Annotated in this window: 53 protein-coding genes (2 of these 53 cut by a window edge); 26 read left to right on the top strand and 27 right to left on the bottom strand. The window is 66.1% G+C overall.

Going from position 1 to position 57,003, the window contains the following annotated elements:
* The 4 genes from SSA01S_RS04710 to SSA01S_RS19765 form a co-directional block, all read left to right on the top strand.
* Window positions 1-351, top strand: partial view of a sigma-54-dependent transcriptional regulator gene (locus SSA01S_RS04710; protein ID WP_061779437.1) — the 3' portion only. It extends 966 nt beyond the left edge of the window; the window shows 351 of its 1,317 coding nt (coding positions 967-1,317); its start codon lies off the left edge, out of view; the stop codon is at window positions 349-351.
* A 97-nt stretch (window positions 352-448) separates the two neighbouring features.
* A complete protein-coding gene (locus SSA01S_RS04705) occupies window positions 449-754 on the top strand; it encodes a DUF485 domain-containing protein (RefSeq protein ID WP_061779436.1) in 306 nt (101 codons plus the stop codon).
* A complete protein-coding gene (locus SSA01S_RS04700; protein WP_061779435.1) occupies window positions 751-2,454 on the top strand; it encodes a cation acetate symporter in 1,704 nt (567 codons plus the stop codon). The genes SSA01S_RS04705 and SSA01S_RS04700 overlap by 4 nt, the downstream gene beginning before the upstream one ends.
* 95 nt (window positions 2,455-2,549) lie before the next feature.
* Window positions 2,550-2,717, top strand: coding sequence for a hypothetical protein (locus SSA01S_RS19765; RefSeq protein ID WP_167348888.1), 168 nt, complete (start codon window positions 2,550-2,552; stop codon window positions 2,715-2,717).
* An 18-nt stretch (window positions 2,718-2,735) separates the two neighbouring features.
* Here SSA01S_RS19765 and SSA01S_RS04695 read toward each other — a convergent pair whose 3' ends face one another.
* A complete protein-coding gene (locus SSA01S_RS04695) occupies window positions 2,736-4,046 on the bottom strand; it encodes an MFS transporter (RefSeq protein ID WP_061779434.1) in 1,311 nt (436 codons plus the stop codon).
* 114 nt (window positions 4,047-4,160) lie between these two features.
* Between SSA01S_RS04695 and pgsA the strand changes: the two genes are divergently transcribed.
* The 3 genes from pgsA to SSA01S_RS04680 are packed head-to-tail and all read left to right on the top strand — an operon-like array spanning window position 4,161 to window position 5,418.
* Window positions 4,161-4,715, top strand: a complete 555-nt coding sequence (gene pgsA / locus SSA01S_RS04690) for a CDP-diacylglycerol--glycerol-3-phosphate 3-phosphatidyltransferase (protein WP_061779433.1) — start codon at window positions 4,161-4,163, stop codon at window positions 4,713-4,715.
* On the top strand, window positions 4,715-4,972 hold the full coding sequence (gene moaD, locus SSA01S_RS04685) for a molybdopterin converting factor subunit 1 (RefSeq protein ID WP_061779432.1): 258 nt from the start codon (window positions 4,715-4,717) through the stop codon (window positions 4,970-4,972). Before pgsA ends, moaD begins: the two co-directional genes overlap by 1 nt.
* Complete coding sequence (locus SSA01S_RS04680) at window positions 4,969-5,418, top strand: molybdenum cofactor biosynthesis protein MoaE (protein WP_061779431.1); 450 nt, start codon at window positions 4,969-4,971, stop codon at window positions 5,416-5,418. Before moaD ends, SSA01S_RS04680 begins: the two co-directional genes overlap by 4 nt.
* A gap of 51 nt (window positions 5,419-5,469) precedes the next feature.
* On the opposite strand, the gene SSA01S_RS04675 is transcribed toward SSA01S_RS04680, so the two are convergent.
* The 3 genes from SSA01S_RS04675 to SSA01S_RS04665 form a co-directional block, all read right to left on the bottom strand.
* Window positions 5,470-6,081, bottom strand: coding sequence for a fasciclin domain-containing protein (locus SSA01S_RS04675; RefSeq protein WP_061779430.1), 612 nt, complete (start codon window positions 6,079-6,081; stop codon window positions 5,470-5,472).
* A gap of 113 nt (window positions 6,082-6,194) precedes the next feature.
* Window positions 6,195-6,815, bottom strand: coding sequence for a fasciclin domain-containing protein (locus SSA01S_RS04670; RefSeq protein WP_082794927.1), 621 nt, complete (start codon window positions 6,813-6,815; stop codon window positions 6,195-6,197).
* A gap of 32 nt (window positions 6,816-6,847) precedes the next feature.
* Window positions 6,848-7,750 carry a hydrogen peroxide-inducible genes activator gene (locus tag SSA01S_RS04665; RefSeq protein ID WP_061779429.1) on the bottom strand — a complete coding sequence of 301 codons (903 nt, stop codon included), beginning with the start codon at window positions 7,748-7,750 and terminating at the stop codon, window positions 6,848-6,850.
* A 155-nt stretch (window positions 7,751-7,905) separates the two neighbouring features.
* Here SSA01S_RS04665 and SSA01S_RS04660 point away from each other — a divergent pair, with 155 nt between their 5' ends.
* Entirely contained in the window at window positions 7,906-8,451 is a 546-nt protein-coding gene (locus SSA01S_RS04660; RefSeq protein WP_007403328.1) for a peroxiredoxin, read from the top strand.
* A gap of 118 nt (window positions 8,452-8,569) precedes the next feature.
* Entirely contained in the window at window positions 8,570-9,091 is a 522-nt protein-coding gene (gene ahpD / locus SSA01S_RS04655) for an alkylhydroperoxidase, AhpD family (RefSeq protein WP_061779428.1), read from the top strand.
* A gap of 133 nt (window positions 9,092-9,224) precedes the next feature.
* On the opposite strand, the gene SSA01S_RS04650 is transcribed toward ahpD, so the two are convergent.
* Window positions 9,225-9,989 carry a sulfite exporter TauE/SafE family protein gene (locus tag SSA01S_RS04650; RefSeq protein WP_156477667.1) on the bottom strand — a complete coding sequence of 255 codons (765 nt, stop codon included), beginning with the start codon at window positions 9,987-9,989 and terminating at the stop codon, window positions 9,225-9,227.
* Between the two features lie 157 nt (window positions 9,990-10,146).
* On the opposite strand from SSA01S_RS04650, the gene epsC reads away from it, so the two are divergent.
* Both epsC and SSA01S_RS04640 read left to right on the top strand, forming a co-directional pair.
* Entirely contained in the window at window positions 10,147-10,830 is a 684-nt protein-coding gene (gene epsC, locus SSA01S_RS04645) for a serine O-acetyltransferase EpsC (RefSeq protein ID WP_061779458.1), read from the top strand.
* Complete coding sequence (locus SSA01S_RS04640; protein WP_061779426.1) at window positions 10,830-11,162, top strand: DUF2794 domain-containing protein; 333 nt, start codon at window positions 10,830-10,832, stop codon at window positions 11,160-11,162. The genes epsC and SSA01S_RS04640 overlap by 1 nt, the downstream gene beginning before the upstream one ends.
* Window positions 11,163-11,224: 62 nt before the next feature.
* Here the strand turns inward: SSA01S_RS04640 and SSA01S_RS04635 are convergent, their stop codons facing one another.
* From SSA01S_RS04635 to SSA01S_RS04600, 8 genes are all read right to left on the bottom strand, one after another.
* Entirely contained in the window at window positions 11,225-11,614 is a 390-nt protein-coding gene (locus SSA01S_RS04635) for a hypothetical protein (protein WP_061779425.1), read from the bottom strand.
* Window positions 11,615-11,723: 109 nt separating this feature from the next.
* Entirely contained in the window at window positions 11,724-12,416 is a 693-nt protein-coding gene (gene phoB, locus SSA01S_RS04630; protein ID WP_058715109.1) for a phosphate regulon transcriptional regulator PhoB, read from the bottom strand.
* Window positions 12,417-12,429: 13 nt separating this feature from the next.
* Window positions 12,430-13,113 (bottom strand): phosphate signaling complex protein PhoU, encoded by a 684-nt coding sequence (phoU, locus tag SSA01S_RS04625; RefSeq protein WP_170171691.1) that lies wholly within the window; start codon window positions 13,111-13,113, stop codon window positions 12,430-12,432.
* An 11-nt stretch (window positions 13,114-13,124) separates the two neighbouring features.
* Window positions 13,125-13,889 carry a phosphate ABC transporter ATP-binding protein PstB gene (pstB, locus tag SSA01S_RS04620; protein WP_058715114.1) on the bottom strand — a complete coding sequence of 255 codons (765 nt, stop codon included), beginning with the start codon at window positions 13,887-13,889 and terminating at the stop codon, window positions 13,125-13,127.
* Window positions 13,883-15,097, bottom strand: coding sequence for a phosphate ABC transporter permease PstA (gene pstA / locus SSA01S_RS04615; protein ID WP_217996047.1), 1,215 nt, complete (start codon window positions 15,095-15,097; stop codon window positions 13,883-13,885). The genes pstB and pstA overlap by 7 nt, the downstream gene beginning before the upstream one ends.
* Window positions 15,098-15,137: 40 nt before the next feature.
* The gene (pstC, locus tag SSA01S_RS04610; RefSeq protein ID WP_061779423.1) at window positions 15,138-16,514 is read right to left on the bottom strand and encodes a phosphate ABC transporter permease subunit PstC; all 1,377 of its coding nucleotides are present in this window, start codon (window positions 16,512-16,514) and stop codon (window positions 15,138-15,140) included.
* Window positions 16,511-17,557, bottom strand: a complete 1,047-nt coding sequence (locus tag SSA01S_RS04605; RefSeq protein WP_061779457.1) for a substrate-binding domain-containing protein — start codon at window positions 17,555-17,557, stop codon at window positions 16,511-16,513. The genes pstC and SSA01S_RS04605 overlap by 4 nt, the downstream gene beginning before the upstream one ends.
* 77 nt (window positions 17,558-17,634) lie before the next feature.
* Entirely contained in the window at window positions 17,635-18,876 is a 1,242-nt protein-coding gene (locus SSA01S_RS04600; protein ID WP_061779422.1) for a sensor histidine kinase, read from the bottom strand.
* 122 nt (window positions 18,877-18,998) lie between these two features.
* Here SSA01S_RS04600 and SSA01S_RS04595 point away from each other — a divergent pair, with 122 nt between their 5' ends.
* From SSA01S_RS04595 to SSA01S_RS04580, 4 genes are read left to right on the top strand one after another with little or no spacing between them, the layout of a single operon-like run.
* Complete coding sequence (locus SSA01S_RS04595; RefSeq protein ID WP_240954762.1) at window positions 18,999-19,466, top strand: hypothetical protein; 468 nt, start codon at window positions 18,999-19,001, stop codon at window positions 19,464-19,466.
* Window positions 19,467-19,470: 4 nt separating this feature from the next.
* Complete coding sequence (locus SSA01S_RS04590; RefSeq protein ID WP_061779421.1) at window positions 19,471-19,755, top strand: HPr-rel-A system PqqD family peptide chaperone; 285 nt, start codon at window positions 19,471-19,473, stop codon at window positions 19,753-19,755.
* Window positions 19,752-20,597 (top strand): HprK-related kinase A, encoded by an 846-nt coding sequence (locus SSA01S_RS04585; protein WP_061779420.1) that lies wholly within the window; start codon window positions 19,752-19,754, stop codon window positions 20,595-20,597. The genes SSA01S_RS04590 and SSA01S_RS04585 overlap by 4 nt, the downstream gene beginning before the upstream one ends.
* On the top strand, window positions 20,594-21,610 hold the full coding sequence (locus SSA01S_RS04580; protein ID WP_082794926.1) for a nucleotidyltransferase domain-containing protein: 1,017 nt from the start codon (window positions 20,594-20,596) through the stop codon (window positions 21,608-21,610). Before SSA01S_RS04585 ends, SSA01S_RS04580 begins: the two co-directional genes overlap by 4 nt.
* Here the strand turns inward: SSA01S_RS04580 and SSA01S_RS04575 are convergent.
* A complete protein-coding gene (locus SSA01S_RS04575) occupies window positions 21,570-22,262 on the bottom strand; it encodes an HAD-IA family hydrolase (RefSeq protein ID WP_061779419.1) in 693 nt (230 codons plus the stop codon). The two genes, SSA01S_RS04580 and SSA01S_RS04575, sit on opposite strands and share 41 nt — an antisense overlap.
* A 62-nt stretch (window positions 22,263-22,324) precedes the next feature.
* Between SSA01S_RS04575 and glmU the strand changes: the two genes are divergently transcribed.
* From glmU to SSA01S_RS04555, 4 genes are all read left to right on the top strand, one after another.
* Entirely contained in the window at window positions 22,325-23,689 is a 1,365-nt protein-coding gene (glmU, locus tag SSA01S_RS04570; protein ID WP_061779418.1) for a bifunctional UDP-N-acetylglucosamine diphosphorylase/glucosamine-1-phosphate N-acetyltransferase GlmU, read from the top strand.
* 4 nt (window positions 23,690-23,693) lie between these two features.
* Entirely contained in the window at window positions 23,694-25,517 is a 1,824-nt protein-coding gene (gene glmS / locus SSA01S_RS04565; protein ID WP_061779417.1) for a glutamine--fructose-6-phosphate transaminase (isomerizing), read from the top strand.
* Between the two features lie 93 nt (window positions 25,518-25,610).
* The gene (locus SSA01S_RS04560) at window positions 25,611-27,524 is read left to right on the top strand and encodes an EAL domain-containing response regulator (protein ID WP_061779416.1); all 1,914 of its coding nucleotides are present in this window, start codon (window positions 25,611-25,613) and stop codon (window positions 27,522-27,524) included.
* 5 nt (window positions 27,525-27,529) lie between these two features.
* Complete coding sequence (locus SSA01S_RS04555) at window positions 27,530-29,362, top strand: sensor histidine kinase (RefSeq protein ID WP_244885559.1); 1,833 nt, start codon at window positions 27,530-27,532, stop codon at window positions 29,360-29,362.
* Window positions 29,363-29,365: 3 nt separating this feature from the next.
* Here SSA01S_RS04555 and dinB read toward each other — a convergent pair whose 3' ends face one another.
* Window positions 29,366-30,496: a DNA polymerase IV gene (gene dinB, locus SSA01S_RS04550; protein ID WP_061779414.1), complete on the bottom strand. Its 1,131-nt coding sequence runs from the start codon at window positions 30,494-30,496 to the stop codon at window positions 29,366-29,368.
* A gap of 168 nt (window positions 30,497-30,664) precedes the next feature.
* Between dinB and SSA01S_RS04545 the strand changes: the two genes are divergently transcribed.
* Together SSA01S_RS04545 and SSA01S_RS04540 are read left to right on the top strand one after the other, a co-directional pair.
* Window positions 30,665-33,688, top strand: coding sequence for a ligand-binding sensor domain-containing diguanylate cyclase (locus SSA01S_RS04545; protein WP_167348887.1), 3,024 nt, complete (start codon window positions 30,665-30,667; stop codon window positions 33,686-33,688).
* 44 nt (window positions 33,689-33,732) lie between these two features.
* Window positions 33,733-33,954 carry a DUF5818 domain-containing protein gene (locus SSA01S_RS04540; RefSeq protein WP_061779412.1) on the top strand — a complete coding sequence of 74 codons (222 nt, stop codon included), beginning with the start codon at window positions 33,733-33,735 and terminating at the stop codon, window positions 33,952-33,954.
* Between the two features lie 14 nt (window positions 33,955-33,968).
* Here SSA01S_RS04540 and SSA01S_RS04535 read toward each other — a convergent pair whose 3' ends face one another.
* Window positions 33,969-34,907, bottom strand: a complete 939-nt coding sequence (locus SSA01S_RS04535; protein WP_061779411.1) for a DUF808 domain-containing protein — start codon at window positions 34,905-34,907, stop codon at window positions 33,969-33,971.
* A 79-nt stretch (window positions 34,908-34,986) separates the two neighbouring features.
* Window positions 34,987-35,859, bottom strand: coding sequence for a LysR family transcriptional regulator (locus SSA01S_RS04530; RefSeq protein WP_061779410.1), 873 nt, complete (start codon window positions 35,857-35,859; stop codon window positions 34,987-34,989).
* A 97-nt stretch (window positions 35,860-35,956) separates the two neighbouring features.
* On the opposite strand from SSA01S_RS04530, the gene SSA01S_RS04525 reads away from it, so the two are divergent.
* Genes SSA01S_RS04525 through SSA01S_RS04510 form a run of 4 tightly spaced genes read left to right on the top strand, consistent with a single transcriptional unit; the run spans window position 35,957 to window position 40,643 of the window.
* The gene (locus SSA01S_RS04525; RefSeq protein ID WP_061779409.1) at window positions 35,957-38,032 is read left to right on the top strand and encodes a malate synthase G; all 2,076 of its coding nucleotides are present in this window, start codon (window positions 35,957-35,959) and stop codon (window positions 38,030-38,032) included.
* On the top strand, window positions 38,032-38,601 hold the full coding sequence (locus tag SSA01S_RS04520; RefSeq protein ID WP_061779408.1) for a gamma carbonic anhydrase family protein: 570 nt from the start codon (window positions 38,032-38,034) through the stop codon (window positions 38,599-38,601). The genes SSA01S_RS04525 and SSA01S_RS04520 overlap by 1 nt, the downstream gene beginning before the upstream one ends.
* A gap of 9 nt (window positions 38,602-38,610) precedes the next feature.
* Window positions 38,611-39,321 carry a response regulator gene (locus SSA01S_RS04515; RefSeq protein WP_058734091.1) on the top strand — a complete coding sequence of 237 codons (711 nt, stop codon included), beginning with the start codon at window positions 38,611-38,613 and terminating at the stop codon, window positions 39,319-39,321.
* Window positions 39,318-40,643 (top strand): ATP-binding protein, encoded by a 1,326-nt coding sequence (locus tag SSA01S_RS04510; RefSeq protein ID WP_061779407.1) that lies wholly within the window; start codon window positions 39,318-39,320, stop codon window positions 40,641-40,643. Before SSA01S_RS04515 ends, SSA01S_RS04510 begins: the two co-directional genes overlap by 4 nt.
* Window positions 40,644-41,015: 372 nt before the next feature.
* On the opposite strand, the gene SSA01S_RS04505 is transcribed toward SSA01S_RS04510, so the two are convergent.
* The 10 genes from SSA01S_RS04505 to SSA01S_RS04460 form a co-directional block, all read right to left on the bottom strand.
* A complete protein-coding gene (locus SSA01S_RS04505; RefSeq protein ID WP_244885557.1) occupies window positions 41,016-44,135 on the bottom strand; it encodes a response regulator in 3,120 nt (1,039 codons plus the stop codon).
* 77 nt (window positions 44,136-44,212) lie between these two features.
* Window positions 44,213-44,839 (bottom strand): retropepsin-like aspartic protease family protein, encoded by a 627-nt coding sequence (locus SSA01S_RS04500; protein WP_061779406.1) that lies wholly within the window; start codon window positions 44,837-44,839, stop codon window positions 44,213-44,215.
* A 96-nt stretch (window positions 44,840-44,935) separates the two neighbouring features.
* On the bottom strand, window positions 44,936-45,124 hold the full coding sequence (locus SSA01S_RS04495; RefSeq protein WP_058715648.1) for a hypothetical protein: 189 nt from the start codon (window positions 45,122-45,124) through the stop codon (window positions 44,936-44,938).
* A 113-nt stretch (window positions 45,125-45,237) separates the two neighbouring features.
* Complete coding sequence (locus SSA01S_RS04490; protein ID WP_156477665.1) at window positions 45,238-45,807, bottom strand: DNA-3-methyladenine glycosylase; 570 nt, start codon at window positions 45,805-45,807, stop codon at window positions 45,238-45,240.
* A 9-nt stretch (window positions 45,808-45,816) separates the two neighbouring features.
* On the bottom strand, window positions 45,817-48,213 hold the full coding sequence (gene treY / locus SSA01S_RS04485) for a malto-oligosyltrehalose synthase (RefSeq protein WP_082794924.1): 2,397 nt from the start codon (window positions 48,211-48,213) through the stop codon (window positions 45,817-45,819).
* A 22-nt stretch (window positions 48,214-48,235) separates the two neighbouring features.
* Window positions 48,236-50,122 carry a 4-alpha-glucanotransferase gene (gene malQ / locus SSA01S_RS04480; protein ID WP_061779405.1) on the bottom strand — a complete coding sequence of 629 codons (1,887 nt, stop codon included), beginning with the start codon at window positions 50,120-50,122 and terminating at the stop codon, window positions 48,236-48,238.
* A complete protein-coding gene (gene treZ / locus SSA01S_RS04475; protein ID WP_061779404.1) occupies window positions 50,119-51,813 on the bottom strand; it encodes a malto-oligosyltrehalose trehalohydrolase in 1,695 nt (564 codons plus the stop codon). The genes malQ and treZ overlap by 4 nt, the downstream gene beginning before the upstream one ends.
* Window positions 51,810-53,912 (bottom strand): glycogen debranching protein GlgX, encoded by a 2,103-nt coding sequence (gene glgX / locus SSA01S_RS04470; protein WP_061779403.1) that lies wholly within the window; start codon window positions 53,910-53,912, stop codon window positions 51,810-51,812. Before glgX ends, treZ begins: the two co-directional genes overlap by 4 nt.
* Before the next feature lie 93 nt (window positions 53,913-54,005).
* The gene (locus SSA01S_RS04465) at window positions 54,006-54,269 is read right to left on the bottom strand and encodes a DUF2934 domain-containing protein (RefSeq protein WP_061779402.1); all 264 of its coding nucleotides are present in this window, start codon (window positions 54,267-54,269) and stop codon (window positions 54,006-54,008) included.
* A gap of 89 nt (window positions 54,270-54,358) precedes the next feature.
* Complete coding sequence (locus SSA01S_RS04460) at window positions 54,359-55,492, bottom strand: Gfo/Idh/MocA family protein (RefSeq protein WP_061779401.1); 1,134 nt, start codon at window positions 55,490-55,492, stop codon at window positions 54,359-54,361.
* A 124-nt stretch (window positions 55,493-55,616) separates the two neighbouring features.
* Between SSA01S_RS04460 and SSA01S_RS04455 the strand changes: the two genes are divergently transcribed.
* Window positions 55,617-57,003: the 5' portion of a glycoside hydrolase family 15 protein gene (locus SSA01S_RS04455; protein ID WP_061779400.1), read on the top strand. The gene runs 419 nt beyond the window's last position; the window shows 1,387 of its 1,806 coding nt (coding positions 1-1,387); it begins with the start codon at window positions 55,617-55,619; the stop codon falls past the right edge of the window.

The following is a 57,003-nucleotide window of genomic DNA, read 5'->3' as shown; positions in this document are numbered from 1 at the left end:
TTCCTGCGCGAGGCGGCGGAGCGGTTCGGGCGGCCGGTGCCGATGATCGACGGGGCAATCCAGGCGCGGCTGCTGTCGCATGACTGGCCCGGCAATGTCCGCGAGGTCCGCAACTATGCCAACCGCGTCGCGCTGGGCCTGTTCGGCGAGGCGCAGGAGGCGGGTGATCCCTTGCCGCTACCCGAACGCGTCGAGCAGTTCGAGGGGGCGACGATCCGGTCGGTGCTGGAGGAGGTGGCGGGCGATGTTCGCGCCGCGCTCGCTATCCTGGGTATCCCGCGCAAGACCTTTTACGACAAGGTGGCCCGGCACGGCATCGACCTCAACGCCTATCGTCCGCATCGCGCCTGACTCCGTCCCATTCCCCTTGACGGCGGGGCGGGGGCGGGGGCGGGGGAGCATGACCGCCACGACGCCGACCATCGGCGCGGGGGTTTAGGAGAATGCCATGGAGGAGGCCGCAGACCGTCTGGCGCGCGATCCGCGCTACGTCGCGCTGGTGCGCAGGCGAGGGCGCTTTACCACGATCCTGACGCTGATCATGCTGATCGTCTATTTCGGCTTCGTCCTGACCATTGCGTTCGACAAGGCGTTGCTGGCCCGCTCGGTCAGCGGCGGCGCGACCAGCTGGGGCATTCCGGTCGGACTGGGCGTCATCGGCCTGGCGATCGTGCTGACCGGGCTTTACGTCTGGCGGGCCAATCGCGACTTCGATCCGGTGATCGACGCGCTTCGTGCGGAATATGGCGCATGAGGGCGCGGTGCCTGGCGCTCGGTGCGCCGCTCGCTCTGTTGCTGCCGGCCGCGGCGCACGCCCATGCCATCGGTCCGGCGGTGCAGCAGGCGACGAACTGGACCGCGATCGGCATGTTCGCCGCCTTCGTCGCCCTGACGCTCGCCATCACCCGTTGGGCGGCGCGGCGGACGCGGACGGCGTCGGACTTCTATACGGCGGGCGGCGGTATCACCGGCTTTCAGAACGGCCTGGCCATTGCCGGGGATTTCATGTCGGCGGCGTCGTTCCTCGGCATCTCCGCGCAGATCTATGCCGATGGATATGACGGGCTGATCTATTCGATCGGCTTCCTGGTCGGCTGGCCGATCCTGTTGTTCCTGATGGCCGAGCGGTTGCGCAATCTGGGGAGCTTTACCTTTGCCGATGTCGCCTCGTTCCGCTTTGCGCAGACGCCGGTGCGGATGGTCGCGGCCTGTTCAACGCTGCTGGTCGTCCTGTTCTACCTGATCGCGCAGATGGTGGGGGCAGGGCAGTTGATCCGGCTGCTTTTCGGCCTTCCCTATGGCTATGCGGTGATCATCGTCGGCGTGCTGATGACGATGTACGTCCTGTTCGGCGGAATGACCGCGACCACCTGGGTTCAGATCGTCAAGGCGATGATGCTGCTCGGCGCCGCCAGCTTCATGGCGATCGCGGTGCTGGCACGTTTCGGTTTCAGCCCCGAGGCGCTGTTCGCCCGTGCGGTCGACGTGAAGACGGCGCTGGCCGCCCTGGCCGGAGCCGGGCCCGACGAAGCCGTTGCCAAGGGGCGCGGGATCATGGGGCCGGGCGGGTTCATCAAGGACCCGGTGTCCGCCATCTCGATCGGGGCCGCGCTGATGTTCGGCACGGCAGGTCTGCCGCACATCTTGATGCGCTTCTTCACTGTGCCCAACGCCAAGGCGGCGCGCAGCTCGGTGCTGTGGGCGACGGGCTGGATCGGCTATTTCTACATCCTGACCTTCGTCATCGGGTTCGGGGCGATCGTGCTGGTGGCGACCGATCCAGGCTTCCTCGATGCCGACGGGGCGCTTCGCGGCGGTAGCAACATGGCGGCGATCCATCTGGCGCAGGCGGTCGGCGGCAACCTGTTCCTGGGCTTCATCTCCGCCGTGGCCTTTGCGACCATTTTGGCGGTGGTGGCGGGGCTTACCCTGTCGGGCGCTTCCGCGGTCAGTCATGATTTGTACGCCACGGTCATCAAGAAGGGGAAAGCGGACTCCGCGTCCGAACTGAAGGTGTCGCGGATCACCGTGCTGGTACTGGCCGTCATCGCGATCCTGCTCGGCATTTTGTTTGAGAAGCAGAACGTCGCCTTCATGGTCAGCCTGGCTTTCGCGCTGGCGGCGTCGGCCAATTTCCCGGTGCTGTTCCTGTCGCTGCTTTGGTCGGGTTGCACGACGCGGGGCGTGGTCGCGGGCGGCCTGGTCGGGCTGCTGACCGCGCTGGTCCTGACCATCCTGTCGCCCGCAATTTGGGTGACCGTGCTGGGCCATGCCGCGCCGATCTTCCCTTATGGATCGCCGACGATCTTCTCGATGCCGCTGGCCTTCCTGACCATCTGGCTGGTGTCGATCACCGACAGCAGCGGCCGTGCGGCGGTCGATAAGGCGGGCTATCCGGCGCAGCGCGTGCGCTCCGAAACCGGCATCGGCGCAGCCTCCGCCCACGACCATTAAGTGCTTGGCCCGCTGTCCCTAAACGGGGCAGCGGGTACAGGTGGCGCGCCAATTCGCCCGCGCCGAAATGGTGAATGATCCGTTAACACGACGCCATGAGACGTCGCCTCATCCTGACCAACGAAGCCGCCCGCCACCCCTTCCGGCGCTCGCTCCCGCCCCCTGCGCCGATGCGCAGCCGCCGGGATGACGACCAGGACCTGCGCCTGTTCGTCCTCAGCTTCACCGCCTTCTTCGTCTGTATCTACAGCTTCCTGTTCTGACCGGTCGCGCCTGGCCGGTCAGGCGGGCCTGACGCAGCCATCGTCGCAGGCGCGGTGCAGGCGAAGCGCCAGCCAGGCCGAGACCAGGCACATGCCCGCGACGAGAAACAACATGTCCTCCGGCGTGACGCCCGCCGCGCTGATCCCCAACACGGCGGCCGAACCGATGGTCATCGCAAAGCAGTTGACGATGTTGTTGGCCGCCACGGTCCGCGCGGTCTGGTCCTTTTCCACCGTGGTGGTCAGAAAGGCGTAAAGCGGCACGACGAACATGCCGCCCGTCGTGGCGATGGCGAGCAGCGTAGCCAGGATGCCAATGGCGCGCGGCTCCGCCAGAAACGCCTGCCAGCTGTACAGGCCGCCGTCGGGGGCCGGGGTCCAGTTGCGGCAGAGGATCGAGAACAGGACGACGAAGGCGCCCATGGCGATAACCGAGACCGGCGAATAGCGCGCCGAAATCTCACCCTTCAGCATCGTGTTGATGACCACTGATCCGATCGCCACGCCGATCGAGAAGATCGCAATGGCCAGGCTGGCGACTTCCTTGTCGGCGGTCAGCACGTTCTTCACCAACGGTGGGAAGACGATGATCAGGACCGACCCGATCGTCCAGAAGAAGCTGATCGCGACGATGGCCAGGAACAGCCGCCGGATATGCAGTGTCGCTGCGATCAGCCGCCATGATGCGGTGAAGGGATTGAAGTTCAGCTTGAGCGGCGGCCCCTCGCGCGGGGCGGGCGGGACCTGCCGCGCGGTGAACCAGCCCAGCACTGCAACGACCAGAACGCCCCCGGCCGCGACCTCGATCGGCACCCAGCCTGCGACCACCGTGCCGAGCAGGATGGCGAGGTAGGTCCCCGCCTCGACCAGGCCGGTGCCGCCCAGGATATCGTCGGGCTCCAGATGCTGGGGCAGGATCGCGTATTTGATCGGCCCGAAAAAGGTCGAATGCACGCCCAGCGCCAGCACGGTGCCCAGCATCAGGCCCAGGCCCAGATTGATATAGCCAGCCTTGGCGATCATCAGGCCGAGGGCACCGACGATCATGATGCCGATCTCGGCCGTCTTCACGATGCGGATGATCCGCGCCTTGTCATGGCTATCCGCCAGCTGTCCCGACAGCGCGGACAGCAGCACGAACGGCACGATCGACAGGCCGGTCGCCAGCGCGTTGAAGTTCGCCTCGGCATGGGCGTCGTTGAAGATCGCATAGGTGGCGAACAACACCATCGATGTCTTGAACAGATTGTCATTGAACGCGCCAAGGAACTGGGTGGTGAACAGCGGCAGGAACCGGCGCCGCTTGAGAAGCCCGAGGGCATTGAGCATAACGAAAAATGGCCCGATCGTGGCAACAGGATGACGCCAACATAACCATGCGGTGGCGCATCGCCAACCGGTTAAAGCGGTTTGTCATGCGCGAGGGAGCGGTTAGAAGGCGTCATGCTGACGCTGCCCAATCTGTTGACGCTTTCGCGAATCCTGGCCGTGCCGCTGCTCGCGGGGCTGTTGTGGCAGCCCGACTGGGCGCTGGGCTATGGCATCGCCTTCTTCCTCTACTGCCTGATGGGCATCACCGATTATTTCGATGGCTATCTGGCGCGGGCGCAGGGCGCGGTGTCGAAGCTGGGTGTCTTCCTCGATCCCATCGCCGACAAGATCATGGTCGCCTCGGTCATCCTGGTGCTGGTCGCGGTGCAGGTGCTGAGCGGGTGGAGTGTGATTGCCGGCCTCGTCATCCTGCTGCGCGAGATCGCGGTGTCGGGCCTGCGCGAGTTCCTGGCGCAGTTGCAGGTGTCGGTCCCCGTCTCGCGGCTCGCCAAGTGGAAGACGACGCTGCAGCTCGTCGCGCTGGGCGGTCTGATCCTGGGCGGAGCATTGCCGGGCTGGCCCTGGCTGCACATCGCGGCGCTGGCGGCCCTGTGGGGTGCGGCGGTGCTGACCATCGTCACGGGTTGGGATTATCTGCGCGTCGGCCTCAAGCATATGGATAGCTGATGACGCTGACGATCCTGTATTTCGCCTGGGTCCGGGAACGGATCGGGCAGGCCGAGGAGTCGGTCGTGCTTCCCCCGGAGGTCACGACGGTGGCGCAGTTGGTCCGCTGGCTGGCCGCGCGAGGCGGCGGCTATGCCGAGGCAATGGCTGAGCCCGAGCGGTTGCGCGCGGCGGTCGACCAGAATTTTGTCGGGCCGGAGGCCTCGATTATCGGCGCGCGTGAGGTGGCGATCTTCCCGCCGGTGACCGGCGGATGATCCGCATTCTGATATCGCGCGATCCCATCGATCTGGCGGGCGAGACGGAGCGGGTCGAGACCGGCGATGTCGGCGCGGTGGCGAGCTTTTGCGGGCTGGTGCGAGCCGATGACGGCGTCGACCAGCTGGAGCTGGAACATTATCCCGGCGCGACCGAGGCGGCGCTCGACCGCATCGCCCGACTGGCGACCGAACGCTGGTCGCTTCAGGCGGCGACGATCGTCCACCGGGTCGGCCCGATGCGGCCGGGCGAGCGTATCGTCCTGGTCCTGACCGCTGCGCCGCACCGCCGCGATGCGCTGGACGCCTGTGCCTATCTGATCGACCGGTTGAAGACCGACGCTCCGTTCTGGAAGCGCGAGACGCGGGGCGAAGACGCCCGCTGGATCGAGGCGCGGGAGAGCGACACGGCGGCGGCCGAGCGCTGGAGCACCCAGGCCCCATAAAAAAGGCGGAGCCGAAGCCCCGCCTTTCCCAATGCGATCCTTTGGGACCGATCAGCCGATCTTGGGCACGTTGATGCCGTTGGTCAGATGGACGACGCCGTTGGTCGCATCCACATCGGCTTTGTCGACATAGGCCTTCTGGCCGTTGACGTCGGTCAGCATGATATTGCCGTTCGGGCCCAGCTGCGCGGTCAGCGGCTGGCCCGCCAGCGTGGTCAGCGTCGCGGTGCCGTTGCCCGCCGCAATCTGCGCCTTCAGCTGCTCGGCGGTCAGCTTGCCCGAGACGACATGGTATTTCAGGATCGTCGCCAACACCGGTTTGTTCGCCGGCTTGCTCAGATTGTCGAGCGCGCCCGCCGGCATGCGGCTGAACGCCTCGTTGCTAGGGGCAAAGACAGTGAACGGGCCCGGGCCCGCCAGATCGGTATCCAGACCGGCAGTCGTCACCAGCTTGGCCAGCGTGCTGCGATCCGGGGTCGCGGCGAGAACCTGAACGACATTGCCGGTCGCGGCGGGCGTCGCGGTCGCCGGAGCGGCCGGCGTTGTGGCGGGGGCGGGCATCGTCTGGGCCGGAGCCGCAGGCGCCGTGGTGGTCTGGGCAACCGCCGCACCGGCGCTGGTCAGGGCGGTGGCGGTCGCGAGGATAGCAAGGGTCTTCAGCATGAAAGCATACTCCCGTTCTTCGGGCGGCGGAGCGAGATCGCGTCGCGCCGCAGGTGGAAGGGCAGGCCAGCCGTTCGGCAACCGAAACGGCCGTCCTGCCGGGAGTAACGCACTTAATCGAGTTTTGGCACCAAGACACCATTGACGATGTGAACCACGCCGTTCGCCTGGGCCATATCGCCCGCCTCGACATAGCTCTTGTTGCCGCTGGCATCGGTCAGGGTGATGACCGACTGGGTCATGGTGACGGTCAGAGGCTCGCCCTGCACGGTCATCAGGGTCGCGGTGCCGTTGCCCGCCGCGATCCGCCGCTGGAGCTCCGCGACGCCGATCGTACCGGGCACCATGTGGAAACGGATCACCCGCACCAAGGATACGCGATTGGCGGGTTGCAACAGCTGGTCGAGCACGCCGGGGGCCAGGCGACCAAAGGCTTCGTTCGAGGGCGCGAACACCGTGTACGGCCCGGGGCTTGCCAGCGTGGTGGCGAGGCCAGCGGCACGGACCGCCGCCACGAAGGACGACAGCGATCCGGTGGCCGCCGCATTGTCCAGGATGGTCCGGGTCGGGGCCATGGGCTGGTCGGTCGGCGCGGGCATGGGGGCTTCCACGGGCGCCGTGACGGAGGGTGTGACGGGCGCCTCGCGCTCATTCCGCCCGCCCGCGCAGCCGCCAAGGCTGATCAGGGCAATGATCGGCAACAGGGCGATGGTGTGCCGTGTGTTGAGGGTCATGGGCGAAATCTCCTTCGGATGGCTGGGGGCGCTCAGGCCGCTTCGGCGAACACCTGGGCAAGCAGGCGGAAGTCCTTTTCGCGCGGGCTGGCGCGTCGCCAGACAAGCGCGATCTTGCGCATCGCATTTTCCGCATCGAGCGGGCGGGCGGTGATGTTCGTATTCTCCAATATCCCCGCTCGCAGCGCCATTTCGGGCAGCATCGTCATGCCCAGGCCGTTATCGACCATCTGGACGATGGTGTGCAGCGACGTGCCCAGCATCGTCGCCTCGGCCCGCAGCTCTGGCCGGTTGCACGCGGCAAGCGCATGGTCCTTCAGGCAATGCCCGTCCTCCAGCAGCAGCAGCCGGGTCTCGTCGATCGCGGCGGCCGGAATGGCGGCCGGCGGCGCGTTGTCGTCGTCCGTAGGGAAGGCGACGAACAGCCGGTCGTCGAACAGAGGCTCGGCCGTCACCTCTCCGCAGGCGAAGGGTAGGGCGAGCAGCACGCAGTCGGTGCGACCATTGTGCAGCCGCTCGCACGCCGGGCCGCTCGGCTCCTCGCGCAGAAACAGTTTCAGGTCGGGATAGTCGCGGCGCAGGCGCGGCAGGATGCGGGGCAGCATGAAGGGCGCGATGGTCGGAATGACCGACATGCGCATCTCGCCGGACAAGGGGCGCCCGGCTGCGCGGGCCATATCGCCCAGCTCGTCCGCCTCGCGCAGGACCCGCCGCGCCTTGTCGGCGATCCGTTCGCCCAGCGGCGTAAAACGTACCACGCGGCGCGTCCGCTCGACCAGCGTCACGCCGATCAGCGTCTCCAGCTCGCGCAGGCCCGCCGACAGGGTCGACTGGGTGACGAAACACGCATCCGCCGCCCGGCCGAAATGGCCATGGTCCTGCAGCGCCACGAGATATTGCAGCTGTTTCAACGTCGGTAGGTAGGTCGCGGCCATTGATCGTCTCAGTCGATTGCGATCTGACAAATAGCTTGTTGGATTGATCGCGCCAGTCCCCATATCTGTCGCGGCAACGAATACAGGCGGTCCACCGCCGATCGTTCGAGAGGATGGCTGAAGCCGAATTTTTTGAAGAAATGGAGGCTATTGCCATGTTGACCGTTGGAGACAAGCTCCCCGCATTCACCGTGCCCGTCCAGCAGGGCACCAACGCGCTGCCCGCCGGCGAGACGATCAGCGACACCTCCTATGAGGGCAAGTGGAAGGTCCTGTTCTACTGGCCCAAGGACTTCACCTTCGTCTGCCCGACCGAGATCGTCGGCTATGCCCAGCTGAAGGACGATTTCGCGGACCGTGACGCCGTGCTGATCGGCGCGTCGACCGACACCGCGCACGTCCACCTGGCATGGCGCAAGTCGGACCCCGATCTGGCCGCTGCCGACTTCCCCTGGATCGCGGACAATGGCCGCGTCCTGGCCGATGCGCTGGGCATCGTCGACAAGAATGAGCATGTCGCCTACCGCGCGACCTTCATCATCGATCCCGACAATGTCATCCAGCACGTCACGATCAACGGCCTGAACGTCGGCCGAAACCCGCAGGAAACCCTGCGTGTTCTCGACGCGCTGCAGACCGACGAGCTGTGCCCGTGCAACTGGAACAAGGGCGACGACGTCCTCCAGCTCGCGGCCGAATAATCCTGTCGTCCGGGGGCGGAGCCGTCCCCGGACCCACTTTCCCGATGCCCCGGCGAGGGTTGCCGATACATTGCGGTCGGCGGCCCGGACTGGGGCGTCGTTTATCTGGAGCCCTTCCATGTCGCTCAAGGAATTTGCTGGGCAACTGCCCGACTTCGCCAAGGACATTCGCCTGAATGTCGGATCGCTGCTGAACGAGGCGCTGCTGAACGATCAGCGCAAATACGGCCTGCTGCTCGCCTGTGCGCATGGCACCGGCCACAAGCCGCTGGTCGAGGCCGCCGAGGCGGAATGCGCGGCAAAGCTGTCGCCCGAGGCCGCCAATGCGGCGCGCGCGGCGGCGGCGGTGATGGCGATGAACAATGTCTATTACCGCTTTACCCATCTCGCCGGGAACCAGGAATATCGCAACCTGCCCGCCAAGCTGCGCATGAACGTCATTGCGGCGCCCGGTATCGACAAGGTCGATTTCGAGCTGTTCAGCCTGGCCGTGTCGGCAATCAACGGCTGCGGCATGTGCATTGACGCGCATGAGGCCGTGCTGAAGAAGGCAGGTGTCTCGGCCGAGATCATCCAGACCTCGGTCCGCATCGCCGCGGTGATGCAGGCGGTCGCGACCGTCCACGCGGCAACGGCGTAACACCGATCCTTCCCGGCACGGGGAGGGGGACCGCCGCGAAGCGGTGGTGGAGGGGGCTTTCCACCAGCTACACTCTGTGTGGCAAGCTCCCCGTCACGCCCGTGGCGTGCCACCTCCCCATGCCGGGGAGGATTTACCGGACAATTGCCTGGTACAGTCCCCAAAGACTGGTCAGCGTCAGAATGATGCCCACCAGCGTCAGCAGCGTCCGCGCGGGCACCCGCTTGGCCAGCATGGCCCCGAACGGCGCCGCACAGATGCCGCCGATCAGCAGGCCGACCGTTGCCATGGTAAACGCGCCCCAGCCCAACTGGGTGATGAACGTCGCCGAGATCGTCGCCGTCAGGAAGAATTCGGCGGTGTTGACCGTCCCGATGGTGGTGCGCGGAGCCGCACCCTGCGCCAGCAGGTTGGAGGTCACCACCGGACCCCAGCCGCCCCCGCCCGCCGCGTCCAGAAAGCCGCCAATAAAGCCCAGCGGCTCCACCACTTTGGGCTCGCGGGTATGCGGCTTGTGACGCCACGCGCGGATCAGCAGATAGAGGCCGATGGCGGTCAGATAGGCGAGGATGAAGGGCTTCACGACCGCCGCATCGATATTGGACAGGACATAGGCGCCCAGCGCCCCGCCGATTACGCCCGGGATCATCAGGCGCAGGAACAGCCGCCAGTTGACGTTGCGATGCACCGCATGACTGATCCCCGACACCGCGGTGGTGAAGGTTTCGACGCTGTGCACCCCCGCCGAGGCCGCCGCCGGCGGCACGCCCAGACTGATGAGCAGGGTGTTGGAGATCACGCCGAACGCCATGCCCAGCGCGCCATCGACCACCTGGGCGGCAAAGCCGACGCCCACAAAGGGCAGGATATGGATCAGCTCGCTACTCGTCGGGTCCATCATGTCTCCTTTAAGCCTTTCGGCCGGTCGGCCATGCCGTGTCGGGACCAACGCTGCAACAAAGATAGAGTTTGTCGCGCCGCATCGGCTGCTGCGACTATCTGGATTTCACGCTATACCGTGCCTAAATGCCGGTATCGCATCTGGGGACATGCTCATGCCGAGCCGATTGGCCGCCTATCTTGATTCGATCCGGGCTCGCGACCCGGCTCCTCACTCGCGCGCGGAGATCTTGCTGTATCCGGGCGTCTGGGCGTTGGCGGGCCACAAGGTCGCCCACCGCCTGTATAAAGCGCGAGCCTTTTTCCTGGCGCGGTTGGTCAATCACTTCACCCGTTTCGTGACTGCGATCGACATTCACCCTGGTGCAACGATCGGCCGCAACTTCTTCATCGATCACGGCTTCGTCGTGATCGGCGAAACCGCCGAAATCGGTGACGACGTCACCATCTATCAATGCGTGACGCTGGGCGGGACCAGCCCGGACAACGGTGTGGCGGGCAAGCGTCACCCGACCCTGATGGACGGCGCGATCGTCGGCTCCGGTGCCCAGGTCCTGGGCCCCATCACCGTGGGCCCGAGAGCGCGGGTGGGCGCGAATGCCGTCGTGACGCGGGATGTGCCCGAAGGCGCAGTGATGGTCGGCATCCCGGCTCGCCCCACCGTGGTCGAGGGCGGCGCCGCGCCCGAGCCCCGGTTCGTCCCCTATGGCACGCCGTGTTCGGAGGTCTTCGATCCGCAGACGCAGAAGATCGAGATGCTTCGCTGCGAGCTGGATACGATGCGGCGGCGGCTGGACGCGGTTCTGGCCGAGCAGGAAGAGCGGCGCGATCGGGCCTGATGGGGATCGTACCCTTTCCACGCGCTGCCGGGCAGGTTGGCTTCGAGCGGATCGAGCTGAACCGCATCCTGGATCTCTACGGCCGCATGGTGGCGGCAGGCCATTGGCGCGATTATGCGATGGACCTGGGAAAGGATGCTGCGGTCTTCTCGGCCTTTCGTCGCACCGCCGAGCGGCCCGAATACCGGATCGAGAAGCGCCCCGCGCTGCGCAACCGACAGGGCATGTGGGCGCTGATCGGCGAGGGCGGGGCGGTGCTGAAGCGCGGACATGAACTGGGGCCGGTCCTCGCGCCGGTCGAGCGGCGGCTGATGAAGCTGGTCGAGGAATAAGAAAGGCGCCGGTCCCCTAATGGGAACCGGCGTCGTCCTACAGCCCGGTGGTGGGCTGGAGCTTACTTGCCGCCACGCTGGCGGCACTGGTCATACTGACCCTTCTTACAAATCGGATAGCTCTTCAGCGGAGCCGGGGCCGGATACGCCTGTTCGGGCGTCGGCGCCTGCTTGAAGATGATCGGCGCGCCCGGCGCGGGCGGGGCGGCCATCGGCGGCTGGGCGGGCTGATAGCCGCCAGCGGTCATCGTCGCGGCGGAGGCAGCGGCATTGGCCTGCATCGAGCCATTGGTCGTGTCGGTCGAGGTGCTGGTCTGCATCCCGGCTTGCGCCGTGGTATCAGTGGTGCCTGCCTGGGCCCCGGCTTGTGCCGTGGTGTCGGTCTGGGGCGTGGTCTGGGCCAGGGCGGGCGTCGCCATCAGCGCGGTGGCGGCGAGAAAAACGAGCTTCATGCGAATCTCCTATTCAGAAGCGCAAGTGCGTTAGCGCGGTGGGTGAACGCCCCATGCCGCACTTGGCTCCCTCGTTTCGCTTGCGACCCGATCCTTACGGGTTTTTAACTCAGCCCCCGGCGTCGAGCGAATAGCCCGCCGAACGTACGGTGCGGATGATGTCGGGGCGGTCGCCGATGTTGATCGCCTTGCGCAGGCGGCGGATATGCACGTCGACGGTCCGGCTCTCGATATCCGAATCGTGGCCCCACACCGCATCGAGCAGCCGCTCGCGCGAGAAGACCCAGCCGGGATGCTCCAGGAAATGCTTGAGCAGGCGGAATTCCGTCGGCCCGAGCGAGACGACTTCCCCGGCGCGGCGCACCTTGTGACCGACCGTATCCATCTCGATATCGGCATAGGTCAGCGCCTCGCCAGCCAAGGCAGGGCGGACACGGCGCAGCACCGCACCGACGCGGGCGACCAGTTCGCGCGGCGAGAAGGGCTTGGTGACGTAATCGTCCGCGCCCGTCTCCAACCCGCGCACCCGGTCTTCTTCTTCCCCGCGCGCGGTCAGCATGATGATCGGCACGTTCGCGGTTTCGGGCGAGCGGCGCAGGCGGCGGCACACCTCGATCCCCGAAATCCCCTCCACCATCCAGTCGAGCAGGACGATGTCCGGCGTGCTTTCGCGCGCCAGCAACAGGGCCTCCTCGCCGTCCGGCGTGTGGGTGACCTCGAAATCCTCGCGCTTGAAATGGAAGACGAGCAGTTCCGCCAGCGCGGCATCGTCTTCGACCAGCAACATCTTTACCCGTGCCATCGTGCCTGTTCCCTCAAGAAGGCAAAGTGCCGCCGCGATCCCGCTCACCCATCTGGGTGCCGGTCGCAGCGAAATAGACCATCTCCGCGACGTTCGTCGCATGGTCCCCGATCCGTTCGAGATTCTTGGCGATGAACAGCAGGTGCGCGACCTGACCGATCGTCTTGGGATTCTCGACCATATGGGTGACGAGCGTGCGGAAGATGGAATCGTAGAAATCGTCGAGCGCGGTATCGCTGTCGCGGACCCGCACCGCCGCCTCGGCATCGCGCGCGGCAAAGGCGTCGAGCACGTCATGCACCATCGCCGAGGCGATCTTGGCCATGGCGGGCAGGATCGAGATGGGCTCGATCCGGTCCTCGCTCTCGAGCATCGGCACGCGCTTGGCGATGTTCTTGGCATAGTCGCCGATGCGTTCGACGACGCTGGCGATCTTCAGGGCCGCGACGACCTCGCGTAGGTCGTTGGCCATCGGCGCACGCAGCGCGATGGTGCGCACGGCCAGCCGCTCGACCTCGGCCTCGATCAGGTCGATCGCCTTGTCGTCGTCGCGAACCTTGCGCGCCAGTTCGAGGTCGGAGCGTTGCAGCGCCTTGATCGCATTGGCGATCGCCTCCTCGGCCAATCCGCCCATCTGGCTGATGAGACCGCGGAGACGCCCGATATCGTTGTCGAAGGCTTTTACGGTATGGTCCATGATCCTCGTCCTCAGCCGTACCGGCCGGTGATATAGTCCTTCGTCCGTTCTTCCCGTGGGTTGGTGAAGATGTCGGACGTCTTTCCGTACTCGACGAGCGTGCCGAGGTGGAAAAAGGCGGTACGCTGGGAGACGCGGGCTGCCTGCTGCATGTTATGGGTGACGATCGCGATGGCATAGCGGCCGCGCAGGTCGTGGATCAGCTCCTCGATCCGGGCGGTCGCAATGGGATCGAGCGCGCTGCACGGCTCGTCCATCAGGATGACTTCGGGGTCGACCGCGATGGCGCGGGCGATGCACAGCCGCTGCTGCTGGCCGCCCGACAAAGCGGTGCCGCTTTCCGACAGGCGATCCTTGACCTCGGCCCACAGCCCCGCGCGGGTCAGCGAGCGTTCGACGATCATATCCAACTCGGCGCGCGACGACGACAGGCCGTGGATGCGCGGGCCATAGGCGACGTTTTCGTAGATCGACTTGGGGAAGGGGTTGGGCTTCTGAAACACCATGCCGACCCGTGCGCGCAGCTGCACCACGTCCATCTCGGGCGCATAGATATCCTGCCCGTCGAGCCGTACATCGCCCGAGACACGGGCCGAGGCGATGGTGTCGTTCATCCGGTTGAGCGTGCGCAGAAAGGTCGACTTGCCGCAGCCCGACGGGCCGATAAAGGCGATGACGTGATCCATGTCGACATCGATCGAGATGTCGTGAATCGCCTGCTTGGCGCCATAGGACACGCTGACGTTGCGCGCGCTTATCTTGGGGGTGCTCACCAGCGTGTCTCGAACCGATTGCGAAGGTAGATGGCCAGCCCGTTCATCGCGAGCAGGAACACGAGAAGGACGATGATCGCGGCCGAGGTCTTCTCGATGAAGCCCCGATCGACCTGATCGGACCAGAGGAAAATCTGTACCGGCAAGACGGTGGCCGGATCGGTCAGCCCCTGCGGCGGGGCGGCGATGAAGGCGCGCATACCGATCATCAGCAGCGGCGCGGTCTCACCCAGCGCGCGGGCCATGCCTATGATCGTGCCGGTCAGGATGCCGGGCAGGGCGAGCGGCAGGACGTGGTGGAAGATCACCTGCACCCGCGATGCCCCAATCGCCAGCGCAGCGTCTCGGATCGATGGCGGCACCGCCTTGATTGCGTTGCGCCCGGCGATGACGATCACCGGCATGGTCATCAGCGCCAGTGTCAGGCCGCCGACCAGCGGGGCGGAGCGAGGCAAACCGAAACTGCCCAGAAACACCGCCAGGCCCAGTAGACCGAAGATGATCGAGGGGACCGCCGCCAGATTGTTGATCGACACCTCGATGATATCGGTCCAGCGGTTCTTAGGCGCATATTCTTCCAGATAGAGCGCGGCGAGCACGCCGATGGGGAAGGCGAGCGCCAGCGTCACCAGCATGGTCAGCAGCGATCCCTTGGCCGCGCCCCAGATTCCGACCCGCGTCGGGTCGGTTGCATCCGCATCGCGCAGGAAGCCCAGGTTCCAGCCGGTCGACAACACGCCCTGCGCCTGTAGCCGCGCGACGACGCGTTCGGCTTCTGGTGTGCCCTCGCCCTTGGCCGCGACATCGTAACGGCTGGCGACGGGCAGGGCGAAGACGGTCGTCCGGTGGAGGATGGCCGGGTCCGCCTTGATGGCATCGCGAACCACGATCCACGCACCCGGCGACAGCAGGTCCGATCCGATCGGCCCGAAGGCGGTCGTGGCGGCGCTGTCGACCGCGTTCTCCAGTCCCGCACCCGCCAGCGCCAGGTCGGCGCCACGCCCCTTCAACCGGGCCGGTTCGATCGGCAGTTCGGCGGCGGCCAGGTTGACCGGCAGGGTGACCCGGGTTTCGGTAAAGCCGCGCAGCCCCTGGGCCAGCATCGTGATGAGCAGGAAGGCCAGGAAGGCCGCCGACAGCGCGACCGCCGCCGCGCCCAGCCGCCGGAAGCGCCGCTCCGCCGCATAGCGCCGCCGCAGACGCCGGGCCATGGCCGGGCTGCCCCATCCATGAGGCTTGGGGGCGAGCGGGTTATTCATAGCTTTCCCGATACCGCTTCACCACGCTCAGCGCGACGATGTTGAGGAGCAGGGTGATGACGAACAGCGTCAGGCCCAGCGCGAAGGCGGCCAACGTCTTGGGGCTGTCGAATTCCGCCTCACCGGTGAGGAGGTCGACGATCTGGCGGGTCACGGTGGTCGTGCTGGCGAAGGGGTTGGCGGTCAGCGCCGCGACGCCGCTTGCCGCCATGACGACGATCATCGTCTCGCCGATCGCGCGGCTGACCGCGAGCAGGACGCCGCCGACCACGCCCGGAAGCGCGGCGGGCAGCATCACGCGGGTGATGGTTTCGGACGTCGTGGCGCCCATCGCCAGACTGCCGTCGCGCATCGCGCTGGGGACGGCGGCCAGGCTGTCATCGGCCATGGACGAGACGAAGGGGATGATCATCACGCCCATGACGAGGCCTGCGGCCAAAGCGCTTTCGGACGAGGCCCAGTCGATGCCGATGGCGACCGCGAACTGGCGCACGGCGGGCGCGACGGTCAGCGCGGCGAAATAGCCATAGACGACCGTCGGAATGCCCGCGAGCACCTCCAGCACCGGCTTCATGATCCGGCGCGCGCGTGGCGCGGCATATTGCGTCAAGTAGATGGCGCTCATCAGGCCGAAGGGGATGGCGACGGCCATCGCGATCACCGCACCGATGAAGAAGGTGCCCCAGAACAGCGGCACCGCGCCCAGCGCCGCACCCGGATCGCGCGGGTCGATGACTTGCGGACTCCAATGCGTGCCGAACAGAAAATCGGTGACCGGCACGACCGAGAAGAAACGGCCTGCTTCATAAAGAAGCGACGCGACGATCCCCGCCGTGGTCAGGATCGCGATCAGCGACGCGCCGAGCAGCAGTCCGAGCACGACCCGTTCGATCCGAGTCCGTGCCGAGAAATCCGGCCGGACGTGCAGATAGGCATAGGCCCCACCCGCCAGTGCGAGCAGCAGGACGATGGCGGTCGCGATCCAGTCGAACCGGGTCTGTGCCCGGTCATAGGCCGGGGCGAGCCTGCGCGACAGGGCATGGAAGGCGCCGTGCGTCCGTCCTGCCGCCAGCGCGCGCGCTTCGGACAGGATGGCCGCCCGCTCGAACCCCGGCGGCGGCAGCTGCGCGGCGGCGGGTGTGGCGATCACCGTTTCGGTGACCAGCGCGGGCGAGGTCGCGGCCCACACCGCCAGGAAGATCAGCGGCGGCACCACCGTCCACAGCGCGACATACCAGCCATGATGGTGCGGCAGCGAACTGACCCGCGCGACATGGCCGCGCCGAAAGCCCAGCGCGCGCATCCGCGTGCTGGCCCAGGCGATGACGCCCAGCCCGACGATCAGGATCAGGAGGATTGCGCCGTTCATGACGGCAGCTTCGCGGGATCGAGCGGAATTTCCCGCGCGATGATCGCCCGTGCCTTCGCCTCGACGGCGGCGGGCGAGGCGATCAGGCCGCGCCGGACAAGCGGTCCATCCTTGCCCCAGTTGGCCGCATACAGCCGCAGAAAGTCGCGCAGGCCGGGAATGGCGTCCAGATGCGCCTTCTTTACATAGACATAGAGGGGGCGCGATCCCGGATACTGGTCGGCGGCGATGGCGGCATAGGTCGGCTTGACGCCGTTGATCGCCACGCCGTCCACCGTCTGGCGGTTTTCCTCCAGATAGGAATAGCCAAAGACGCCCAGTGCGTCCGGGTTGGCCTGCAGCTTTTGGACGATCAGATTATCGTTCTCACCCGCATCGATATAGGCCCCGTCGTCCCGCACCCGGGTACAAAGCGTCCGATGCGCGTCGGGATCGCGATGGCTGAGCGCGACCGCGCCCGGCTCGACCGCATCGCAGCCCTTCATCAGGATCAGCTCGGCCAGCGCGTCGCGGGTGCCGCTGGTCGCTGGCGGCCCATAGACCTGGATGGGAATGGCGGGCAGCGCCGGATTGACGTCGGCCCAGGTGCGCGCGCGGTTAGGCTTGCCACCGGGATGCGCCGACAATGCACGGTACAGGTCGACCGTGGTCAGCGCCATGCGCGGACCGCGCTTGGATTCGGCAAAGGCGATGCCGTCGATACCGATCTGGATTTCCAGGATATCGGGCGCGCCGTGTGCGGCGCATTCGCGATACTCGCTCGCCTTCATCCGGCGTGAGGCATCCTCGATATCCGGGTGTCCCGCACCGATCCCGGCGCAGAACAGCTTCATGCCCGCGCCCGTGCCGGTGGATTCGATCACCGGGGCCCGGGCACCGGGGTCGGCCGCGACGAAGCGCTCCGCGATGATCGTGGTGAAGGGATAGACCGTCGATGAGCCGACCGCCGTGATCTGCTCGCGCACACCCGCGCCGCCGCCATTGGCCTGATCGTGGCAGGCCGCCAGCGCGAACATCGCGGCGAGAAGGCAGGGCAGGCGCATCATGTTCCTTGGAAGGGGGCGACCATCGTGGTTGCGAACCGGCGCTGCCATGCTCACCGGACCCCCGTGTGACATTTTTATTGTGGTTTTGTGACAGCGCCCTCGGAAACCGCTCGATCCGCATTTTTCAGCGCGGGCAGCCGCACCGTGAAGGTCGTGCCCACCCCGACCTCGCTCGCAATCTCCAGTTTGCCGCGATGCCGCTCGACGATGTGCTTGACGATGGCAAGCCCCAAGCCCGTCCCGCCGATGCTGCGGCTGCGCCCCGAATCGACGCGATAAAAGCGCTCGGTCAAGCGCGGGATATGGCTGGCGGCGATGCCCTCGCCCCGATCGGCGACCGCCAGCTTCAACATGGCGCCGTCGCGCGCCAGCGTAACCCGGACCGGCGTATCGGCGCGGCCATATTTCATCGCATTGCCGATCAGATTGTGGAGCATCTGCGACAGCTGGGCACGGTCGCCCGCGACCGGCGGCAGGTCCTCGGGCCATTCGCAATGGATATCGTCGGCGCGCGGGGAGCCCGAATCGAGGAACTCGTCCCAGACATGCTGCACCAGGTCGCTCATATCGACCGGCTGGGCGGGCTGGCGATATTTGTCCGCCTCGATCCGGCTGAGCGAGATAAGGTCCTCGACCAGCCGCTGCATCCGCCGCGCCTCGTCGAACATGACCTTCAGGAACCGGGCGCGGATTTCGGCATCCTCGCCCGCTTCGTCGCTCAGCGTCTCGATAAAGCCGAGGATCGAGGCGAGGGGGGTGCGCAGTTCATGGCTGGCATTGGCGACGAAATCGACGCGCATCCGTTCGGCCGCGTCATGCGCGGTCTGGTCGATCAGATGGACGATGCGCTGGCCGCTGCTGGTATCGGCGACGCGCATTTCCCAGCGCTGCTCCAGGGAGCCCAGCCCCACAAGCGAGATCGCATGATCGGAGTCGGTCATCGCTTCCTTCGCCAACAGGCGTTCGGCGGCGGCGGGGTGGCGGATGGCGACACGCGCATCCTCCCCGACGATATGCCCGCCGAGCAAGGCGCGGGCGGATCGATTGGCGAGGATCACGCGGCCCTTCTCGATCAGCAGCACCGGCTCGACGATGGCGTCCAGCGCTTCTTCGAGAAGGGGGGACAGGGCGTCCTCCTCCTCGGCCAGTCGACCTTCGTCCTGTTCATCGGCGACGCCTTCGCTCGCGACCAACGCCGCCGCGATGCCGCCGACCAGCGTGATGATCGCAGGGCCCGGCCCGGCGCTCAGAAACACCACCAGCGCGGCCACGACAGCCACGATCACCGCCCATAAGGTGCGAACGCCGAATCCCATGGGGTGTCGGTGTAGCGGTCGACGCGTCGTCTGTCTTCCTTGCGCCCTCGATATGATCCGGCTTTTGGCCAGTTTTGGGATGCTTAAGCCTTTGCTCAGCGTCTTGTGACAAGGCGACGAATATGGGACATCGCGACTTCATGGACGACACGCCTCCCGATCAGGGGCCGCCCCCCGAAGAGCCGGCCGCCGCTCCCGCCTCCAGCGTGACGAGCCGCCGGATGCTGATGCTGGGTGCGGTCGGCACCAGCGCGGTCGTCGCGATCCGCCCCGCGCTGGCACAGGCGACGGGCTCGATCCTGAACTGCCAGATCCCGGTTCCAGGCCCAGGCGATGCGGGCAAGTATATCGCCAGCGACGGCTCGCTCGCACCGCCCAGCCTGCTGGGCCCGATCCTCGGCTATGGCCCCTTTCCGCCGCCCCCGCGCCCCTTCACGGGCGAGGAGATCCACAAGGCGATGTACGAGGGGGCCAATCTGCCCGGTGCGACGTACAAGAGCAGCCAAGCCTATCTCGCCTATATCAGGAAGCTGAAGATGGGGCAGAGTGGCTATACCTGTTTCCTGTCCGTGCAGAATCCCCGGACCTGATCGCATGGCCGGTCCGCGCTACCGCGCGGCGGAGGCGGCGCTGCTGATCGTCGAGCCGCTCGATATCTTCACGGCAATCTTTCATCGACCGTCGGGCATCACCCATCTGCTGAACGAGCCGGCGCCCCAGATCCTTGAGGTGCTGGCGGATGCACCGCTCGATCGGGATGCGCTGTTCGCGCGGCTGGCGGCGGAATATGAGCTGGGCGACGCGCAAGGCGATGGCATGGCGATGCTGCGCGCCCGGCTCGACGAGTTGGAGGCGGCCGGGCTGGTCGACCGATTGTGAGGCACCGCATTTCCCTGCAGGTCGGGCCGGTGGGCTTCCGTATCGGATCGGACTGGCGCGCGCCAATCGCCGCGCTGGATGCGCTGTACCGCGACTACCCGCGCGCGGAATTTGCCGATTACAGCGTTCGGCTAGAGGCGACCTCCTTCTGGCGGCGATGGGTAAGACCCTCGGTGCGCACGACGGGCGATTATCACCTGCCCGACGCCGCACCCTTACCGCTGGCGCAGGGGTTGCTCGCCGCCGAAATGGGGATGAACCTTCAGGTCGCGCTCGGGCATCGCCGCCACTTGCTGCTCCACGCGGCGGTGGTCGCGCGGGGCGACCGGGCGATGCTGCTCAGCGGCGTATCGGGCGCCGGCAAGTCGACGCTGGCGCTGATGCTGTCGGAGCGGGGCTGGCGCTTTCTGGGCGACGAATTTGCGATGATCGATCCGGCGACCGGCTGGGCGCATCCCTTCCCGCGTCCCATCAGCCTGAAGAACGAAAGCCTGAGCGTCATTCCTGCCGGGCGCCTGGTCGGCCCGCTGCTGTCCGGCACACCCAAGGGAGAGGTCCGGCATGTCGCCCCCGACGCTGCCGCCATCGCCGCGATGACGCAACCCGCGCGCCCGGCTCTGCTGGTCTTTCCCCGTTTCGGTCATCCGCTGGCGTTGCAAGGCATGGCGCCTACCGAGACCTTCGTCCGGCTGACCCAGGCATCGACGAACTACGTCGCGCTGGGCGAGGCGGGGTTTCGCACGCTGACCCGGCTGCGGGCGGAGGTGCCCGCGGTCGCGCTGGACTATCCCGACGGGGAGGCGGGCGTCGCGGCGGTGGAATCGATCTGGAGCGCGTTGTGAGCGCGATCGAGACGCTGATCGCGCTGCTCCGCGCGCCGGAGCGGGCGGCGACGCTCGATCTTGCGGAGTGGACCGAGGTGGTGACGGTCGCGCGGGCCGAGACCCTGCTGGGCACGCTGGCGTACCGGCTGGACGGACTGGTGATCCCAGCGGTCGTTCAGCGAGTGCTGGAGGATGCCAAGGCCGAGGCGGAGGAGATACGCCGCACGGCCCTTTGGGAGGCGAACCGCGTGGCGCGGGCACTGGCGCCGCTCGGGGTGCCGGTGATCCTGCTGAAGGGAACCGCCTTCGTCGCAGCGGGGCTCGCGGCGGGGCAGGGGCGCGGGATCGGCGATTGCGACATCCTGTTGCCGCGCGCGTCCCTCGACCACGCCGAAAAGCTGCTCCTCGACGCAGGCTGGGAATGGGTAAAGGCGGACCCCTATGACGACCTCTATTACCGGCGCTGGATGCACGAGCTGCCGCCGCTGATCCATGGCGAACGGGATCGGATGGTCGATGTGCACCATACCATCCTGCCGCTGACCGCACGACCGACACCGGATGCAGGTGCGCTGATCGCCGCTGCCGAGCTGTTGGGCGGTGGCTTGGCGGTCCTGTGCCACACCGACATGATCGTCCATGCCGCCGCGCATCTGTTCGCCGATGGTGACCTGAGCGGTGGGTTGCGCAATCTTTGGGACATCCATGCGCTGATCGAGGAGCGCGGTGTCGAGGGACTGGAAGAGCGGGCCCGACACCATGGCCTGTCGAGGGCGGTCACGCGGGCGATGCGGCTGAGCCATGCGCTTTACGGGACCGACGTGCCAGAGCCGTGGCGCCGCCTGACCGCGACCGACCGCATATACCGCCGTCGATTGACTGCGCGCGACGGCTGGGGGCGCGAGCGGAGGCCGGTGACGCGCCTGGGCTTCTATATCCGCTCGCACGCTATCCGGATGCCGCTGCCCATGCTGGCGCGGCATTTGTGGATCAAGTGGCGGAAGGGGCGAGCCGTTCCAGCGTCGGAATGAGTTCGCCGTAACCATCGATGATCGCATCGGCGCCCAGCGCCTCCACCGGCTGGCTGAGGAAACCGAAGGAACAGGCGACGACCGGAAGACCGGCGGCGCGTGCGGCCTGCACGTCGAAGATCGAATCGCCGACAAAGGCCGCCGATCCGCCGCCGCATTGTTCGACCAGCGCCTGGATCGGCCGGGGCGATGGCTTGGGGATGCCCAGCGTATCGCCGCCGATGATCGCGTCGAACCGGTCCGTCAGCCCCAACGCCTCGAGAATGGCGCGCGCGAAGCGCTCCAGCTTGTTGGTCATGATACCCAGCCGCACACTCCGCGAAGCCAGTTCGTCCAGCGCGGCAAGCGCCCCGGGAAACGGCGCGGTGTGGACCGCGAGATGCGCCTCGTAATAGTCGAGCAGCTGTCGATGCAGCGTATCGAGCATTGCGTCATCATAGCCGCCGGTCGCCTCCAGCCCATGCTTCAACATGGCCCGCGCGCCGCCGCCGATCATCGGCTTGACCGCCTCGACGCTCAAGGGCGCGCGACCGATCGAGCCGAGCGCATGATTGACCGCCGCCGTCAGGTCGCCGCTGGTGTCGAGAAGCGTGCCGTCCAGGTCGAAACCCACGATGGCGAAAGGAAAACCGTGCGATGAATTGACGTCCATGTCTCGTCCTGGTGCAGTCTCCCGCTGGCCTTGGACCCAAATCCGTGGCAGGCGCAACCACCATGACGAGACCAGTCGCCGCCATCATCCTCGCCGCGGGCAAGGGCACCCGCATGAAGTCGGACCTGCACAAGGTCCTCCATCCCATTGCCGGGCGGCCGATGCTGCTCCACTTGATCGACAGCGTGAAGCAACTCTCTCCCGAGCGCATGGTCGTGGTGACCGGCGCGGGGCGCGAACAGGTCGAGGCGGCGGTCGCGCCGCTGGGCGTCGGCACCGCCCTTCAGGCTGAGCAGCTGGGCACCGGCCATGCGGTGGCGCAGGCGCGCGAAGCGCTGTCGGGTTTCGACGGCGATGTACTGATCCTCTATGGCGACGTGCCGCTGGTCGAGGCGCGGACGATGCAGGCGATGATCGACCGGCTGAGCCAGGACGACCAGCCCGCCGCCGTGGTCCTGGGCTTCCGCCCGAACGATCCCGCCGCTTATGGCCGGGTGATCGCCGATGCGACGGGCCGGATCGACCGGATGGTCGAATTCAAGGATGCCGATCCTGAAGAACGCGCCGTAACCCTCTGTAACTCCGGCCTGATGGCGGTGCGTTCGGCCGACCTGTTCGGACTGCTTGACCGGGTCGGCAACGACAATGCGGCGGGCGAATATTATCTGCCCGATATCGTGATGCTGGCCGCCGCCGATGGTCGCCATTCGGCGGTGATCGAGACGGGGGCGGGCGAAGTCGCGGGCGTCAACAGCCGCGCCGAGCTGTCGGTGGTCGAAGCCGACTGGCAAACGCGTCGCCGCGCCCGCGCCATGGCTGACGGAGTGACGCTGATCGCGCCGGATACGGTGTGGTTCTCGCATGATACGAAGCTGGGCCGCGACGTCGTGATCGAGCCGCATGTGGTCTTCGGCCCCGGCGTGCATGTCGCGGACGGGGTGACCATCCATGCCTTCAGCCATCTGGAGGGCGCGACCGTCGCCACCGGCGCGGATATCGGCCCTTATGCCCGTCTGCGCCCCGGAGCGGACGTGCGCGAGGGCGCGCGGGTCGGCAATTTCGTCGAGATGAAGAAGGCCGTGCTGGGCCCCGGTGCCAAGGCGAACCACCTGACCTATCTGGGCGATGCTGAAGTCGGGGCGGGCGCCAATATCGGCGCGGGCACCATCACCTGCAATTATGACGGGTTCCAGAAATACAAGACCGTGATCGGCGAGGGGGCCTTTATCGGCTCCAACTCCGCGCTGGTCGCGCCGGTGACCATCGGCGCGGGAGCGATCGTCGGTGCGGGGGCCGTGGTGACGAGCGATGTCGAGGCCGACGCGCTGGCGCTGGTCCGGGCCGAGCGCCAGACCAAGCCGGGCTGGGCGAAGCGTTTTCGAGAGATGATGACGGCCAAGAAGGCCGCGAAGAAGGCTGGGGAGTAAGCTTATGTGCGGTATCGTGGGAATCCTGGGCGGCGAGGATGTCGCCGAGCGTCTGCTCGACGGGCTCCGTCGCTTGGAATATCGGGGCTATGACTCGGCGGGCATCGCCACCATCGATGACGGTGCGATCCAGCGTCGGCGCGCCTCGGGCAAGCTGGTCAACCTGGCCAAGGAGCTGGCGGCGCATCCGTTGCCCGGCTCGATCGGCATCGCGCATACCCGTTGGGCGACTCATGGCGGCCCTACCACCAACAATGCGCACCCCCACGCCACCGATCATGTCGCGGTCGTCCACAACGGCATCATCGAGAATTTCAAGGCGCTGCGCGACGAACTGATCGGTCGCGGGCGCGTCTTCACGAGCGAGACCGATACCGAAGTCGTCGCCCATCTGGTCAGCGAAAAGGTCGAGCAGGGTCTCGATCCGGTCGCCGCCGTCCGCGAGGTGCTGCCGCGCTTGCACGGTGCGTTCGCGCTCGCCATCCTGTTCCGCGACCAGCCCGACATGTTGATCGGCGCGCGGCTCGGCTCGCCGCTGGTCGTCGGCTATGGCGATGACGAAACCTATCTGGGCTCCGACGCGCTGGCGCTCGCGCCGCTGACCCAGCGTATCGCGTATCTGGATGAGGGCGACTGGGTGGTCTGCACCCGCGAGGGCGCGCAGGTCTATGACCGTGATAACAATCCGGTCGACCGCCCGGTCACCCTGTCGGGCGTCACCGGCGCGCTGATCGACAAGGGCAATCACCGCCACTTCATGCAGAAGGAAATCTACGAGCAGCCGATCGTCGTCGCCCAGACGCTGCGCTCGTATCTCCAGCGGCTGGAAGGCAAGATTGCCCTGCCGATCCCCGAGTTCGACCTGTCGGGCATCAAGCGCGTCACCATCGTCGCCTGCGGCACCAGCTTCTATGCGGGCATGGTCGCCAAATATTGGTTCGAGCAGTTCGCGCGCGTGCCGGTCGACCTCGATGTCGCCTCCGAGTTCCGCTACCGCGCGCCGGTGATGGAGCCGGGCGGCCTGATGATCGTCATCAGCCAGTCGGGCGAGACCGCCGACACGCTGGCCGCGCTGCGCCACGCCAAGGCCGAGGGGCAGACGATCGCCGCCGTGGTCAACGTGCCCACCAGCTCGATGGCGCGAGAGGCCGACCTACTGCTGCCGACCCATGCCGGGCCGGAGATCGGCGTCGCCTCGACCAAGGCCTTTACCTGCCAGTTGAGCGTGCTGGCCGCGCTCGCTGCGAACCTCGCCAAGGCCAAGGGACGTCTGAGCGCCGACGAGGAGAAGCAGATCGTCCGGCACCTCGCCGAAGCCCCCGCCGCGATCAACGGCGCGCTCGCTTATGACGAAGCGATCGAGGGCATGGCCGGGGCCGTCGCCAGCGCGCGCGACGTTCTCTATCTCGGCCGTGGCACCGACTATCCGCTGGCGCTGGAAGGTGCGCTGAAGCTGAAGGAAATCAGCTATATACACGCCGAAGGTTATGCGGCGGGTGAGATGAAGCATGGCCCGATCGCGCTGATCGACGAGCATGTCCCGGTTATCGTCATCGCCCCCTCCGGGCCGTTGTTCGAAAAGACCGTGTCGAACATGCAGGAGGTGCAGGCGCGCGGAGGCAAGGTCATCCTGATCTCCGACTATGACGGGATCGAGGCAGCCGGAGAGGGCTGCATCGCAACCATCACCATGCCCAAGGTCCACCCGCTGATCGCGCCGATCGTCTATGCGGTGCCGGTGCAGTTGCTCGCCTATCATGTCGCGGTCGCCAAGGGCACCGACGTCGATCAGCCGCGCAACCTCGCCAAAAGCGTCACGGTCGAGTAATCGCGGTCCGAACTCTGACCATTTACGTCACATTAAGCGTCTCCGGTTACCATCGCTCCACCAATTGCTTGACGATGGAATGATGGTGACCGGATGCGTATTCTGATCGTTGACGACGAGCCGGCGGTACACGACAGCTACGCATATTGTTTTTCTGGTCATTCGGACGGCCAGCCGACCCGCCGCGATACGCTGGATGCGATGGCCGCCGAACTGTTCGGTGCCGTCGATCCGGTGACGTCCGACCCCGGCGACACGACTCAGCGCCCGTTCCGGCCGCACCATTGTTATCAGGGTGTGGATGCGGTTGCGGCGGTCGAGCAGGCGCTGGCCGAGGGCAACCCCTTCGCGGTCGCTTTCATCGACATCCGCATGCCGCCGGGTATCGACGGGCGCGAAACGGCGCGACGTATCCGTGCGCTCGATCCCGACGTCCATCTGGTGATTGTCACGGGCTATTCCGATTTCTCGCCGACCGATATCGGCAAGGTTGCCGGGCCGCCGGACAAGATCTTCTACATCGCCAAGCCGTTCGAGGTCGCCGAGATCTCCCAGATGGCGCTCGCGCTCTGCCGCCGCTGGGACAATGATCGCGAACTGGCGGCGGCACGCGCGACGCTGGCGGCGCAGGTCGTCACACTCGAGGAAAAAACCGCGGAGCTGGCCGCGAACGAGAACCGGGCGATGCACATCGCCATGCACGACGCCCTGACGGATGCGCCCAATCGCGTCGCCTTCCTTCGTGGAATTCAGGAGCGCGGGCGGCGACCGGGGCCGTTCGCGATCGGCATGATCGATCTCGACCGGTTCAAGCTGGTCAACGACACGCTCGGCCATCTGGCGGGCGACGAATTGATCCGCGAGGTCTGTACGACGATCCAGCATGCCGCGCCCGACAACGCGTTGGTCGCACGGTTGGGCGGCGATGAGTTCGGCTTGTTCTTCGACGCGAGCGGCGAGGCCGAGGCCGTCGTCGCCTGCGAGCGGATCGTGGCGGCCTGCGCCACCAGCTTCACCATATTGGGTCATGCGGTTCGGTGTGGCGCGTCCTGCGGACTGGTGATGAGCGGCAAGGGTACGGAACATGACCCGACCGATCTGGTCCGCCAGGCCGACTTGGCGCTGAACGATGCGAAACGGGCCGGTCGCGGGGTCGTCCGCGTCTTTGACGAGCGGATGGATGAAAGCATTCGCGTGCGCCGCGGGATCGAAGCGGGGCTGACCAATGCGATCGCCCGGAACGAAATCAGCCTGACCTTCCAGCCGATCGTGGCACGCGGCAGCCTCGACATCGCCGGGTTCGAAGCGCTGGTCCGCTGGACCACGAAGGAACACGGGGCGGTCAGCCCGGCGATCTTCATTCCGATCGCTGAGGAAAGCCATCTGATCCACGAACTGGGTGACTGGGTGCTCGACCATGCGCTGGCCGAGTTACAGCACTGGCCCGGCCAATATGTCTCGGTGAATTTCAGCCCGGTGCAGTTCCGCCGGTCCCACTTCGTCGCCCATGTCATGGACAGCGTTCGTCGCGCGGGCGTGGAGCCGGGCCGCGTACAGATCGAGATTACCGAAACCGCGATCTTCGACGATGCCGAGCGCGCCTCGCATACACTGTGTGAATTGCGCCGCCTGGGCTTCCGCATAGCGCTGGACGATTTCGGCACGGGGTATTCCAGCCTCTATAATATCCGCAAGTTCGCGCTCGATTGCCTGAAGATCGATCGCAGCTTCATCGACGGGATGGGGCGTGAACGGGAATCCGCCGCGATCGTCCACTCGATCATTCATCTCGGTCGGGCACTCGGCTTGGGCGTGATCGCCGAGGGGGTCGAAACCGAGGCGCAGGCCCAGGCGCTTCGTGTTGCAGGGGCCAGCCATCTGCAGGGCTATCTCTTCTCGCGCCCGGTGCCCGCGATGGAAGCCCGGGCGCTGGCGGCGCGGCGTAACTTGCCGCTGCCGGGCAGCAACGTCTCCGAACTTCCCATCGCGGCAGGTGCCCGGCGCTGATCGCTGTGAAGCGCTTGCGGAAATGGATCGGCGCGCGGCTTCGCCCGCGCTCGTTGCGCGATACCATGGTGTCGGTCCTGACGGTGGCGGGCATTGCGGGTGCGATCGCGCTGGCCGCGCTGCTCGGCCTCGTCATTTCGCCCAGCTTTGCCGAGCTGGAGAAGCGGGCGACCGACGGCTATCGCCACCGCGCGCGCGTGGCCTTGAACGAATTTGCGAGCGGTACCGAGGAGTTGGCGCGTGAACATGCGAGCACTCCGCAAGTCCCCGCCGAGCTGGCCCGCAGCCTGTTCGCCGCCCATGCCGTCGATGCCGTCGCCTATCGCACGGCCGACCACGCTGCCTGGGACGTTAGCCTGCGCGCAGGAGAGGGGGGACCGGGCGCTGCGTCGCGCACGGCCGCGCTATCGCGAGCGCTGAGCCGCCTTGATCCCGATCGTCTGATCGGTGGGGCGCTCTCGACCAAATTCTATCTGCCGACCGATCAAGGTTTGATGGCGGTCGGCCTGGCTCGAACGGCGACTGGGGCGGGGCATCCGTCCGGCTATGTGGCGGTCGCCCGCCATCTGACGGCGGGTCATTTGTCGGCGCTGTTGGGCAAGACCGCGCGGATCGTCCGCCCGCCGCTGGGGCAGGCCGACGCGGTTTCGGCAAGTTCGCGCATCGTCGATATCGCGGTGCCGGTGCGCGGCGCCGATGGAAAGCCGGTCGCGACGGCGGCCTTCCGCGTCTCGCGCGAAGTCGTGTTGCTGGGACGACGCGTGTTGCTGCTGGCGGTGGCGGGATCGATCTTGTTGCTCGTCTTCCTGCTCCTGATGCTCCGACGGGCGCTTGCGGCATTCGTGCTGGCACCGCTCGACCGGGTCGAACGGCATATGCAGCGGGTGCAGGCCTCCGGCGCGCTCCTTCCCTTCGAGGACAACCGGAGCCGCGACGATGAGTTCGGGTCGCTCGGGCGCAGCTTCAACGCGATGCTCAACCAGTTGAAGGATTTGCGCGAACAGAATGAAATTCAGAGCTTTGCGCTGGGCCGGTCGGAAAGCGCCGTGGGGGTGTTGCACAACGTTCGCAACGCCTTGGCGCCGCTTGCGACCATCCTGAGCCATGGCATGGGTGCGAGGACCCTACCGGACCGCGAGTTGATCGATCGGGCTCTGGCCGAATTGCGGCGCGACGACATCGACCCGACCCGGCGCGCCAAGCTCGTGACCTTCGTCGCCACCGCGCTGGATGCGGAGACGGTGGCCCGGGATGCGGTTCGCATGCAGCTGGAGGTCGGACGCGATGCCATGCGACAGACGCTAGAGATCATCGGCGCGCAACAGGCCCGCGCGCATGAGCGGCCACCGCGCGAACGCTGTGATGTGAGCGATATCGTGGCGCGCAACGCAACGATTGCGCGCTATGCCCGGTCGGTATCGATCGAGGTCGACTTCCCCGTTCGACCAGCGCCTGTCCTGGCCAATCGCGTGATCCTGAGCCAGGTGATCGGCAATCTGTTTTCCAACGCGGTCGAGGCGATCGTCGCCACTGGGCGCGACCATGGCGCCATCGCCGTCGAGATCATGCCGCCCAAAGACGGCCGGGTTTCGGTGCGGATCATCGATGACGGCGAAGGTTTCGAGCCATCCCAGGCGACGCGGCTGTTCCAGCCGGGTTTCTCGACGCGGACGGAAAAATCGGGTGGCCTGGGCTTGCACTGGTGCGCCAATTCCATGGCGGCGATGGGGGGCGCGTTGGAGCTGCGCAGCGCTGGGAAGGGGAGCGGTGCAGTCGCGATCCTGACGCTCGATGTCGACCCCGAACCGGGCGTTCCGATCGGCGAACTGGCCGCCTAATCGTCAGAGCGGTAGCTCCGCTTGATCGGGACCCTGTTCCCCATCCTCGCGGTCGATCAGACCCGACAGCGTAAGGCCGAGCAGCCGGACGCCCCCCGAAACCGGCAGCTGCTGGTCGAGAAGCTCCAGTCCGATCGCCAGGAACTGGGCACGCTCTGCGAGCGGATGGCTGGTCGAGCGGGCACGCGTAATGGTCCGAAAATCGCTGTGCCGCAGCTTCAGCGTCACGGTCCGGCCCGCGACGCCGCTTCGTTCGATCCGGGTCCAGGCAGCGTCCACCACCCGCTCCAGCGCGGTCCGCAGCGCGTGGCGATCGGACAGATCGTCCTCGAAGGTGCGCTCGGCCCCGACCGACTTGGCGATGCGCTGGGCCCGGACCGGCCGATGATCGACGCCGCGCGCCGCGCCGTAGAGATAATCGGCATAGCTGCCGAAATGACGTTGCAGGAACTCCAGCGGACGATCGCACAGGTCCTGACCTGTCAGGATACCCAGCGCCTCCATCTTGCGCGCGGTCACCGGCCCCACCCCGTGGAAGCGCTTGACCGGCAGGCTGGCGACGAAGGCCGCGCCAAGGGCGGGCGGGATCACGCACATCCCGTCGGGCTTGTTCTGGTCCGAGGCCAGCTTGGCGATGAACTTGTTGTAGCTGACCCCGGCCGAGGCGGTCAGCCCGGTCTCCGCCTTGATGGCCGCCCGGATAGCCGCGGCAACGGCCGTCGCCGATTCCAGCCCGGCGCGGTCCTCGGTCACGTCGAGATAGGCTTCGTCGAGCGACAAAGGCTCGATCAACGCGGTATAGCGGGCGAAGATGGCGCGGATTTGTCCTGATACTTCGCGATACACGTCGAAGCGGGGCGGCACGAAGACGAGTTCGGGACAACGGCGCGCGGCCGTGACCGATGGCATGGCGGACCGCACCCCGAAAGCGCGCGCCTCGTAACTGGCGGCCGCCACCACGCCGCGCTTGCGCGACCCACCCACCGCCAGGGGTCTTCCGCGCAAGCTGGGATCGTCGCGCTGCTCGACCGATGCATAGAAGGCGTCCATGTCGACATGGATGATCTTACGGCCGTCATGGGTCGCCAGTGCGTCTGTCGTCGACAAAGAAGAATTCGGCACCGCAGAGCTCATGGCGATCACACGGCCCGCTGCGTGCGGGCCAGCTGAAACGAAACAGGAACAATGATGGCGCGTCAACCCCTTGATGAATAGACCCGACCCGGTTCATCAGGTTAACCCACTTTTATGGGGTGCCATGTCATACGGTCCGGGGACTATCGTTTGACGTATATACGATCCTTGGGCGCCGCGGCCCTGTTGCTCCTTCTGTCGATCCTGCCTGCTGGGGCCGGGGCCGAGAGGAGCGATCCTTGGGCGGCATGGCAATGGGCGACGTTCACACGCCTGAGCGATTCCGTGGATTTGCCGCACGTCACGACGACGGCGATCACGCATGCCCGCGACGGTACGATGTGGATCGGTACGCGTGGCGGGCTGACCCGCTATGACGGGCAACGGGTGCGGAGCTTCAAGCAGCGACTGTCCGATCCCTATTCGCTGCCTGACAATTATGTCCGCTCGCTGCTCGCATTGCCCGATGGCAGTGTGTTGATCGGCACCAATGTCGGCGGCCTGGCGCGGTACGACGTCCGCACCGACCGCTTTCATCGTCTGATCGCCAAGGGGCAGCGGACCGGAACGCGCATTTTCGACCTGACGCCGGATGGGGCCGGTGGTGCCTATGTCGCATCGGACGGCGGTGTTCATCATTACGATCCCCGCAACGACCGGCTCGATCCGATGGCGGCAGAGGCGATCCGCGACGACAAGGGCGGAAACCAAGTCGTCTTTTCGGTTTTTCGCGATGCCGATGGCACTGTGTGGGCCGGAACGGAGGAAGGGCTGTGGGTTCGCGCGCCGCATGCCGACCGATTCGTCTTGGTGCCACTGAGCGCTACCGCGCCGAAGGACGATATCTGGGCCATCCAGCGGGACAGGCAAGGGCGGCTGTGGATCGGAACGGGCTCGGACGGGATTTACGTGAGCCCGGATCGCGGAACACGGCCTCGTTTCGTCCAGTTCCGCACGCTGGCGGGTGATTCTCCGCTGGTCGGCCACCGCACGGTACGTTCGCTGCAGGAGGACCGGCAGGGCCGGATGTGGGCGGCGACCGACGGCATGGGCATCCTGCTGATCGATCCGGCGCACCATTATTCGGTCATGCCGATCCGCCATGTCGCGGCCAACGCACTGTCGCTGGCGGGGGATACGGTGCGCGACCTTGCGCTCGACGGATCGGGCGGCATGTGGGCGGCGACAGAGCTGGGCGCGGCGCGAGGCAGGGGACCAGGTGGCGGGGTGCTGCAGATCGGAGCGGCGATGCCCAACCCTCGGAAATCGCTGTCCGACGACAATGTTCGCGGGATTCTGGTCGACCGCCAAGGTGTCATCTGGCTTGGTTTCAGCAAGGGAACGGTCGATGCGCTCGACCGGCAAACCGGCGTGGTGCGCCATCTGGCCCTGCCGGGTTTCCATGGCGGGCAGGACATCAAGGCGCTGATCGAAGCGAACGACGGATCGATCCTGGTCGGCGCTCGCGGCGTCGTGGCGATCGACCGCACGACGCTCAAGACCCGTGCCCTGGATGTGCCCGGACTGGGAGACCTGCCGGTCATCTCCCTGGCCCAGACGCCCCAGGCGCTGTTGATCGGCACCTATCGCGGGCTGTTCGTCCGCAACCGGGTCGACGGACAAGTTCGCCGATTCCAGCACGACCCAACCGATCCGCACAGCCTGCCCAACAACGAAGTCATCAATATCGTCGTCCGATCGCCGACATCGGCGCTGGTCGCCACGCCGTCCGGGCTCGGGCTGTTCGACCTTCAGAAAGGCCGCTTCACCAATTTTTCGAGCCGAGCAGGGCATTCCGCCAGCCTGCCGCAGGATTATGCCGGGTCGATCGTTCTCGCCGGTCGCGACATCTGGGTCGGCACCTATGGCGGCGTCGGTCTCGGCCATGCGGTCGCGAACGGATGGCGTTTCGACGCGATTACCGAGGCGCAAGGGCTGGCTGGCGACAATGTCGCGTCGCTGACGATGGACAGCCGCCGCCGGGTATGGGTAGCGAGCGCAGGCGGCATTTCGGTGATCGATCCGTCCGGGCACACCGTCCGCACAATGAGCCAGCGCGATGGTGGCACGACCAGCGCCTTTAATCAGCGGGCGACGGGAAAGACCCCAGATGGCTCGCTGCTGTTCGGCTCGCCCGACGGCCTGTTGATTCTCCAGCCGGATCTGCTGTTGACCCACCGCGAGCGAGTCAGGACCCGGGCGCTGATCATCAGCGCGGCGGAAATCGACGGTAGGGCGGTGACGATCGATTCTGCTTCGTCCGCGCTGGCGCTGCATTTGGGACGGGACGGCCGGACGTTGCGGGTCGGCTTTGCCTTGACCGACTTCGATTCGCCGGAGGAAATCCGCTATGGCTATCGGCTCGAAGGGTTCGACCGGGACTGGATGACCGTTCCGGCACGCACGCCAGCAGCGGCCACTTATACCAACCTTCCTGCGGGCAGCTATTGGCTGGACCTGAGGGCCGAGGTGCCCGGCCTTGCGCCTCAGGTCATCACGCGGCGTTTCCGCCTGGTCGTCGATCCGCAATGGTACGAGACCTGGCCCGCGCGGGTGGCGATGGCGCTGGGTTTCCTGCTGGGGCTGGCGGGGCTCGTCTGGCTGGTGACCACCGTAGTCCGCCGTCGTGCCCGGATTCTGGAGGCGATGGTCGAGAAGCGGACCAGCGAGCTGCGCACCGCCAATGCGCAGCTCGACCGGCTGGCGAGCACCGATCCTCTGACCGGCCTCGCCAATCGTCGCACGCTGATGACCGCACTGGAAACCGCGCGCGAACGGGCAATGCGCGACGGTGAGGGCTTTGTCTTTGCGTTGCTCGACGTCGATCACTTCAAGCGGATCAACGATCAGTACGGACATAGCGCCGGGGACGAGGTGCTGGTGCAGTTATCTGCGCGACTGCAACGGGATGTGCGTGCCGACGACACGCTGTCGCGCTATGGCGGCGAGGAGATCGCGATCCTGTTCGCCAGCGCGGGCATCGATACCGCCATGGCGGTCGTCGAACGCTTGCGCCGGGACGTCGCCGCCAGTCCGATACAGGTCGGCGATCAGGTGATCGCCCTGACCATCAGTGCGGGCGTCGCGCAGTGGCAGTCGGGCGAGGACGTCGGCACGATGATCCGGCGCGCCGACGAAGCCCTTTACTGTGCCAAGCGCGGTGGGCGCGACCGGGTAGCGCGGGCGGCCTAGGTCTTGCGCGGAACCGTCGAAGGGGCGCAGGGTTGGCCTGTTCCATGACAGAGTCTGCTTCCCCTGACGTCGCCCGGTCACCGATTTCCCGCTCCGGCCGCTTGGTGCGGCAGCAGGGAGCGTTTCTTCTCCAAGGCGCTGACGGCACGCTGGTCGAACTGCGGCTGATGCGGGTGCCGGTCGATCATGTCGGCAAGTCGGTGACCGTGACCGGGCATTTGCTGGCGCCCGGCCTGATGGAGGTGGAGGGCGTCCGGGGCGGCTGACGTCCGCCCTTTGCTCAGTGGCTGTCGCCGCGCCGGGGGATCAGGTGCAGGACGCCCACGATGACTGCGCCGACGATCAGGCCGACGATCGCCGATCCGATGGCGCCGATGATCCAGGCCACGGCTCCGCCCGCCACCGCCATCGCCTCGCCCGCATGATGCGCGGTGTCATGGATCAGATGGGGCAGGGTGGTCAGCCCGAATTCCTCCATGCCATGGACGATGATCCCACCGCCGACCCAGACCATGGCGGCGGTGCCGACCACCGCCAGCACGCGCAGGACGAGCGGCATGGCCTTTACCAAGCCCCGACCGATCGCCTGTGCCGCGCGCCCCTCACGACGGGCAAGATGCAAGCCAATATCGTCCATCTTCACGATGGCGGCGACCACGCCATAGACGCCGATGGTGATCGCGATGCCGACCAGCGCGAGAGCGATCGCCTGCGTCCCGATCGACATGTCGGGCAGTTCCGACAGAGCGATCGCCATGATCTCACCCGACAGGATCAGGTCGGTGCGGATCGCGCCCGAGACCTGCCGGTCCTCCAGCACCTTGGCATCGACCGGGGCGGCCTCGGACGCTTCCTCATGGCCGCCGGTCAGCGTCTCGAGGATTTTCTCGCTCGCCTCGAAGCAGAGAAACGCGCCGCCCGCCATCAGGATCGGGGTGATCGCCCAGGGCGCAAAGGCGCTGAGCAGCAGCGCAGCGGGCAGCAGGAAGATCAGCTTGTTGCGCAACGACCCCAGCGCGATCTTGCCGATGATGGGCAGTTCGCGCTGGGGTGCCAGTCCGACGACATAGCGTGGCGTCACCGCCGTATCGTCGATGACCACACCCGCCGCCTTGGCGCCGGCACGCGCCGATGCACCCGCCACATCGTCGAGCGACGCCGCCGCCAGCTTGGCGATTGCCGCCACGTCGTCCAGCAATGCGACCAGACCACCTGCCATCGAAGCGTCACTCCCTTGAACCCTATTGCCTGTGCCTAGAGCCTGTGTTGCGCCGATGCACGGGAAAATGACGGCTCCGTCATGTCTGCCAGGACGCGCCGCGCCATTGCTCGGCCAGGTGATCGAGCAGCGCAGGAACGGCTGCGGGCGCACCCAGCGCTGCGTAGATGGCCCAGATGCCGACCGCGACCGATCCTTCATAAGCGGGCAGCACCCGCACCAGCCGTCCGTCGGCCAGCGCATCGGCGACATCCCAGAGAGAGCGCAGCGCGATGCCGCCGCCTGCCAGCGCCAGTTCGCGAACCATTTCGCTGCTGTCGGTCTCGACCACGCTGTCGCCGGAGACGGTCGCGCCGGTCAGCCGCCAGGGAAACTGGCCGCGCGCCGCGAGCAGGCGGTGCTGGCGAAGCGCGGCGATCGTTCCGGGCGTCCCCGCACGCGCGAGATAGGCCGGGCTGGCGCACAGGATACGGCGATTGTCGGCCATGCGACGCGCGCCGAGCCCCGTGGGAGGCGTGGCGGTGATGCGGATCGCCAGGTCGACACCTCCGCCCAGCAGGTCGACATAATCGTCGCTCAGTTCGACCTTCAGCCTGATCTCGGGATAGCGGCCCAGAAAGGCGGGCAGGAAGGGCGCGATCCAGAGTCGGCCGAACGAGGTCGGGGCGCTGATCGACAAAGGCCCGGCGGGCTTGGCCGCCGTCTGGGCCATGCGCGCTTCGGCGGCGCGGAGCCCGGCGATCAGCGGCCCGACCTCGGCATGGAACGCGGCCCCTGCAGGAGTGGGGGACAGCCGCCGGGTGGTCCGATGCAGCAGCCGCACGCCCAGTCGCGCTTCCAGTCGTGCCATGCGCTTCGACACCATAGCGGGCGACAGCCGCCATGCTCGTGCGGCGGCGGCCAGGCTGCCTTCGCGAACCACGTCGACGAACAGCGCAATATCGGGGTCCATTCGTTCCTCCTGCGATCGACAGCGGTTCGATTATGCCTACTGTCACGCGTAATAGCGATGCACTATTATGGGCCCGGACGTTTGAAGGAGAGACGCGATGATGCAACGCCACGGCCTTTCGATCGCGCCCGCGCTGGTCGCTTTTCTGGAAGATCGCGCTTTGCCGGGCAGCGGCGTCGACCCCGATCGTTTCTGGTCGGGCATGGCGGACATTCTTGCCCGCTTCGCCCCAGAGAATGCCGCCCTTCTGGCCCGGCGCGACGCGCTTCAGAGGCGGATCGATGACTGGTACGCCCAGGGGGGAGCGACCGATGGTGCCAGCCAGCGCGCTTTCCTGACCGAGATCGGCTATCTCGCGCCCGAGCCTGCTCCCTTCACCATTGCGCCACGCGATGTCGATGCGGAGGTGGCCGAGCTGGCCGGGCCGCAACTGGTCGTGCCGATGCTTAACGCCCGCTTCCTGCTGAACGCCGCCAATGCGCGGTGGGGGAGCCTGTACGACGCGCTATACGGCACCGACGCGCTTGCGCCGATCCCGACCGAGACGGGCTATGACCCGATGCGCGGCGCGGCGGTCATCGGCTGGGCCCGCGCCTTTCTGGACGATGCGCTGCCGGTCGAGGGCGGATGGCAGGGCGTCACGGATCTGGCCGAGGCCGTCAAAACCCTGCGTGACCCCGACCAGTTTCGGGGGCGCAGCGAACGCGGTTGGCTGTTTCGCAATCACGGCCTGCATATCGAGATCGTGGTCGATCCAACCCATCCCATCGGCCGGACTGACCCGGCGGGTATCGCCGATATCGTCCTGGAATCCGCGCTGACCACTATATGCGATCTAGAGGACTCGGTCGCGGCGGTCGATGCAGAGGACAAGGTTGCGGGCTATGCCAACTGGCTGGGCCTGATCGACGGCACGCTCACCGCAGAGGTCGAGAAGGGCGGACGGACGACGACCCGACGGCTGGCCGACGACCGCGCCTATATTGCGCCGGACGGCCGCATGTTCAGCCTGCCGGGGCGCAGCCTGTTGTTCGTCCGCAATGTCGGCCATCTGATGACGACGCCCGCCATCCTGCTGCCCGATGGATCGGAAGCGCCCGAGGGCATTCTCGACGCCATCGTGACCAGCCTCATCGCGATGCGCCAAGGCCGCTCCATCTACATCGTTAAGCCCAAGATGCACGGGCCGGAGGAGGCGGGCTTCGCCGATCGGCTGTTCGATGCGGTCGAGGATATGCTGGGCCTCGACCGGCATCGGATCAAGATCGGGGTGATGGACGAGGAGCGCCGGACGTCCGCCAATCTGGCCGCGTGCATCCACGCGGTGAAGGACCGGATCGTCTTCATCAACACTGGCTTTCTCGACCGCACCGGTGACGAAATTCACACCGCGATGCAGGCGGGGCCGATGGTGCGCAAGGCGGCGATGAAGGAATGCGACTGGATCGCCGCCTATGAGGACCGCAATGTCCAGATCGGCTTGGCCTGCGGCTTTGCGGGACGGGCCCAGATCGGCAAGGGCATGTGGGCGGCCCCCGACCGTATGGCCGACATGTTGGCGCAGAAGGGCGCGCATCCGCAATCGGGCGCGACGACCGCCTGGGTGCCGTCGCCGACCGCCGCCACGTTGCACGCGACCCATTATCACCGGACCGATGTCGCCGACCGCCAGCAGGCCCGGACGGTCGAACCGATCGCGGCGCTGGAACGGCTGCTCACCCCGCCGGTCGCCACCGCGCCCGACTGGTCGGCAGAGGAGATCACGGCCGAACTGGACAATAATGCGCAAGGGCTGCTGGGCTATGTCGTGCGCTGGATCGACCAGGGTGTCGGCTGTTCCAAGGTGCCCGACCTGCACGATATCGGCCTGATGGAGGACCGCGCCACGCTGCGCATCTCGTCCCAGCATATCGCGAACTGGCTGCACCACGGCGTCGTCACCGCCGTTCAGGTCGAGGCGGCGCTGGCGCGCATGGCGGCGAAGGTCGACGCACAGAACCAGGGTGACCCCGCCTATCGGTCGCTTTCTGAAAATCCGGACGGTCTGGCCTTCCAGGCGGCCCGCGCGCTGATCTTTCAGGGCATCAGCCAGCCCAATGGCTATACCGAGCCGCTGCTTCACCGCTATCGCCAGGCCGCCAAGCAGCCCCTGGATCAGAAGGAGATGGCATAGTGCCGCTATATGCGCTGGACGACCGCCGCCCCGATGTTCACGACACCGCCTGGATCGCGCCCTCGGCCGATGTGATTGGACAGGCGATCCTCGCCGAAAAGGTGAGCCTGTGGTTCGGGGCGGTGCTGCGCGCCGATAACGGTGTCATCCGGGTCGGCGCGCGGAGCAATGTGCAGGACGGTGCCGTGCTGCACTCCGACCCCGGCAGCCCGCTGACCATCGGGTCGGATTGCACGGTCGGGCACCGCGCCGTCCTGCACGGCTGTACGATCGAGGATGGCTGCCTGATCGGCATGGGCGCGACGGTGCTGAACGACGCGGTGATCGGCGCAGGCTCGCTGGTCGGGGCGGGCGCGCTCGTCACCGAGGGTAAGGTCTTTGCACCCGGCAGCCTGATCGTCGGTGCGCCTGCCCGCGCGGTACGAACGCTGGAGCCCGGCGAGATCGCGCGGTTGCGCGAATCGGCCACCGGCTATGCCTCGCGTGCAGCCCAATATGCCGCAGATTTGCAGCCACTCGGCGAGGATCGGCCCGGACCGGCCGTTGACGATGGCGTCGCACCTGCCTAGCCAAGCAGGGTGACGCCGCCCACTATCCTGATCGTCGAGGACGATCCCGCCCTTCGGACCCTGACCGCCCGCGCCTTGCAGGAGAACGGCTTTGCCGTGAAGCTGGCCAATGCCGCACCCGAGATGTGGCAGGCGCTGGACGTCGGACAGATCGACCTGATCCTGCTGGACATCATGCTGCCGGGCACCAGTGGTATCGACCTGTGCCGCCAGGTCCGCCAGAAGAGCGCGGTCCCGATCATCTTCATCAGCGCCAAGGGCAGCGAGGTCGACCGGGTGGTCGGGCTGGAACTGGGCGCGGACGATTATCTCGCCAAGCCGTTCGGCACGCGTGAACTGGTGGCGCGCATCCGCGCCGTGCTGCGTCGCGGCGGGCTGGAGAATACACCGGGCGAGCGCGAGGCGGGCATATTGGGCTTTGACGGCTGGACCGCGAACCTGCCGCGCCGCGAGCTGATGTCGCCCTCGGGCGCGCAGGTAGAACTGACGGGGGCCGAGTTCGATCTGCTCGTCGCCTTTCTCGACAATGCCCAGCGCGTCGTCGCGCGCGAACGACTGATCGAACTGTCGCGCGCGCGGATCGGTGACAGTTCGGACCGCAGCATCGACGTGCTGGTCAGCCGTCTTCGTCGCAAGCTGTCGGGGGCGGGGGGCGCGGCGCCGATCGTCACGGTGCGCGGTGTGGGGTATATGTTGAACGTGCCGGTGGAGCGGCGGTGATCCGCCCTTCGGTCGGCCTGCTCGGCCGGATCGTCGCGATCCTGCTGCTGGCGGTGACGATCGAGTTCGCCATCTCTACCTATCTCTACGAGCGGGCCAGCCATGTTTCGGTCCGCGACGACGAAGCGCGCCGCTTGGCCGAACATCTGATCGTCGCGCGCCGCGTCCTGAATGAGCGGCCACCGATCGAACGTCCCGAAGTGGCCGAGGAACTGACCACCGATCGGTACATCGTCAGCTGGTCGCCCGCCGCGCCGCCGCGCCCCACCATCGCGCCCGCGATGGACAGCATGCAGCGCCAGATCGTCGACTGGGAACCGACCTTGGCGGCGACCGACATTCACCTGCGGCTGACTTCGCCCGGCCGCACCTCGGTGGTGTCGGGCGACCTGCGCCTCGACGACGGCACCTTGCTGAGCTTTCGCATGAGGGAGGGGGTGCGCACGCTCGACTTGGCACTGGGGCGGGTATTGCTGGCGCTGATCCCGGCCATCGCGCTGATGCTCCTGAGCGGTGCCTTGATCGGGCGGACGCTTCAGCCGCTGCGGATGCTCGCGCGGGCGGCGGACAAGCTGGGCCGGGGGCAGGGCGGCCACGCCCCGCTGATCGTGCCGGAGCGAGGTCCCGGCGAGGTGCGCCATGTGACCCGCGCCTTCAACCGGATGCAGGCACGTATCGGCCGGTTGATCGACGAGCGCACCCGCGCGCTGGCAGCGGTAGGTCACGACCTTCGCACCCCGCTCGCCCGGTTGCGCCTGCGTGCCGATGCGATCCATGACGATGAAGTGCGCGAGGCGATCGGCACCGATATCGAGGAGATGGAGGCGATGGTCGCCTCGCTGCTCGCTTTTCTCGGCGGTGAGGGCGATGCCGAACAGCCCGAGCTGACCGACCTCGCCATCCTCTGCGCCAATCTGGCCGATGATGCGGCCGACCATGGCCGTGACGTCCGCTATGTCGGACCGGATCACTTCGACTGCCGATTGCGCCGGTTCGGGGTGAAGCGCGCACTGACCAACCTGGTCGAGAATGCGCTCCATTACGGCGATCACGCCACCATCACCCTGCGCGCCGAGCCCGGTGACGATGTGCGCATCCGCGTCGAGGATAATGGGCCGGGCATCCCGGAGGAGTCGCTGGAATTGGTGCTGGAGCCGTTCGTCCGGCTCGATACCGCACGGCGGCGGGACACGGTGGGTTTCGGCCTGGGCCTGTCGATCGTTGCGCGGGTCGTCGCGGCGGAGGGCGGGGCATTGACGCTGGCCAACCGTCCCGAAGGTGGTCTCTGCGCGGAAATTCGTCTTCCGCACTGCCGGACATGATTTGTCACGGTTTCGCTGCACGACAGCAAAACTCGATGCGTATTACAGTTCCTAGAGGTTGGCTTCGAGCCCCACCCCCTCGGGGAACGGAGCCGCCTCACCGTTTTCATGTTTGCCCGTGAACCATTCGCGATAGCGGGCGAACAGAGCGTCTGGCCAATCATTCGGGAGGTAACCGATGACGATGGAGTTCGATTTGACCGCACTGGAATTGCAGGGTGCCCTGCTCGTGCTGGCGGTGATCATCACCTTCGCCGCCATCGAGGGCTGGAAGGCCCGCTAACCCGCTTCAAAGTTTCACGCGTTTCGCAAGGACTCCCCTGCCGCCCCCCTCCGGCATGAGTCCGACCGGAAAGGGGTAGGCGGCCCGGCTCAAGACCGGGTCGTCTGCTCCATAACCGCCAACCGGCCCTGGATCGCAGCGACCAGTTGGGTCGCCGTATAGGGCTTGGTCAACAGCGCGGCGTCCATATTCGCCGCTTCCGCCGCCATGCCGCCGTCACCTGTCGCGAAGACGATCGACAGCGTGGGCCGCAACTGCCTTGCCCGCCCAGCCAGTTCGACACCTGACTCACCCGGCAGGTTGAGGTCGGTCACCAGCACATCGATCTGCGCGGTCTGAAGCGCGGTCATCGCCTCTTCGGCGGTCACGGCATGGACGACGACAAAGCCCGCATCCTGCAGGGTTTCGGCCGTATTCATACGGATCAGATCGTCATCCTCGACCAGCAGGATGGTACGGCCATCATGCAACGGCTGGGGCCGAGCCTCTTCGACGGGCGGCTCGGAGCGGGGGGCTGGAGCCTCATTCGTCGCCATGCGCCGCTGGCGCTGGTTGGCCAGCACGTGCCGGAACTTCCGCGCCAATGCTTCGCGGGTATAGGGCTTGGAGAGCAGCTCGACACCCCGGTCCAGCCGTCCACCATGGACGATCGAATTCTCGGTATAGCCCGAGGTGAACAGCACCGCGATATCGGGCAGCCGCTCGCGCGCCTTGCGGGCCAGCTCGGGGCTCTTCAACGTGCCCGGCATTACGACATCGGTGAACAGCATGTCGATCGGGATGCCGCTTTCGATGACGTTCAGCGCACTCTGCGCGTCCACCGCCTTCAACACCCGATAACCCAGATCGGACAGCAACTCGACGACGGTCGCGCGCACCTCGGCATCGTCCTCGACGACCAGCACCGTCTCGGTGCCGCCGGTGATTGGGCCGGTATCGACCGCGACCTCGATATCCTCGGCCTCCATCGCGCGGGGCAGATAGAGCTTGATCGTGGTGCCGTGGCCGACCTCGGAATAGATCTTCACATGGCCGCCCGACTGTTTGACGAAGCCATAGACCATCGACAGGCCCAGCCCCGACCCCTTGCCCTCGCTCTTGGTCGAGAAAAAGGGCTCAAAGACCTTGTGGATGATCTCGTCCGACATGCCGCTCCCGGTATCGGAGACCGCCAGCATGACATATTGGCCGGGCGTTACCTCATCATGGGTTCGGGCGTAATCGTCGTCGAGATGGGCATTGCCCAGCTCGATAGTCAGCTTGCCCTGGCCATCCATCGCGTCGCGGGCGTTGATGGCCAAGTTCAGCAGCGCATTCTCGATCTGTGCCGGATCGATGAAGGTGTTCCACAAGCCACCGCCAACGATCGTCTCGATCTCCACGCCCTCACCGATCGCGCGGCGCAGCATGTCGTCCATGCCCTGGACGAAGCGGGTGACGTTGACCACCTTGGGCTCCAGCGCCTGGCGTCGGCCGAAGGCGAGCAGCTGCGCCGCGAGCTTGGACCCGCGCGAGACCCCCGCCATCGCATTGGCGACACGCTGTTCGGCGCGGTCATTGCCTGCGACATCCTTGCCCAGCAGCTGGAGGTTGCCCGACACGACCTGCAACAGGTTGTTGAAGTCGTGCGCGACACCGCCGGTCAGCTTGCCGATCGTCTCCATCTTCTGCGCCTGGGCTAGCTTCATCTCGGCCTGGCGGCGCTCGGCGATCTCCTCGATGACGCGGCTTTCCAGCGTCTCGTTGAGCTGGCGCAGCTGTGCCTCGGCGCGTTCGCGGTGGTGGACCTGACGCGCGAGGATGGAGGCCTGATCGCGCAGTGCCTGTTCGGCGGCGCGCTGCTCGGTGATGTCGGTATGGACGCCGACCCATTCGATCAGTTCGCCGTCGGCGCCGATGATGGGCAAACCGCGGATGGCGTAGGTACGCCATTCGCCGTCATGGCGACGAACGCGATGTTCGTGGATGAACATGCCCTTCGTCGCCACCGCCTCGTTCCAAGCGACGACCGAGGCCGCGGCATCGTCCGGGTGGACCGCATTTGCCCAGCCAAAGCCCTGATATTCCTCCAGAGACTGGCCGGTGATCGCGGCCCAGCCGGGTTGTTCCCCGATCATGCGGCCATCGGCGCTGTTGGTCCACAGTACGCCATGCACCGCATCCATGGCCGCACGGAAACGACGATTGCTGCGCTCGATCGCTTCGGAATGGCGCATCCGCTCGTCCACGTCGAAGACCAGGATGTGGAAACCCATGACCATACCGTCATCGCCCCGGCGGGGGATATAGCGTGTCTCGGCTCGGCGGCGGCTGCCGTCACGGTGGTGCAGATGGACATCCGCCACCACCGTCTCGCCCGCCAGCGCCCGGTCGATCAGCGGTTTGCGCTCGCTATAGTCGTCATCGGTCAGTATATCGCCGATGCGCTGCCCCAGCATGCCCTCCGGGTCGACACCGAGAAATTCGCGGTAATAGTCATTGGCGAAGCGATACCGTTCCTCGCGATCGACGAAGGCGACCAGAACGGGCAGCGAGTCGGTGATGATTCGCAGTTCCGCTTCGCTCTCGGCCAGGCGGCGCTCCGCAGCGACGCGACCGGTATTCTCGACGACGGTGCACATGACGCCGCCCACGTCGCCACGCTCGAGATAGACGGGCGTGTAATAGAGGTCGAAGACCACCTCTTCCTCGACACCCGCGCGCGTCACGATCAGTTTCTGGTCGCGAAAGGCGATATCCTCCCCTCGGAAACCGCGCTCCAGAATGTCACGGTTCCAATCCCAGATTTCGGGCCATACCTGCTCGACGAGGCCGCCAAAGGCCGCAGGATGGCGTGGCCCCGCGACGCTGCGATAGGCGTCATTGTAGAGCATGACATGATCCGGTCCCCACATCAGGACCTTGGCTATCGGCGAATGCACGATATTGGCGACCGTTGTGCACAAGACACCGGGCCACCGACCGATGGGGCCGAGCGGGCTGTCTGCCCAGTCGCGGTCGCGGAGCAATTGTCCACACTCGCCGCCGCCGACCAGCCAGGTCGCCGGATCGCCGAACGAACTGTCCGTCCGCATCCGCTCGATCGCGGCGATCAGCAGGGCTTGCTCGTCGGCAAATTCGCCTGCTTCGACGGCCTGGGCAACATATCGGTCGAGCTGCGGCGGGAGCGACAGCATGCGCGACAGGGGAGTGTTCATAGTCTGACGCATGAAAAAGCTACACCATCAAGTCAATCGGACAACGGGCCAAACGCCTCGAATTCTGTCTTCTTTCCGTATCACTTATGTCATGAGCGTCCGGTTAAGGGCTGCGGATGATGCGGTTCCAGGATCAGCGTCGAGCCCTCTACCCGCCAGCTTTTGAGCCGCGACAGGAAATTCATTCCCAGCACATCGGTATCGCCAAAGGCGGGCGAGACGACGACGGGCACGTCATCGGCGCGGATGGTGCCGATGCGCAGCGAGTCGATCTGCGCGGTCTGGGCGCGGATCATGCCGTTGGCGGTATTTAATATGACCGGGAACACCGGTTTTGCGGGCTTCAATCCGACGGCCCGCGCGGTATCGGTGGACAGCGCGGTCAGCGTCGCGCCACTGTCGACCAGCATCCGTCGACTGACGTCGTCGATCGTCACCCGCGCCCAGAAATGGCCATCGGGCGACATGCGGATGCGCACCGTATCGCCCACCACATTCTGATCCTGAAGATTGAGGGCCTGCATCGCGCGCTGGATATAGGGATCGAATTGCTGACGCTGTTGCAGAACGACGATCAGCAGACCGCCCAGGATGACCCAGCTGACCAGATTGAGCGCCACGCGCAACACAGGCACCCGGCGGGCCAAAACCACCGCCAGGATTGCCGCGGCGACCAGGGCGGCGAGGGGCAGGGGGATGCCCAGATCGGGTATCATGAGAAATCATTTCCTTCCGCCACCCGATATGGGTCGCGTGAAGGCGCAATCATAGTGGCGGCCAGCTGTCTGACGGCTGACCGCCCCGGTGGGAAATCAGGCTTGCTCGGGTGCGCCCACTTCGTCCGCGCTGAAGCGCCGACCGCCATACCAGCGGCGGAAGCTGCCATCGGGCTGGCGGAAATAGCGAGCCCCTTCGTGAAGAACTGGCGCGCCCAGCGACCGATAAGCTGCCCAAATGCCATAGACCATGGCGACTACCGCCAGGACCTTGATCCACTCCATCGACTCGCCCCTTATTTATTATGGGAGGCAGGCTCGTGATAAATATGGTGGAGATCAAGTAAATAAGTTGCTGCATTGCGGGGTGAAGGCGCCAATATTAACGCTGCATTGCATCAATTGAAACCGGGAAATGGGCGGCTGAGCCATAGTGAGCTGCGCAAACCGAAGCGTCTCGGCCGGTCGGCGGCCTTGGTGATGCCGATCCTGGGTCCGGTGACAACGTCCGGCACCGTGTCCACGTCTTCCAGCAGGAAGGGCGGCCTATCGAGCGATGCCCCGTCCAGCGCCATGTTGATCCCCAGTGCTGCGCAGAGCCGCCCCGGACCGGCGCACAATTCCCGTATCGGGCGGGCGATACCGCGCCGCTCCAGCATGGAATCGATGCCATGTCGCGGCTCGATCGCACGGATCAGGACGGCGCTGCCTGGCGTGCCGCAGACGATGTTGAGGCAGTGGTGCAGTCCGTAAATGCGGTACACATAGGCATGGCCGCGCGGCCCGAACATCGTCGCATTGCGCACGGTTCGTCCGGCAAAGCTATGTGAGGCGGGATCGGCCGCGTCATACGCCTCCGTCTCCACGATGATCCCGCCCACGCCGTCGACCGTCAGGGTTACGCCGATCAGCCCTTGTGCGACCTCGTCGACCGGCTGCGTGTAGAAGTCCGGCGAAAGCAACGACATCGATGCCGCTCAGCTCCCCATCGTAACCCAGAACCAGAGCGGCATCGGCTCAGCCCTGTCCGCCAGACGGATCATGCCCTCACTGGTTTCCACCGCCGTATCGCGCCAGTCGATCACGCCATCCGCATCGATCAACGGCGTGACCCGTAGACCGAAGATGCAGGTCAACCGCTGATCGCCGTGCTGCCGCTCGAAGGCGATCACCCGGTCCCGGCCATAGCCGGTGACCGGCAGGGGGGTATAGCGGCCCTGGAGGAACAGGTCCGGGCAACGCCGCCGGAGGGCGAGCAGATCGGCGATGACTTTCTGCTTTGGGCAATGCCCATCGGCCAGTGCAGCTTCGCGTGCGGGATAGTCCACCGGCCGGCGGTTGTCGGGATCGACCAAGCTCAGATCGGCGAACTCCGTCCCCTGATAACAGTCGGGAATACCGGGTACGGTGTAGCGCAAGGCCGCTTGGGTCAGCATATTCGCTTCGGCCGCCGGTGCGATCCGGCGGAGCAAGGCGGTCATTCCTTCGCGGAAATCCTTCCCCTGTTCTCCGTCGATCAGCGCCTTGGCCAAGGCGTTGCACCGGGCCTCATAATCGGTGTCGGGCGCTTCCCAGGACGAGCGCAGCTTAGCCTCACGGAGTGACTTTTCCTGCCACGCCGCGATCCGTTTCGAGAAGTCGCCGAGATCACGGTCCTCCGGCCAAGCGCCGACCAGGGTCTGGATCAACATGTACCAATCCGCCGGATCGACGCCCTCGGCCAAGTCGACGGTCTGACGCCACCACGCCTCGACCTGCAGCCGCCATTCGTCGGGCATGGCGCTCAAGACCGCCAGCCGGGCGCGGACATCCTCGCCCCGCTTATGATCATGGGTGGCGGTGGTCAGCATCGCATGAGGGGAGCGTTCGACACGACCCTTCATGCGTTCGTGGAAGGCCGCGATGGACATGCTGATGCGACCCGCATCGAAACCGACATCGTTGCGCGAGAGCAGGACGGCGTGGCGGTAGAAAGCGGTGTCCTCGACCGCCTTGGCCGCGATCGGCGCGGAGAGCTGCTGGAAGCGTCGAACCGCGTCGGCCAGCAAGGCTCGGTCCCCTGGGCCTTCGCCCGCGAGCCAAGCCAAGATCCGGTCGGCGACAAAGCCCTCGCCCGGCGGCAGCAAAGGATCGACGCGGCGGCGCGCCAACTCGCGAATGGCGACGTCGCTGGTCGGGGCGTCGGGGCCATAGGTCCGATAGACCGGGAACACCCAGAGCAGCCGCTCGATCGCACGGCGCAGCATCGGTGTGGTGATCGCGCCTTCAAGCGCCTCTGCCGAAGCCGTGAGGGCGGCAAAGGCCGCGACGCACTGGTCTAGCTGCCCCGCAAACTGCCATGCCAGCAGATCCTGCCGGGCCTGCAATTCCTCCGGCGCGAAATGAGGGGATCGGCCGCTTAACTGAGCCCAGAGTTCGGCCAAGGGCCTTGTCCCCTCCGGCGCATGGATCAAGGCGGAAACCTCTTCCATGAAATCATAACCGCTTGTGCCGTCGACGCCCCAGTCCTGGCCCATCGGCTCATCGGCGGCGAGGATCTTCTCGATTACGATATAGGCGCGGTTAGCGTCGTCGCGGGGGATCGCGTCGAACCGCGCGCGCAGTTTCCGGCAATAGCCGATCGGATCGGTCAAGCCGTCGACATGATCGATCCGTACCCCGTCGATCAGCCCTTCCTTATAGAGCCTGAAATAAAGGGCGTGGCTTTCCTCGAACACCTCGTCGTCCTCGATGCGAAGGCCTGCCAGATCGTTGATGGTGAAGAAACGGCGCCAGTTGAGTTCGTCGTTCGCCACGCGCCAGGATGCCAGCCGATAATGCTGCCGGTCGAGCAGGTCGGCGACCGGCACGTCTTCGGCCCGGTCCTGATCCTCGTCCCGCACCGGTAGGCGATGCTCGCCATAAGCGACGATCTCGGCGCGTCCATCCCGGCGTTCGACCGCGATCTGGCCGTCCGCGAGCACCTTGGCCAGTGGATCGCCCAGGATCGGCAGGACCAGCTTGCGCGACCAGTCGATGTCGAAGAAGCGTGCGTACCGGCTGGCTTCACCACGGGTGAGCACATCGTTCCACCAGGCATTGCCGCCGCCCGCGACGCCCATATGATTGGGCACGATGTCGATGATGACACCCATGCCCAGCCACCGGGCGGCCCGGGACAGCGAACGGAACGCCTCTTCGCCGCCCAGTTCGGGATTGATCCGGGTCGGGTCTATCACGTCATAACCGTGCATCGATCCCGCCGCCGCCGTGGTGATGGGCGAGGCATAGACATGGCTGATCCCCAACCGGTCGAGATAGGGCAGCAAGGCCTCCGCCCGGTCGAAGGGAAAGTCCTTGTGAAACTGGAAACGATAGGTGGCGCGCGGCGTCATGGTCGGCGTCCTTGAAGAGGGATCAGCGGGCATTGAGCATGGCGATGCGGGCAGCGACCGCCTCGCTCCGGCACGCTGCATCCAATGTTTCGGGCAGGCGGCGTCGCCAGTTGGGATGCTCGTCGATAGTGCCCGGTAGGTTCGGCTGCTCCTCCAGGCCCAACAGGTCCTCGAGTGGCACGATCGCGAGCGGGCAGGGGGTGGCCGCGACGGCCTTGATGGCCGCATCGACCACGGGCTCTGGTTCCGACGGCGGGGCTGTGTCTTCGCCAATCATGGCCCAGAGCGCCGCCTTTTCCTGCGCGCGGTGCTCGCTATCCTCGGAGGATAGCGAGCGACCCGCGATCCTAGCCCGCCAGTCGAGGTCGCGACCGGTCCACCAGCCCCGGACGGTCGGGATGTCATGGGTGGCGGTCATCGCAATAGCCTGTGCGTCCCACTGCTCCGGCCGCGTGAACCGGCCTTCGGCATCCCGCTCGAACGGCAGCACTCGCATCCCGAGCATCCCGACGCCGGCCATGGTGTCCCGAAAACCCGGAGGCACGGTGCCCAAATCCTCGCCGATCACGATCGCACCGCGTCCGTCATTGGCCCGCTGTGCCTCGATCCGCAGGATGCGGAGCAAATCGGCAAAGGGCATCGCGAGATAGGCGCCTTGGTCGGCCGGCGCGCCCTCCGGGATGACCCACAAACGACACAGCCCAAGCGCATGGTCGATACGGATGCCGCCTGCGTGCGCGAAGACGGCGCGCAGCGTCTGGATGAAGGGCGCGAAACCCAGTCGGCGCAGCGCGAAGGGCGATAGCGCGGTAATGCCCCAATTCTGCCCCTCCGGGCCCAATGGATCGGGCGGCGCGCCGATCGACAGGCCGCTCAGCAACTCGCCCGGACGGCTCCAGCTGTCGGCTCCGTCGGCCGCCACGCCAATGGCGAGATCGGCGATCAGCCCGATGCCCATGCCCGCCTTGCGCGCGGCGGTCGATGCCTGCGCCAGTGCACAGTCGGCCCACCATTGGGCAAAGGCGTAGAAGGCGATCGCATCCTCATGCTCAGCCACGAAATGGGTCACCGCCGCTCCGGTCGGATCATGATATTCGGATGGCCAATCGCGCCACCCCTGCGCCCGGTCCCGAGCGTAGAAATGTGCTTGCAACGCATCGAAACGGACCTGCGCTTCCAGCCGCTCGCCCTGCTCGTGCCGCCACCGGGCGACGTCCGACCGGCTCTTATCATCCAGTCGGTCATAGGCCAGCCGGAGGTCGCGCAAGCGGTCGGGCGCCGCCGTTGCCCAGTCGATCAGCGGCGGAGAATCGTTGACTGGGTCTCCAGCGGGAGCGAGCCAGATGTTGCGGAACAGGCGGCTCGACGGGGCATAGGGGCTGAACCGGCTGGCATCGGCGGGGAAGAGGGCATGGACGGGACTGATCGCAAGGGCCGAAGCGCCGGACTGGCCCAGCGTCCGGGCGGCCATCGCCAGGCTGGCAAAATCGCCATAGGCCCCGCCGCCTTCCCGAAGCGACGGAATTTGGACGGCGCTGCCCCAGTGACGCCCCGGCGGCGGCGCGGGGCAGCGGGCAGGGGCGACCGCAACGGTGATGCTGCGGCCGCCTTGCTCCAGCCGATGATGGCCCCAGTCTGCTATGGCTGGGAGTATGCCGTCGTTCAGGACGACCGACCGCACCTCGCCATTGTCGAGCGTCAGTTGCGCCGGTCCATCGCGCCACGTGCCAGGCAATGCGATGGCCTGATCGAGTTCGCTGGAAACGAACACCGGTTCGCCATGATCGGTATCGAGCCGGTCGAGGATCGCCGCCAACGCCTCGTCCGACACGCATTGCGCCTGTCCCTTGGCATCCTGCCACTCGCGCGACAGCCCTGCCGCCTCGGCACGGGCGTGGAGGTCGCTCATGTGGAAATCCATGCGGCGAAGCGGTCGTTATCACGGAAGATCATGGTGCCCTCTTCCTGCTTCAAAGGCAGTGGATCGGGACCGAGATCGATCAGGATCGTCAGCATGGCCCCGTCCGCCATCCGCCAGCGCGCCTTGACCCGCGCTTCTCCGCTGGCATTGGCCGACAGGCCGACTGCGCCTTTCAGTCGCGGTACGATATGGACCTGTCGCAGGGTCAGCAGCTCGCGATACAGGGCCCGCCATTCGCCTGCCGCCGGTCCGGGTTCGGGAATAGAGGCCTCGAACGTGCTGCGGGCGTTCGGATCGGGGATACGCTCACGCGCTTCGGGGTCGGCGAAGGCGTCGAACTTGGCGAACTCGCGGCGGCGGCCTTCGCGGACCGCATCGGCCAATTCGTCGTGAAAATCGGTGAAGAACAGGAAGGGGCTCTCGCTGCCCTCTTCCTCGCCCATGAACAGCAAGGGGATTTGCGGCCCGAGCAACAGCAGCGCGGTCGCGGCCCGGAGCCGCTCGCGATCGGTCAGCCGGATCAGCCGCTCGCCCATGGCGCGGTTGCCGACCTGATCGTGGTTCTGAAGGAACGCGACGAAGGCGGTGCTGGGCAGGTCGCCCGACGGCTTGCCGCGGGGCTTGCCGTCATGGTTGGGCGATCCTTCGCCCTGGTAGATGAAGCCTTCCTTCAGGCAACGCGCCAGACGTTCCGCCGGGCGATCGGCGAAGTCGCCATAATAAGCACTGGTTTCGCCGGTCAGCAGGACGTGAAGGACGTTGTGAAAATCGTCGTTCCACTGCGCGTCATAACATCCGGCCCGCAGGCGCTCGGCATCGTTCTTCTCGTTTTCGAGAACCAGATGGACATGCCGCTCGGGCAGCGCCGCGCGGATTTCGCCCGCCATCCGGTCGAGGAAATCGTCATTGGCGATGGCATGGACGGCATCGAAGCGCAGCCCGTCGATCCGATAATCGCGCAGCCACATCAGTGCATTGTCGACGAAGAAACGATGCACCGGATCGGCATCGACCGCCACGGCGCCGCCCCAGGGTGTGTCGATATCCTGATGGAAGAAGGCGCTGGCATAGGCGTTGAGGTAATTTCCGTCCGGCCCGAAGTGATTATAGACCACATCGAGGAACACCGAGAGCCCGAGCCCATGGGCGGTATCGACCAGCGTCTTCAACTCGGCGGGCGAGCCATAGGGCTCGGCCACCGCATAGGGCAGCACCCCGTCATAACCCCAGTTGCGGGTGCCGCCAAAGGCGTTGACCGGCATCAGCTCGATCGCGGTAACGCCCGATGCGGCGATGGCGGGCAGCTTATCCCGAATACCCTCGAAGCCGCCCAGCGTGCCTGCATGAACCTCTAAGATGACCATCTCTTCCCAGGGCCGACCACGCCATTCGGTCGCGCTCCAGGCGAAGCGTGGATCGACCACCACGCTCCAGCCATGGACACCCCCCGATTGAAGCCGGGAGGCCGGATCGGGCACCGCTAGGTCGGCATCCAGTCGATATCGGTAGCGCGTGCCCGCCGACGCAGGCGCGGTCGCGGTGAACCAGCCTGCGTCGTCCCGCTGCATCGCCACGGAAGGCGCGCCGTCGATCTCCAGCGTCACCGCCTCTCGGTCGAGGGCCCAGAGGCGGAAACGGGTGTCGGCGCCGTCGCGTAGTTCGGGGCCCCAGGCGGTCATGCTTCGATCGCATCCTGCCAGGTGATCAGCACCGCGCTTTGCGGCCCGACCTCATAGCTATCGCCGATCTCGATCTCGCCCTGCTCGGGCTTGGCGCTGTCGATCAAGACGGTGCGTGCGGCATGCGGCGGGGGCAGGGTGAAGGTGATCGGATCGGCCGAGGCGTTAAGCAGCAGCGACACGGCTTCGACCCCGCCATCCTCGGTCGCGGTCGCGCGGCGCATCAAAAGGGCGCGGCCTTCGGGATTGTCCCAATCCTCGGGGCTCAGTCGCTCGCCACGTTCGTCCCACCATTCGATATCGTTGATGCCATGACCCGGCGTGTCTTGCCCGTAGAGGAAGCTCGGCGCGCGCAGCACGACATAGCGTCGCCGCAACTCGGCCAGCCGCGCGGTGAAGGCGATCATTCCTTCACCTTCCTCCGAGGCGGCGGCCTTCCAGTCGAGCCAACTGATCTCGTTATCCTGGCAATAGGCGTTGTTGTTGCCGTGCTGCGTCCGACCGAACTCGTCGCCCGCCACGATCATCGGCGTGCCTAGCGAGGCGAGGAGGGTCGTCATCATCGACCGCATCACGCGACCGCGTGCGTCCTTGATGCCTTCATCGTCGGTCGGCCCCTCGGCGCCCCAGTTGCGCGAGTAATTTTCCGAATGGCCGTCGCGATTGTCTTCCTTGTTCGCCTCGTTATGGCGCTGTTCGTACATGACCGTGTCGGCCAGGGTGAAGCCGTCATGCGCCGCCAGCATGTTGAGGCTGGCCCAGGGTCGCCGCGCTCGCCGGTCGAACAGATCGCCCGAGCCCGCCAGTCGAGCCGCCAGATCGCCGCGCTGGCCAGGATCGCCACGCCAGTATTTGCGTACCGTGTCGCGATACTTGTCGTTCCACTCGGAAAAGCCGGGCGGGAAATTGCCGAGCTGATAGCCGCCCGGTCCGACGTCCCAAGGCTCGGTCAACAGCTTCAGGCGGCCCAGCACCGGGTCCTGGCGCAGCACGTCAAAAAAGGCGGAACCCGGATCAAAGCCATCCGCCTCACGCCCCAGCGTCAGCCCCAGGTCGAAGCGGAAACCGTCGACCCCAAAGCTGGTCGCCCAGTAGCGCAGCGAGTCCGCCACCATCTGGATCACCCGCGCCTTGGACAGGTTCAGCGTGTTGCCGGTGCCGGTGTCGTTGATCGTGTAGCGCGGCTGATCCTGGACCAGCCGGTAATAGCTGGCATTGTCGAGCCCGCGCCAGGACAGCGTCGGCCCCTTTTCCGATCCTTCGCAGGTATGGTTGTACACCACGTCGAGGATAACCTCGATCCCCGCCTTGTGCAGCTTGTGCACTGCGCGGCGCAGTTCGTCCTGGGTATCGGTTGCGAAATAGGCCTGCTCGGGCGCGAAGAAGCCGAGCGTGTTATAACCCCAATAGTTGCGCAGCCCCTTTTCCTGCAGGAACCGATCCTGCGTGAAGCTGTGGATCGGCAGAAGCTCGATCGCGGTGACGCCGATGCGCTTCAGATGCTTGATGACCGCGGGATGGCCGAGCCCGGCATAGGTGCCCCGCTCACGCGGCGGAACCAGTTCCATCAGCTTGGTCAGGCCCTTCACATGGGCTTCGTAGATCACGGTTTCGGACCAAGGCGTGTTGGGCTTCACATCGCGCGACCAGTCGAAATGATCGTCGACCACCACCGCCTTGGGCATGGCGGCGGCGCTGTCGCGCTTGTCGAAGCTCAAATCCTCCTTCTTCGACCGGATCTGATAACCGTGCAGCGCATCGGTCCATTTGATCTCGCCGTGCAGCTTGCGGGCATAGGGATCGAGCAGCAGCTTGTTCGGATTGAAGCGGTGCCCGGCCTCAGGCTCGTAAGGTCCATGCGCGCGGTAGCCATAGAGCAGGCCTGGCCCGACATCGGGAAGATAGCCGTGCCACACTTCGTCGGTGCATTCGGGCAGGGTGTAACGCTTCAGTTCGCGCTTGCCCTGCGAGTCGAAGATGCACAGTTCGATACGGTCGGCATTGGCGGAGAAAACGGCGAAGTTGACGCCCTCTCCATCGAAGCTGGCGCCCAGCGGATAGGCGGAGCCGGGCAGAATCTGGTCGGGCAATTCGGTCAAGAAATCTCTCCGGCAAAAGTCGAATGACGATCCGTGGAATGGTGCCTTGCGAAGGGCGCAGTCATGTTGAGGGGCGTTGCCCCGCTATGGGCGTCAGGCCGGTTTGGCGGCGCGCGGCTTGCGTGTCTTGGGCTTCGCCTCCGCTGCCCCCGTTACTTCCGTCTTTTCAACGGGCGTGGCCTTTTTCGAGCGAGCGGCGGTCGGTTTTTTGGGCTCAGGAGACTTCACACCCGCATCGGGGATGGTGAGTTCCCGCTCCGCCATTTCCCAATGCTCGCGGTCGCGGCCATGGGGCTCACCCTCGGCCTGCCAGATGTCGTAAGCGCGCGCGCGAAGCTGTTCCTGCCTGTTATCCACCGTCGACTCCCTGCCGTGACATCAACTGTCATCGCCAGCGTAACGATTATGGGAGAGAATATGCTCCCCCATAATCGCGTTGATACGTATCAATTCCCGGTGGGCGATTTTGCCTTGACCTGTTCGGGCGGACGGACCGCCGAAAGGGTCTGGCGCTGGCTGGCCGGATCGATGCGGCGGGTGCGGGTAAAGGGCGGCAGTTCGACGCGCTTTCCAGTCTCCATCGCCTTCACGATCCCCTCAATCACGCGCAGATCGGACAGGCCTTCCTCCGCATCGGGCTCGGGATCGCGGTCGTTGAGGATGCAATCGGAGAAATAGCGCATTTCTCCACCGAACTGGTCGGTATGCTTGAACTCCTCATGGCTTTGCTTGTCGCCAATGGTGACGTCATGCTCGATACCCGATTGGAAGCCATAGGCCGGGCTCATATGGATCGAACCCTTCATGCCCGCGACGATCAGGCTGTCGATATTGTTCATCGCATAGCTGACCGTGAAGCTCGCCAGCTTGTCGCCCGGCATCCGCAGGACGACCGCGAAGGTATCGTCCAGATCGCCCAGGCCTGCGCTCGGCTGGCGCGTGGCAACAGCGCTTTCGACCGCGACCGGCTCTGCGCCGAACAAATAGCGGATGGCGTTGATGGGGTATGGCGCCATATCGAAGAGCGGCCCGGCTTCCAGACCATGCTTGGCACGGTGATTGTCGGGGTCCAGCTTCTGCCCGAAGCAGGAGGTAAAGCCGACCAGCTCACCCAGCTCGCCGTTTCTGATCTTCTCGATCGCCGCCAGCGTGCCCGGCTCGAAGTGCAGGCGATAGGCGGTCATCAGCTTGGCGGTGGAGCGTCGCTCGGCATCCTGAATGGCGCGGGCCTTCTCGCTGGAGACCTCGAGCGGCTTTTCGCACAGCACATGGATGCCCGCGTCCAGCGCCGGAATGGCGAATTCGGCATGTCGCCAATTGGGGGTGCCGAGATAGATGGCGTCGCAGATATTCGCCGTCAGCAGCTTGTCGAACTCGTCATAGGAATAGACATGCTCGACGCCGTATTTCTTGGCGAGCAGGCGTCCCTTCTCGGCGTCGCCGGTGACGATCGCGGTCAGTTCCGAATTGCCGGTATGCTCGATGCCGGGCAGCATGGCCGACTGGGTGATGTCGCCCGCCCCTACGACTGCGTAGCGGACCTTCTTCGTGCCGAAACCGAATGCCGATGCCAGGTTCATGGCGATGCTCCCAATTGACGTAACGGATGCTGCAACGCGCCAATCCGACGAAGGTCCCACGGAGATTTAACGGGTCTGGCGAGTTTTCAGCCGCCTAACCTGTATCAGTGGAGCGCCTGCCACCGTGTCTCTTCCCGACCAGCATGCCGATCCGCTGCGCGATGCCGAAGGATTTCTCGATCTCGAAAACTATGCCGCGCTGGGCGATGGGCGCAGTGTCGCGCTGAGCGGGGCCGACGGGGCCATCGACTGGTGGTGCGTACCCAACATGGATTCCGCGCCGCTCTTCGACCGGCTGCTGGACGGGGAACGGGGCGGGACATTCGCGATCACACCGGTCGAGCCTTTCACCGTCGAGCGACGTTATCGCACGCACAGCAACGTGTTGGAGACGATCTTCACCACGGCCAGCGGCCGGGCGAAATTGGTCGAATCCCTCAACAGCGGCCCCGCCGGGCGGCTCCCTTGGGCGGAGCTGGCGCGCCGGGTGGAGGGACTGGACGGCTTCGTCCGCTTCGCCATCACCCTGCGGTTCAGCCGCCGGGCGGACACGGTCAGCCCCTATTTCGCACCGGCGGGCGGGCATAATGTCTTTCACGTCGACCGCGTGCTGGGCGTATTCCGTCACTGCGCGCATGTGACCATCGATCAGGTCGAGGATGGGCTGGTCACCGGCACGGCGTCCGTGGGGCCCGGCGACCGCGCCCGCATCGCGATCATCGCGGGCGAGGACGAGCCGCTAGTCTGCCAGGATATCGAGCAGATCGACGCGCGGATCGACCTGTCGGACGGGGAGTGGCGGCAATGGACCAGCGGGCTGAAGGTGCCCGAACTCCACCGCGACCGTATCCTGCGCAGCGCGCTGGCGCTGAAGCTGCTGCTCTACTCGCCGACCGGGGCGATCACGGCGGCGGCGACCACATCCCTGCCCGAGGGGATCGGCGGCGAGAAGAATTACGACTATCGCTACGCCTGGGTTCGTGATGCGGGCTATACGATCAAGGCGTTCCTGCGCATCGGCGCGCATGGCGAGGCGAAGGCAGCCTTTACCTGGCTGCTCAAGCGGCTGGGCGAGGGCAAGCCGCAGGTCTGTTACACGCTGAACGGGCACCCCGTGCCGGAAGAGCGCGAGATCGCGGTCGGCGGCTATCGTGGGTCCCGGCCGGTCCGCGTCGGTAATTTGGCGGGCGGCCAGCACCAGCACGGCATTTATGGCGACATATTCGAGACGGCGAGCCGCTTCGTCGCTTGTGGCAACTTCCTCGACACATCCAGCGCGGAGACGCTCTCCCACTTGGCGGACGACTGCGCCGATCGCTGGCGGCAACCCGATGCGGGCATCTGGGAGCTGCCCGAGGAACGCCATTATACCATGTCGAAGATCAGCTGCTGGCAGGCGCTGGCGCGGGCGGTCGAACTGGCCGATGAGGGCCAAATCCCGACGACGTGCCGTGACCGCTGGGCTCGCGAACGCGACCGGATCGAGGCGTGGATCGGCGAGCACTGTTGGT

The organism is Sphingomonas sanguinis NBRC 13937 (assembly GCF_001591005.1).
GTDB lineage: Bacteria > Pseudomonadota > Alphaproteobacteria > Sphingomonadales > Sphingomonadaceae > Sphingomonas > Sphingomonas sanguinis.
Note: the sequence above shows the minus strand (reverse complement) of the source record. Positions and strands in the feature narration are given on the sequence as shown.

Bases quoted from the DNA above. Each gene is read 5' to 3' on its own strand.
- SSA01S_RS04675 (WP_061779430.1), bottom strand. From the start codon at position 6,081: ATGCTGAAGACCCTTGCTATCCTCGCGACCGCCACCGCCCTGACCAGC.
- pgsA (WP_061779433.1), top strand. From the start codon at position 4,161: ATGCTGACGCTGCCCAATCTGTTGACGCTTTCGCGAATCCTGGCCGTG.
- SSA01S_RS04505 (WP_244885557.1), bottom strand. From the start codon at position 44,135: ATGCGTCAGACTATGAACACTCCCCTGTCGCGCATGCTGTCGCTCCCG.
- pstC (WP_061779423.1), bottom strand. From the start codon at position 16,514: ATGAACGGCGCAATCCTCCTGATCCTGATCGTCGGGCTGGGCGTCATC.
- SSA01S_RS04525 (WP_061779409.1), top strand. From the start codon at position 35,957: ATGATGCAACGCCACGGCCTTTCGATCGCGCCCGCGCTGGTCGCTTTT.
- SSA01S_RS04590 (WP_061779421.1), top strand. From the start codon at position 19,471: ATGGCCGGTCCGCGCTACCGCGCGGCGGAGGCGGCGCTGCTGATCGTC.
- SSA01S_RS04595 (WP_240954762.1), top strand. From the start codon at position 18,999: ATGGGACATCGCGACTTCATGGACGACACGCCTCCCGATCAGGGGCCG.
- SSA01S_RS04700 (WP_061779435.1), top strand. From the start codon at position 751: ATGAGGGCGCGGTGCCTGGCGCTCGGTGCGCCGCTCGCTCTGTTGCTG.
- phoU (WP_170171691.1), bottom strand. From the start codon at position 13,113: ATGGACCATACCGTAAAAGCCTTCGACAACGATATCGGGCGTCTCCGC.
- pstA (WP_217996047.1), bottom strand. From the start codon at position 15,097: ATGGCCCGGCGTCTGCGGCGGCGCTATGCGGCGGAGCGGCGCTTCCGG.
- SSA01S_RS04540 (WP_061779412.1), top strand. From the start codon at position 33,733: ATGACAGAGTCTGCTTCCCCTGACGTCGCCCGGTCACCGATTTCCCGC.
- SSA01S_RS04575 (WP_061779419.1), bottom strand. From the start codon at position 22,262: ATGGACGTCAATTCATCGCACGGTTTTCCTTTCGCCATCGTGGGTTTC.
- SSA01S_RS04665 (WP_061779429.1), bottom strand. From the start codon at position 7,750: ATGGCCGCGACCTACCTACCGACGTTGAAACAGCTGCAATATCTCGTG.
- dinB (WP_061779414.1), bottom strand. From the start codon at position 30,496: ATGAGCTCTGCGGTGCCGAATTCTTCTTTGTCGACGACAGACGCACTG.
- SSA01S_RS04640 (WP_061779426.1), top strand. From the start codon at position 10,830: ATGGGGATCGTACCCTTTCCACGCGCTGCCGGGCAGGTTGGCTTCGAG.
- SSA01S_RS04695 (WP_061779434.1), bottom strand. From the start codon at position 4,046: ATGCTCAATGCCCTCGGGCTTCTCAAGCGGCGCCGGTTCCTGCCGCTG.
- SSA01S_RS04660 (WP_007403328.1), top strand. From the start codon at position 7,906: ATGTTGACCGTTGGAGACAAGCTCCCCGCATTCACCGTGCCCGTCCAG.
- SSA01S_RS04460 (WP_061779401.1), bottom strand. From the start codon at position 55,492: ATGAACCTGGCATCGGCATTCGGTTTCGGCACGAAGAAGGTCCGCTAC.
- SSA01S_RS04535 (WP_061779411.1), bottom strand. From the start codon at position 34,907: ATGGCAGGTGGTCTGGTCGCATTGCTGGACGACGTGGCGGCAATCGCC.
- malQ (WP_061779405.1), bottom strand. From the start codon at position 50,122: ATGAGCGACCTCCACGCCCGTGCCGAGGCGGCAGGGCTGTCGCGCGAG.
- SSA01S_RS04530 (WP_061779410.1), bottom strand. From the start codon at position 35,859: ATGGACCCCGATATTGCGCTGTTCGTCGACGTGGTTCGCGAAGGCAGC.
- treZ (WP_061779404.1), bottom strand. From the start codon at position 51,813: ATGACCGCCTGGGGCCCCGAACTACGCGACGGCGCCGACACCCGTTTC.
- SSA01S_RS04680 (WP_061779431.1), top strand. From the start codon at position 4,969: ATGATCCGCATTCTGATATCGCGCGATCCCATCGATCTGGCGGGCGAG.
- SSA01S_RS04490 (WP_156477665.1), bottom strand. From the start codon at position 45,807: ATGTCGTTGCTTTCGCCGGACTTCTACACGCAGCCGGTCGACGAGGTC.
- glmS (WP_061779417.1), top strand. From the start codon at position 23,694: ATGTGCGGTATCGTGGGAATCCTGGGCGGCGAGGATGTCGCCGAGCGT.
- ahpD (WP_061779428.1), top strand. From the start codon at position 8,570: ATGTCGCTCAAGGAATTTGCTGGGCAACTGCCCGACTTCGCCAAGGAC.
- SSA01S_RS04600 (WP_061779422.1), bottom strand. From the start codon at position 18,876: ATGGGATTCGGCGTTCGCACCTTATGGGCGGTGATCGTGGCTGTCGTG.
- SSA01S_RS04560 (WP_061779416.1), top strand. From the start codon at position 25,611: ATGCGTATTCTGATCGTTGACGACGAGCCGGCGGTACACGACAGCTAC.
- treY (WP_082794924.1), bottom strand. From the start codon at position 48,213: ATGACGCCGCGCGCCACCTATCGTTTCCAGTTTCACAAGGACTTTCCC.
- SSA01S_RS04670 (WP_082794927.1), bottom strand. From the start codon at position 6,815: ATGACCCTCAACACACGGCACACCATCGCCCTGTTGCCGATCATTGCC.
- SSA01S_RS04635 (WP_061779425.1), bottom strand. From the start codon at position 11,614: ATGAAGCTCGTTTTTCTCGCCGCCACCGCGCTGATGGCGACGCCCGCC.
- SSA01S_RS04500 (WP_061779406.1), bottom strand. From the start codon at position 44,839: ATGATACCCGATCTGGGCATCCCCCTGCCCCTCGCCGCCCTGGTCGCC.
- moaD (WP_061779432.1), top strand. From the start codon at position 4,715: ATGACGCTGACGATCCTGTATTTCGCCTGGGTCCGGGAACGGATCGGG.
- SSA01S_RS04495 (WP_058715648.1), bottom strand. From the start codon at position 45,124: ATGGAGTGGATCAAGGTCCTGGCGGTAGTCGCCATGGTCTATGGCATT.
- SSA01S_RS04705 (WP_061779436.1), top strand. From the start codon at position 449: ATGGAGGAGGCCGCAGACCGTCTGGCGCGCGATCCGCGCTACGTCGCG.
- glmU (WP_061779418.1), top strand. From the start codon at position 22,325: ATGACGAGACCAGTCGCCGCCATCATCCTCGCCGCGGGCAAGGGCACC.
- SSA01S_RS19765 (WP_167348888.1), top strand. From the start codon at position 2,550: ATGAGACGTCGCCTCATCCTGACCAACGAAGCCGCCCGCCACCCCTTC.
- epsC (WP_061779458.1), top strand. From the start codon at position 10,147: ATGCCGAGCCGATTGGCCGCCTATCTTGATTCGATCCGGGCTCGCGAC.
- SSA01S_RS04650 (WP_156477667.1), bottom strand. From the start codon at position 9,989: ATGGACCCGACGAGTAGCGAGCTGATCCATATCCTGCCCTTTGTGGGC.
- SSA01S_RS04605 (WP_061779457.1), bottom strand. From the start codon at position 17,557: ATGCGCCTGCCCTGCCTTCTCGCCGCGATGTTCGCGCTGGCGGCCTGC.
- phoB (WP_058715109.1), bottom strand. From the start codon at position 12,416: ATGGCACGGGTAAAGATGTTGCTGGTCGAAGACGATGCCGCGCTGGCG.